This is a genomic window from Kosakonia sp. CCTCC M2018092, from assembly GCF_003864115.1.
Lineage (GTDB): Bacteria > Pseudomonadota > Gammaproteobacteria > Enterobacterales > Enterobacteriaceae > Kosakonia > Kosakonia cowanii.
On the sequence record NZ_CP034225.1, the window covers coordinates 173,015 to 230,685 of the forward strand.

Annotated in this window: 42 protein-coding genes, 1 tRNA gene and 1 pseudogene (1 of these 44 cut by a window edge); 33 read left to right on the plus strand and 11 right to left on the minus strand. The window is 58.1% G+C overall.

What is annotated here, in order from left to right; genetic code table 11:
• Positions 1–187, plus strand: partial view of a molybdopterin guanine dinucleotide-containing S/N-oxide reductase gene (locus EH164_RS00820; protein WP_241175058.1) — the end only. It extends 2,093 nt beyond the left edge of the window; 187 of the gene's 2,280 nt are visible here — the last part of the coding sequence; its start codon lies beyond the left edge, outside the window; its stop codon occupies positions 185–187.
• On the opposite strand, the gene EH164_RS00825 is transcribed toward EH164_RS00820, so the two are convergent.
• Together EH164_RS00825 and tag are read right to left on the minus strand one after the other, a co-directional pair.
• Positions 150–596 (minus strand): N-acetyltransferase, encoded by a 447-nt coding sequence (locus EH164_RS00825; protein ID WP_124967031.1) that lies wholly within the window; start codon positions 594–596, stop codon positions 150–152. The two genes, EH164_RS00820 and EH164_RS00825, sit on opposite strands and share 38 nt — an antisense overlap.
• Complete coding sequence (gene tag / locus EH164_RS00830; RefSeq protein WP_124971202.1) at positions 574–1,155, minus strand: DNA-3-methyladenine glycosylase I; 582 nt, start codon at positions 1,153–1,155, stop codon at positions 574–576. Before tag ends, EH164_RS00825 begins: the two co-directional genes overlap by 23 nt.
• Positions 1,156–1,302: 147 nt before the next feature.
• Between tag and EH164_RS00835 the strand changes: the two genes are divergently transcribed.
• From EH164_RS00835 to EH164_RS00925, 19 genes are all read left to right on the plus strand, one after another.
• A complete protein-coding gene (locus EH164_RS00835; protein WP_094418958.1) occupies positions 1,303–1,983 on the plus strand; it encodes an autotransporter domain-containing protein in 681 nt (226 codons plus the stop codon).
• A gap of 241 nt (positions 1,984–2,224) precedes the next feature.
• Positions 2,225–3,427: an MFS transporter gene (locus EH164_RS00840; RefSeq protein ID WP_076769346.1), complete on the plus strand. Its 1,203-nt coding sequence runs from the start codon at positions 2,225–2,227 to the stop codon at positions 3,425–3,427.
• A gap of 183 nt (positions 3,428–3,610) precedes the next feature.
• Positions 3,611–3,901, plus strand: coding sequence for a type II toxin-antitoxin system Phd/YefM family antitoxin (locus tag EH164_RS00845; RefSeq protein WP_241174994.1), 291 nt, complete (start codon positions 3,611–3,613; stop codon positions 3,899–3,901).
• Positions 3,898–4,158, plus strand: a complete 261-nt coding sequence (locus EH164_RS00850) for a Txe/YoeB family addiction module toxin (protein WP_054802690.1) — start codon at positions 3,898–3,900, stop codon at positions 4,156–4,158. The genes EH164_RS00845 and EH164_RS00850 overlap by 4 nt, the downstream gene beginning before the upstream one ends.
• Before the next feature lie 103 nt (positions 4,159–4,261).
• Positions 4,262–4,693 (plus strand): organic hydroperoxide resistance protein, encoded by a 432-nt coding sequence (locus EH164_RS00855; RefSeq protein WP_124967032.1) that lies wholly within the window; start codon positions 4,262–4,264, stop codon positions 4,691–4,693.
• 214 nt (positions 4,694–4,907) lie between these two features.
• The gene (gene eptB / locus EH164_RS00860) at positions 4,908–6,590 is read left to right on the plus strand and encodes a kdo(2)-lipid A phosphoethanolamine 7''-transferase (RefSeq protein ID WP_124967033.1); all 1,683 of its coding nucleotides are present in this window, start codon (positions 4,908–4,910) and stop codon (positions 6,588–6,590) included.
• Between the two features lie 91 nt (positions 6,591–6,681).
• Positions 6,682–6,758, plus strand: a tRNA-Pro gene (locus tag EH164_RS00865).
• A 787-nt stretch (positions 6,759–7,545) separates the two neighbouring features.
• A complete protein-coding gene (dppA, locus tag EH164_RS00870; protein WP_042713259.1) occupies positions 7,546–9,153 on the plus strand; it encodes a dipeptide ABC transporter periplasmic-binding protein DppA in 1,608 nt (535 codons plus the stop codon).
• A 141-nt stretch (positions 9,154–9,294) separates the two neighbouring features.
• Positions 9,295–10,314: a dipeptide ABC transporter permease DppB gene (dppB, locus tag EH164_RS00875; protein ID WP_042713258.1), complete on the plus strand. Its 1,020-nt coding sequence runs from the start codon at positions 9,295–9,297 to the stop codon at positions 10,312–10,314.
• A 9-nt stretch (positions 10,315–10,323) separates the two neighbouring features.
• Positions 10,324–11,226, plus strand: coding sequence for a dipeptide ABC transporter permease DppC (dppC, locus tag EH164_RS00880; RefSeq protein WP_054802687.1), 903 nt, complete (start codon positions 10,324–10,326; stop codon positions 11,224–11,226).
• Positions 11,227–11,236: 10 nt separating this feature from the next.
• The gene (gene dppD, locus EH164_RS00885) at positions 11,237–12,229 is read left to right on the plus strand and encodes a dipeptide ABC transporter ATP-binding protein (protein ID WP_042713256.1); all 993 of its coding nucleotides are present in this window, start codon (positions 11,237–11,239) and stop codon (positions 12,227–12,229) included.
• Positions 12,216–13,229 (plus strand): dipeptide ABC transporter ATP-binding subunit DppF, encoded by a 1,014-nt coding sequence (gene dppF, locus EH164_RS00890; RefSeq protein ID WP_042713255.1) that lies wholly within the window; start codon positions 12,216–12,218, stop codon positions 13,227–13,229. The genes dppD and dppF overlap by 14 nt, the downstream gene beginning before the upstream one ends.
• A gap of 1,061 nt (positions 13,230–14,290) precedes the next feature.
• Positions 14,291–14,710, plus strand: a complete 420-nt coding sequence (gene bcsO / locus EH164_RS00895) for a cellulose biosynthesis protein BcsO (RefSeq protein WP_124967034.1) — start codon at positions 14,291–14,293, stop codon at positions 14,708–14,710.
• Entirely contained in the window at positions 14,701–15,504 is an 804-nt protein-coding gene (bcsQ, locus tag EH164_RS00900; protein WP_124967035.1) for a cellulose biosynthesis protein BcsQ, read from the plus strand. Before bcsO ends, bcsQ (EH164_RS00900) begins: the two co-directional genes overlap by 10 nt.
• Positions 15,505–15,518: 14 nt before the next feature.
• Positions 15,519–17,624, plus strand: a complete 2,106-nt coding sequence (bcsA, locus tag EH164_RS00905) for a UDP-forming cellulose synthase catalytic subunit (RefSeq protein ID WP_124967036.1) — start codon at positions 15,519–15,521, stop codon at positions 17,622–17,624.
• Entirely contained in the window at positions 17,621–19,876 is a 2,256-nt protein-coding gene (bcsB, locus tag EH164_RS00910) for a cellulose biosynthesis cyclic di-GMP-binding regulatory protein BcsB (RefSeq protein ID WP_124967037.1), read from the plus strand. Before bcsA (EH164_RS00905) ends, bcsB (EH164_RS00910) begins: the two co-directional genes overlap by 4 nt.
• Positions 19,873–23,835: a cellulose biosynthesis protein BcsC gene (locus EH164_RS00915; protein WP_124967038.1), complete on the plus strand. Its 3,963-nt coding sequence runs from the start codon at positions 19,873–19,875 to the stop codon at positions 23,833–23,835. The genes bcsB (EH164_RS00910) and EH164_RS00915 overlap by 4 nt, the downstream gene beginning before the upstream one ends.
• Positions 23,832–24,308 carry a cellulose biosynthesis protein BcsD gene (bcsD, locus tag EH164_RS00920; RefSeq protein WP_241175059.1) on the plus strand — a complete coding sequence of 159 codons (477 nt, stop codon included), beginning with the start codon at positions 23,832–23,834 and terminating at the stop codon, positions 24,306–24,308. Before EH164_RS00915 ends, bcsD begins: the two co-directional genes overlap by 4 nt.
• Before the next feature lie 8 nt (positions 24,309–24,316).
• The gene (locus tag EH164_RS00925) at positions 24,317–25,312 is read left to right on the plus strand and encodes a glycosyl hydrolase family 8 (RefSeq protein ID WP_124967040.1); all 996 of its coding nucleotides are present in this window, start codon (positions 24,317–24,319) and stop codon (positions 25,310–25,312) included.
• 197 nt (positions 25,313–25,509) lie between these two features.
• Here the strand turns inward: EH164_RS00925 and bcsG are convergent, their stop codons facing one another.
• From bcsG to bcsE, 3 genes are read right to left on the minus strand one after another with little or no spacing between them, the layout of a single operon-like run.
• Positions 25,510–27,189 (minus strand): cellulose biosynthesis protein BcsG, encoded by a 1,680-nt coding sequence (gene bcsG, locus EH164_RS00930; RefSeq protein ID WP_124967041.1) that lies wholly within the window; start codon positions 27,187–27,189, stop codon positions 25,510–25,512.
• Entirely contained in the window at positions 27,179–27,379 is a 201-nt protein-coding gene (gene bcsF / locus EH164_RS00935; protein WP_023482035.1) for a cellulose biosynthesis protein BcsF, read from the minus strand. Before bcsF ends, bcsG begins: the two co-directional genes overlap by 11 nt.
• The gene (bcsE, locus tag EH164_RS00940; protein WP_023482036.1) at positions 27,376–28,935 is read right to left on the minus strand and encodes a cellulose biosynthesis c-di-GMP-binding protein BcsE; all 1,560 of its coding nucleotides are present in this window, start codon (positions 28,933–28,935) and stop codon (positions 27,376–27,378) included. The genes bcsF and bcsE overlap by 4 nt, the downstream gene beginning before the upstream one ends.
• Before the next feature lie 172 nt (positions 28,936–29,107).
• Here bcsE and bcsR point away from each other — a divergent pair, with 172 nt between their 5' ends.
• From bcsR to EH164_RS00985, 9 genes and pseudogenes are all read left to right on the plus strand, one after another.
• On the plus strand, positions 29,108–29,296 hold the full coding sequence (bcsR, locus tag EH164_RS00945) for a cellulose biosynthesis protein BcsR (protein WP_023482010.1): 189 nt from the start codon (positions 29,108–29,110) through the stop codon (positions 29,294–29,296).
• An 11-nt stretch (positions 29,297–29,307) separates the two neighbouring features.
• Positions 29,308–30,054 (plus strand): cellulose biosynthesis protein BcsQ, encoded by a 747-nt coding sequence (bcsQ, locus tag EH164_RS00950; protein WP_124967042.1) that lies wholly within the window; start codon positions 29,308–29,310, stop codon positions 30,052–30,054.
• Entirely contained in the window at positions 30,051–32,654 is a 2,604-nt protein-coding gene (gene bcsA / locus EH164_RS00955; RefSeq protein ID WP_023482046.1) for a UDP-forming cellulose synthase catalytic subunit, read from the plus strand. The genes bcsQ (EH164_RS00950) and bcsA (EH164_RS00955) overlap by 4 nt, the downstream gene beginning before the upstream one ends.
• A gap of 25 nt (positions 32,655–32,679) precedes the next feature.
• Positions 32,680–35,076 carry a cellulose biosynthesis cyclic di-GMP-binding regulatory protein BcsB gene (gene bcsB, locus EH164_RS00960; protein ID WP_124967043.1) on the plus strand — a complete coding sequence of 799 codons (2,397 nt, stop codon included), beginning with the start codon at positions 32,680–32,682 and terminating at the stop codon, positions 35,074–35,076.
• Positions 35,077–35,082: 6 nt separating this feature from the next.
• Positions 35,083–36,189: a cellulose synthase complex periplasmic endoglucanase BcsZ gene (bcsZ, locus tag EH164_RS00965; RefSeq protein ID WP_124967044.1), complete on the plus strand. Its 1,107-nt coding sequence runs from the start codon at positions 35,083–35,085 to the stop codon at positions 36,187–36,189.
• Positions 36,171–39,659, plus strand: a complete 3,489-nt coding sequence (gene bcsC / locus EH164_RS00970; protein WP_124967045.1) for a cellulose synthase complex outer membrane protein BcsC — start codon at positions 36,171–36,173, stop codon at positions 39,657–39,659. The genes bcsZ and bcsC overlap by 19 nt, the downstream gene beginning before the upstream one ends.
• A 219-nt stretch (positions 39,660–39,878) precedes the next feature.
• A pseudogene (locus tag EH164_RS00975) lies at positions 39,879–41,489 on the plus strand (EAL domain-containing protein); the annotation flags it as partial.
• 249 nt (positions 41,490–41,738) lie between these two features.
• The gene (locus EH164_RS00980; protein WP_124967047.1) at positions 41,739–43,025 is read left to right on the plus strand and encodes a dicarboxylate/amino acid:cation symporter; all 1,287 of its coding nucleotides are present in this window, start codon (positions 41,739–41,741) and stop codon (positions 43,023–43,025) included.
• Between the two features lie 216 nt (positions 43,026–43,241).
• Positions 43,242–44,732 (plus strand): pitrilysin family protein, encoded by a 1,491-nt coding sequence (locus tag EH164_RS00985; protein ID WP_124967048.1) that lies wholly within the window; start codon positions 43,242–43,244, stop codon positions 44,730–44,732.
• 41 nt (positions 44,733–44,773) lie between these two features.
• Here EH164_RS00985 and EH164_RS00990 read toward each other — a convergent pair whose 3' ends face one another.
• On the minus strand, positions 44,774–45,703 hold the full coding sequence (locus tag EH164_RS00990) for a sugar kinase (RefSeq protein ID WP_124967049.1): 930 nt from the start codon (positions 45,701–45,703) through the stop codon (positions 44,774–44,776).
• A 273-nt stretch (positions 45,704–45,976) separates the two neighbouring features.
• On the opposite strand from EH164_RS00990, the gene pdeH reads away from it, so the two are divergent.
• Both pdeH and EH164_RS01000 read left to right on the plus strand, forming a co-directional pair.
• Positions 45,977–46,705, plus strand: a complete 729-nt coding sequence (gene pdeH / locus EH164_RS00995; RefSeq protein ID WP_370277300.1) for a cyclic-guanylate-specific phosphodiesterase — start codon at positions 45,977–45,979, stop codon at positions 46,703–46,705.
• A gap of 67 nt (positions 46,706–46,772) precedes the next feature.
• On the plus strand, positions 46,773–48,821 hold the full coding sequence (locus tag EH164_RS01000) for an AsmA family protein (RefSeq protein ID WP_124967050.1): 2,049 nt from the start codon (positions 46,773–46,775) through the stop codon (positions 48,819–48,821).
• A gap of 37 nt (positions 48,822–48,858) precedes the next feature.
• Here EH164_RS01000 and EH164_RS01005 read toward each other — a convergent pair whose 3' ends face one another.
• From EH164_RS01005 to EH164_RS01015, 3 genes are all read right to left on the minus strand, one after another.
• The gene (locus EH164_RS01005; RefSeq protein ID WP_124967051.1) at positions 48,859–50,175 is read right to left on the minus strand and encodes an MFS transporter; all 1,317 of its coding nucleotides are present in this window, start codon (positions 50,173–50,175) and stop codon (positions 48,859–48,861) included.
• A gap of 270 nt (positions 50,176–50,445) precedes the next feature.
• Positions 50,446–51,489, minus strand: a complete 1,044-nt coding sequence (gene yhjD, locus EH164_RS01010) for an inner membrane protein YhjD (protein ID WP_124967052.1) — start codon at positions 51,487–51,489, stop codon at positions 50,446–50,448.
• 49 nt (positions 51,490–51,538) lie between these two features.
• Positions 51,539–52,441 carry a LysR family transcriptional regulator gene (locus EH164_RS01015; protein ID WP_124967053.1) on the minus strand — a complete coding sequence of 301 codons (903 nt, stop codon included), beginning with the start codon at positions 52,439–52,441 and terminating at the stop codon, positions 51,539–51,541.
• A 118-nt stretch (positions 52,442–52,559) separates the two neighbouring features.
• Between EH164_RS01015 and EH164_RS01020 the strand changes: the two genes are divergently transcribed.
• Positions 52,560–53,318, plus strand: coding sequence for an SDR family NAD(P)-dependent oxidoreductase (locus EH164_RS01020; protein ID WP_124967054.1), 759 nt, complete (start codon positions 52,560–52,562; stop codon positions 53,316–53,318).
• 42 nt (positions 53,319–53,360) lie between these two features.
• Here EH164_RS01020 and EH164_RS01025 read toward each other — a convergent pair whose 3' ends face one another.
• Entirely contained in the window at positions 53,361–53,759 is a 399-nt protein-coding gene (locus tag EH164_RS01025; RefSeq protein WP_124967055.1) for a YdeI family stress tolerance OB fold protein, read from the minus strand.
• 276 nt (positions 53,760–54,035) lie between these two features.
• Here EH164_RS01025 and EH164_RS01030 point away from each other — a divergent pair, with 276 nt between their 5' ends.
• Entirely contained in the window at positions 54,036–55,628 is a 1,593-nt protein-coding gene (locus EH164_RS01030) for an STY4199 family HEPN domain-containing protein (protein ID WP_124967056.1), read from the plus strand.
• A 189-nt stretch (positions 55,629–55,817) separates the two neighbouring features.
• Here EH164_RS01030 and EH164_RS01035 read toward each other — a convergent pair whose 3' ends face one another.
• The gene (locus EH164_RS01035; protein ID WP_023482028.1) at positions 55,818–57,497 is read right to left on the minus strand and encodes an alpha,alpha-trehalase; all 1,680 of its coding nucleotides are present in this window, start codon (positions 57,495–57,497) and stop codon (positions 55,818–55,820) included.
• Positions 57,498–57,671 lie beyond the last annotated feature (174 nt).

A 57,671-nucleotide genomic window follows, 5' to 3' on the forward strand; every position in this document is an offset into this window, starting at 1 on the left:
ATGGCCGGATCTTGAACCAACGGCGGACGGGCTGTGTAAAAACGGCGCGGTGAACGTGCTGACCAAAGATCTGCCCAGCTCGCGGCTGGGCAATGGCTGCGCGGGAAATACGGCGCTGGCGTGGGTTGAGAAGTATCGCGGCCCGGCGCTTACGCTGACGGCGTTTGATCCGCCTGCCAGCTCATGATCCACGTTGGATGACCGGTCTCCTCCTGCCATGCGCTTTCGGTAATGGTAAAGCCCTGCGCATGGTAGAAGTTCACCGCCCGCTCATTCTGCTGGTAAACCTCAAGGCTTAAGCGGGGAAAGTGCTGTTTAACATGGTTAATCAGCGCTTTCCCGAACCCCTTGCTAAACGCCTGCGGGCGCACAAACAGCGCGCCGATAAATTGCTCATCCATTACGCTGACAAAGCCCTGCAACTCCCCCTCCTGCTCAACCACCCAGGTTTTCGCCGACGGAAGATAGGCGTCGCGCACCAGCGCTTCGCTCTCCTGCCAGTAGCTGGCCTGAATAAAGGGGTGGGCGAGGGTGGTGCTCTCCAGCCACAGCGCCAGCAGCGGGGTTAAATCTTCACTGTTCCATGCGCGAATCATGCTTTTCTCCCGGGTAACAGATGCAGCCGACGACGTGGTCATTAACCAGACCGCAGGCCTGCATAAAGGCATAACAGATAGTTGAACCAACAAATTTGAAGCCGCGTTTTTTTAGCGCTTTTGATAAGGCGTCGGAAACGGGCGTTGAGGTGGGGATTTCGGCGAGCAGTGAAGCGTGCGCGATCTGTGGCTGGTTATCGACGAACCCCCAGATAAAATCTGAAAATGACTCGCCGTTTTCTTCCATCGCCAGGTAGGCGCGGGCATTGCCAATAATCGCTTCAATCTTGCCGCGATGGCGAATAATCCCGGCATTTTGCAGCAAGCTGTCGACATCTTGCCGCGTCATGGCAGCGACGCGCTGCGTGTCAAAGTTATGGAAGGCGTGACGGTAATTCTCCCGCTTTTTCAACACGGTAATCCACGACAGGCCCGCCTGCTGCCCTTCGAGGCAGATCATCTCGAACAGCTTTTTGCCCTCTCTTTGCGGCACGCCCCACTCATTATCGTGATAATCAAGATAGAGCGGGTCCTGCGTAACCCAACCACAACGCTGCATATCCATACTCCGTTTGTGAAGGAAAAATAAACGTCGGCCTGCCTTGACGTAAACTCCAGAAAGACAATATTTATTACAGGGCCTTTGCCCGTTCTAACAACGATAACAATTACGCCGAGTTCGGCTCTTCTCTGGAGTCGTAAAATAATGAAAACAACCCGCAGTGGCCTGATGATGTCGCTGCTGCCTGCCTGTCTGCTTTTTTCCCAGACGGCGGCGGCGTGGCAGCAAGAGTATGTCGGTGCTGATGACACCGATGGACGCTATCGCTGGGATAGCGAACGGCAACCCCGTTATAACGATATTCTTGAAGAGCGCATTCGTTCGACGCAAAACTCGCCGGGGCTGGCGATTAACCTCCCCGATACGTCGCCGCTCGATACGATTAGCACCATGAGCCTTGGCTGGAATATTCCGCTCTCAAGTAAAGTCACTACCGGCCCGGTGGCGGTGTGGCACTACGATGGCTCAACGACTTCAATGTATAACGAATTCGGCGACAGTGCGACCAACGTGCAGTACAGCGATCCGCTGTGGCACGCCAGCGTCAGTTCGCTGGGCTGGCGCGTTGATAGCCGCTTTGGCGATCTGCGTCCGTGGGCGCAAATCAGCGTTAACCAGCAGTTTGGCGAAAACGTCTGGAAGAGCCAGTCGGGTCTCTATCGCCTTACCGCCGCCAACCAGTATGGTAACTGGATGGATGTGACGCTGGGTGCCGATATGCTGCTCAACCCGCATCTCGCCGCCTACGCTTCAATGTCGCAATCGGAAAACGAGACCTGGGGGCAAAACTACCTCTACAGCATGGGGGTCAGCGCCCGTTTTTAGCTCGATTAAAACAATCTTTTTACACTCGTGAAACAATAGCGGCGCGATTTATATTGATAGTATGTACTAACTCACACTTAGTATTCGCCACAGTGATATTTCGCGCGGTCATTCATTCCCGCTCAGCGGCATTTCATTCCTCTCTCGCTGCATTTCATGCCTTTTTTACCCAAGCATGAAATGCGCTTCGTTATGGTTGTCGGCAGTGAATTCCTTTTTATTCTTCTGCGGGACAACTGCCATGAATAGTTCCTTTGCTCAACATACTCGCTGGCTGACGCTGGTCGGCACCATCATCACGCAGTTTGCGTTAGGGTCGGTTTATACCTGGAGTTTGTTCAATAGTTCGCTGGCGGAAAAACTGGGCGAGCCGGTAAGCCAGGTCGCTTTCTCTTTTGGCCTGCTGAGCCTTGGCCTCGCGCTCTCCTCCTCGGTAGCCGGTAAACTGCAGGAGCGTTTTGGCGTGAAGCGCGTCACCATCGCCTCCGGCCTGCTGCTCGGGCTCGGCTTCTTCCTTACCGCTCATGCGACTAATTTGATGATGCTGTGGCTCAGCGCGGGTGTGCTGGTTGGCCTGGCAGATGGCGCGGGCTACCTGTTAACCCTCTCTAACTGCGTGAAGTGGTTCCCGGAGCGCAAAGGGCTGATCTCCGCCTTCTCTATCGGTTCTTACGGCCTTGGCAGCCTCGGTTTTAAATTTATCGACAGCCATCTGCTGGCGACCGTCGGCCTGGAAAGCACATTTATGATCTGGGGCGCGATTACGCTGGTGATGATTGTCTTCGGTGCGATGCTGATGACCGATGCGCCGCTGCAGAAAGTCTCCACTGTTAACGGCGTAGTGGAAAATGACTTCACGCTGGCGCAGTCAATGCGTAAACCGCAGTACTGGATGCTGGCGGTAATGTTCCTGACCGCCTGCATGAGCGGCCTGTATGTGATTGGCGTGGCGAAAGATATTGCGCAGGGGATGGTGCATCTGGATATTGCCACTGCTGCTAATGCGGTAACGGTGATTGCGATTGCCAACCTCAGCGGCCGCCTGGTGCTGGGTATCCTCTCTGACAAGATTGCCCGCATCCGCGTGATTACCATTGGTCAGGTGATTTCATTAGTCGGCATGGCCGCACTGCTCTTCGCACCGCTGAACGCCGTGAGCTTCTTTGCCGCTATCGCCTGCGTTGCCTTCAACTTCGGCGGCACCATCACGGTCTTCCCGTCGCTGGTGAGTGAGTTCTTCGGCCTCAACAACCTGGCGAAAAACTATGGCGTGATTTACCTCGGTTTCGGTATCGGCAGCATCTGCGGCTCGATTATCGCCTCACTGTTCGGCGGCTTTTATGTCACCTTCTGTGTCATCTTCGCCCTGCTGATCCTCTCGCTGGCACTCTCCACAACCATCCGCCAGCCGCAGCGCGAGGTCTACCAGCAAGCGCACGCGTAATAATGAACTGGCTACACCTTTGCAGGCCGCGGCAATCGTCGCGGCCTTGTTGTTTTCTGAATTTCTCACGCCATCAACGATTATTGCGAGCGATCGCAATGCTCACTTTCACGGCCCGCTATGATTTCGCCCTGCCATCCGTTACGTAAAGGGGTGGGGTTATATATGTACAGGTACTTGTACGTGAGCTATAGTGTCTCGTGTAACAGCACCTGGGAGATGAATATGCAACATGTTAACTACACTGACGCCCGCCAGAACCTGGCTTCGCTGATGCAGCAGGCAAATGACGAGCTGGCACCGATCCTTGTCACCCGCAAAGGGGCTAAAAGCGTGGTGGTTATCGATGCCGAGGAGTTTGCCTCTATGCAAGAGACGCTTCATCTGTTCAGCAACCCGGTCAACGCTGCGCATATTGAGCGCAGCATCCAACAGGCGGAAAGCGGCGACCTACAGGAATATAAATTTGAATGACGCCCAGGATAACGCCGGAAGCACAAGCTGATATAGATTTCTGGAAGCAGAACGACCCTAAGGTAAAGCAGAAAATTGATACCCTCGTCAGGGATGCGCTTGAGCACCCTTTCCAGGGGCTCGGAAAGCCGGAGGCGCTCAAGCACCATAAGCCGCTCTGGTCGCGCCGCATCACCAAAGAGCATCGTCTCGTTTACTACATAAAAGATGACTCGCTGATTATCGTTTCTTGCCGCTACCACTACGTAAATCTTTAATGCCTGGCCTCGCTTTCGCGAGGCTTTTCTCCCTCTGCGCCGCACACTTTCCGCAAAGCGACTATCCTTATTAATCAGGTTCATCCAACAGAAGGAGTCACAAATGTCTTTAGAGAAAGTGGTTTACCGTGCTAAAGCGAAAGCAACCGGGGGACGCGATGGCCGTGCAACCTCCTCTGATGGGGTGCTGGATGTCAAACTGGGCGTGCCGAAAGAGATGGGCGGCCCTGGCGGTGAAGTGACCAACCCGGAACAGCTTTTCGCAGCGGGCTACTCGGCCTGTTTCCTTGGCGCGCTAAAACACGTTGCGGCGACCGAGAAGAAGAAAGTGCCGCAGGAGGCTTACATTGAAGGTCAGGTAGGTATTGGGCCGTTGCCGACCGGTTTTGGTATCGAAGCGCAGCTGGATATCCACCTGCCGGGCATGGATCACAAAGAAGCGGAGGAGCTGGTGCAAAAGGCGCATATTGTTTGCCCTTACTCCAATGCCACCCGCGGTAACATTGATGTAAAACTCAATGTAATTACCTCCTGATAACCTATCGCGGTTAACATTTTTTGTCATCGGCCATCTATTTTTTGTAAATATATGGCCGAATCTCATCTCTCATTGACACTTTTCTCTGCCGCTATGGTCTACTTAGCGCGCTTCAGAAGTTTCACGTATTAACTTCCTTCGCAATTGTTTAGCCTGACGCGTGAATGACTCTCGCTTTCAGGAGCTTTTTCCTCTTTTTTGAGCTGCTTGCATGAACTATATCAAAACGATAACCCAGCAGAAGTTGAGCTTCCTGCTTGCGTTGTATATCGGCCTGTTTATGAATAGCGCTGTGTTTTACCGTCGGTTCGATGGTTACGCGCACGCATTCACCCCGCTAAAAGGGCTCTCCGCTGCCGTTGAGCTGGTCGCGACCGTGCTGGTCACCTTCTTCTTGCTACGTGTCCTGTCGCTGTTTGGCCGACGCGTCTGGCGTATTCTGACTTCGCTGATTGTGGTCTTCTCGGCCGCCGCCAGCTACTACATGACTTTCCTTAACGTGGTGATTGGCTACGGCATTATCGCCTCGGTGATGACCACGGATATTGACCTCTCCAAAGAGGTGGTGGGCTGGCAGCTGTTCGTCTGGATCGTGGCGGTGAGCGCGCTCCCTCTGCTCTTTATCTGGCACAACCGCTGCCGCGATACCTTGCTGCGCCAGCTACGTCAGCCTGGCGCGCGCATCCGCAGCGCAGGGCTGGTGGTGTTAGCCGGGCTGCTGGTGTGGGGGCCGATTCGCCTGATGGATGTGCAGCAGAAGCAGACCGAGCGCGCTTCGGGCGTTGACCTGCCAAGCTACGGCGGCGTGGTTGCTAACTCCTATCTGCCCTCCAACTGGCTCTCTGCGCTGGGGCTTTATGCCTGGGCGCGCGTCGATGAGTCTTCAGACAACAGTTCATTGATGAACCCGGCGACGAAGTTTACCTACGTCGCGCCGAAGAATATTGATGATACCTGGGTGGTGTTTATCATCGGCGAGACCACGCGCTGGGACCATATGGGCATGCTCGGCTATGAACGCAACACGACGCCGAAGCTGGCGCAGGAGAAGAACCTCGTCGCCTTCCGCGGTTACTCGTGCGATACCGCGACGAAGCTTTCGCTGCGCTGTATGTTTGTGCGCGAAGGCGGCGCGGAGACCAACCCGCAGCGTACGCTGAAAGAGCAGAATATTTTCGCGGTGCTTAAGCAGCTTGGCTTCTCCAGCGATCTCTACGCTATGCAGAGCGAAATGTGGTTCTACAGCAACACCATGGCGGACAATATCGCCTACCGCGAGCAGATTGGTGCCGAGCCGCGCAACCGTGGCAAGCACGTTGATGACATGCTGCTGGTCGACGAGATGGACCGCTCGCTGGCGGATAACGCCAACGGTAAGCATATGATTATTCTCCACACCAAAGGGTCACACTTTAACTACACCCAGCGTTACCCGCGCAGCTTCGCGCAGTGGAAACCGGAGTGTATGGGCGTGGATCGCAAGTGCAGTAAAGAGGAGATGATTAACTCCTTTGATAACTCGGTGACCTATGTCGATCACTTTATTGATAGCGTGATCGATAAGATGCGCGACCGCAAAGCGATTGTCTTCTACGCAGCGGATCACGGCGAGTCGATCAACGAGCAGGAGCACCTGCACGGCACGCCGCGCCATATGGCACCGCCGGAGCAGTTCCGCGTGCCGATGATGGTGTGGATGTCTGATAAATACCTTGAAGACCCGCAGAAGGCGCAGATGCTGGCGCAGCTTAAGCAGCAGGCGGCCTATAAAACGCCGCGCCGCCACGTTGAGCTGTACGACACCATAATGGGTTGCCTCGGTTATACCTCACCAGACGGTGGCATTAACGAGAATAACAACTGGTGCCGTCTACCGGCGCAGGCCGCGAAGTAACGGCGCTGCTGGCTTTCTCGCCAGTCAGTTAGCTTTTTTCGATTAAAGGATTGACGGGGCATGTCGGCGGCAGTAAGATGCGCCCCGCATTCGGTGATTGGCGCAGCCTGGTAGCGCACTTCGTTCGGGACGAAGGGGTCGGAGGTTCGAATCCTCTATCACCGACCAAATTTAGAAAAACCCAACCGCAAGGTTGGGTTTTTTGCTTTCTGCGTCCGCAAGTTTTGGATCCGCACAATTGCCTGATGGCGGCTTCGCCTTATCAGGCCTACGCGATCCAGCAAATTTTCGGTCCCGGCTCCAGCGTGCCCGTAGGCCGGATAAGCGTTTACGCGCCATCCGGCAAACCATCGATTCCGCAGCCAATGCATCCGGCAAAAACCAAAACCCGCTGAAATTCCTCTTATCCCTGCTTCCCGCTGCCTGACGGCTATTTTTTGCGATATTCCATCGTATTTATTTATATATCTAACGATCTTTTTTCGCGTTGCTTATGGATAAAGTCAGCATTTTGCGCTGTGCGTTTTAACGTTCGCGGGATATACCGCTCAGATAATCATCATTGTGATAGAAATTTTTCATAATCTGCATGAATGTTAATCACTGGGTAATGGCACTTTATAAGGGGAATATTCTGCTTCCGCGCCACTAGCATAAATTTCCCTGCTGAATATGGCGGCTTGAACTTTTTTTTAACTTTGTTTGCCGATTCTCACCGTCGTTGTAAATCCCGGTTACCTGTATTGACGTTTTGACATTCTGTTGACAGATTGTAGGGCATGAGGGGCATTTCATGGAGAATCTGTACTGCAACTCAGTCAACCTTGTGAAAGGAATCCCCATCTCTCATAACGCCTGCGGGCACAACCGACCAGACCGGGTAAAAAACTAAAAAAGGCCTGTCGGACATACCCACTGCATGGGTAACAACACATATCACATTGGAGCAGAATCAATGAGTATTTCCTTGAAGAAGTCAGGGATGCTGAAGCTCGGTCTTAGCCTGGTGGCCATGACCGTCGCGGCAAGCGTGCAGGCTAAAACCCTGGTTTATTGTTCTGAAGGTTCGCCCGAAGGCTTTAACCCACAGCTTTTCACCTCTGGTACCACTTACGATGCCAGCTCTGTGCCAATTTATAACCGTCTGGTTGAGTTCAAAACCGGCACCACGGAAGTAATTCCGGGGCTGGCGGAGAAGTGGGACATCAGCGAAGACGGCAAAACCTACACTTTCCACCTGCGTAAAGGCGTGAAGTGGCAGGACAACAAAGAGTTCAAACCGACGCGTGAATTCAACGCCGATGACGTGGTGTTCTCTTTCGATCGCCAGAAAAACGCCCAGAACCCGTACCATAAAATCTCTGGCGGCAGCTACGAATACTTCGAAGGCATGGGTCTGCCGGATCTGATTAGCGAAGTGAAAAAAGTCGACGATCACACCGTGCAATTCGTGCTGACGCGCCCGGAATCGCCGTTCCTCGCTGACCTGGCAATGGACTTCGCCTCCATCCTCTCCAAAGAGTACGCGGACAACATGCTGAAAGCCGGTACGCCGGACAAAGTTGACCTCAACCCAATCGGTACCGGTCCGTTCCAGCTGCTGCAATACCAGAAAGACTCGCGCATTCTCTACAAAGCGTTTGAAGGCTTCTGGGGCACCAAGCCGAAGATCGATCGCCTGGTCTTCTCCATCACGCCGGATGCTTCCGTGCGTTACGCCAAGCTGCAGAAAAACGAATGTCAGGTGATGCCGTACCCGAACCCGGCTGACATCGCGCGCATGAAACAGGACAAAAACATTAACCTGATGGAGCAGGCTGGCCTGAACGTCGGTTACATGTCCTTCAACACCGAGAAAAAACCGTTTGATGATGTGAAAGTGCGCCAGGCGCTGACCTACGCGGTAAACAAAGAAGCGATCATCAAAGCGGTCTATCAGGGCGCGGGCGTTGCGGCGAAAAACCTGATTCCGCCGACCATGTGGGGCTATAACGACGACGTTAAAGACTACACCTACGATCCGGAGAAGGCGAAGCAACTGCTGAAAGAAGCCGGTCATGAGAAGGGCTTCACCGTTGAGCTGTGGGCTATGCCAGTACAGCGTCCGTACAACCCGAACGCGCGCCGTATGGCTGAGATGATTCAGTCTGACTGGGCGAAAGTGGGCGTACAGGCCAAAATCGTCACCTACGAGTGGGGCGAATACCTCAAGCGTGCGAAAGCGGGCGAGCACCAGGCCGTTATGATGGGCTGGACCGGCGACAACGGGGATCCGGATAACTTCTTCGCCACCCTGTTCAGCTGCGCAGCAGCGAAAGATGGCTCCAACTACTCTCGCTGGTGCTACAAGCCGTTTGAAGATCTGATTCAGCCGGCGCGCGCCACTGACGATCACAACAAGCGTATTGAGCTCTACAAACAAGCGCAGGTAGTGATGCATGACCAGGCTCCGGCGCTGATCGTCGCGCACTCCACCGTCTATGAGCCAGTGCGTAAAGAGGTGAAAGGCTATGTGGTTGATCCATTAGGCAAACACCACTTCGAAAACGTCTCTGTCGAATAATAAGTAAAATGCCTGATCTCCCCCTCTTCGCTGGGAGAGGGGGAGAGGTCTGTTCCCTCTTGTAATAAGAGTGGAAATACATTTGTGAGCAATACAGACGTGCCGTCGCCAGGCGTCGCGTCACTACTGAGAATCCGGGTTATGTTGCAGTTCATCCTCCGACGTCTGGGGTTAGTTATCCCGACGTTTATCGGTATCACCCTTCTCACCTTTGCCTTTGTTCATATGATCCCCGGCGATCCGGTGATGATCATGGCGGGTGAGCGTGGTATCTCCCCTGAGCGTCACGCTCAGTTGCTGGCCGAGCTCGGTCTCGACAAGCCGCTGTGGGAACAGTATGTCCACTACGTGTGGGGCGTATTGCACGGCGATTTAGGTCTCTCATTGAAGAGCCGTCTTCCGGTGTGGGACGAATTCGTGCCGCGCTTTAAAGCCACGCTGGAGCTGGGCGTCTGCGCGATGATCTTCGCCGTTGCCGTCGGCATTCCGGTGGGCGTACTCGCTGCGGTCAAACGCGGCTCCATCTTCGATCACACCGCCGTGAGCATTGCGCTGACCGGCTACTCCATGCCGATCTTCTGGTGGGGCATGATGCTGATTATGCTGGTCTCGGTGCAGCTAAACCTGACGCCGGTCTCCGGGCGCGTCAGCGATATGGTGTTCCTTGATGACACCAACCCGCTCACTGGCTTTATGCTGATCGACACCGCCATCTGGGGCGAAGAGGGCAACTTTATCGATGCCGTCGCGCACATGATCCTGCCGGCCGTGGTGCTCGGCACTATTCCGCTGGCGGTGATTGTGCGTATGACGCGCTCCTCGATGCTGGAAGTGCTGGGCGAAGACTATATCCGCACCGCGCGCGCCAAAGGGCTGACCCGTATGCGGGTGATTATCGTCCACGCGCTGCGCAACGCGATGCTGCCGGTGGTAACGGTCATCGGTCTGCAAGTCGGCACCATGCTGGCGGGCGCGATCCTGACCGAAACCATCTTCTCCTGGCCGGGCCTTGGCCGCTGGCTGATTGATGCACTGCAACGCCGCGACTATCCGGTGGTGCAGGGCGGGGTGCTGCTGGTCGCGACGATGATTATCCTCGTCAACCTGCTGGTCGACCTGCTGTACGGCGTGGTGAACCCGCGTATTCGGCATAAGAAGTAAGGGGCCATCATGTCACAAGTTACTGAAAATAAAGTTGTCTCTGCACCGGTGCCGATGACGCCGCTGCAGGAGTTCTGGCACTACTTCAAACGCAACAAAGGCGCGGTTGTCGGCCTGGCCTACGTCGTGGTGATGTTGATTATCGCCATCTTCGCCAACTTCATCGCGCCGCATAACCCGGCGGATCAGTTCCGCGATGCGCTGCTGGCACCGCCGGTCTGGCAGGATGGCGGCACCTGGACGCATATCCTCGGCACCGACGATGTGGGCCGCGACACGCTGTCGCGTCTGATGTTCGGCGCGCGCCTCTCGCTGCTGGTTGGCTGCCTGGTGGTGGCGCTGTCGCTGGTTGCCGGGATTATCCTCGGCCTGGTGGCGGGCTACTTTGGCGGGCTTATCGACAACATCATCATGCGCGTCGTCGATATCATGCTGGCACTGCCGAGCCTGCTGCTGGCGCTGGTGCTGGTGGCGATCTTCGGCCCGTCGATCGTTAACGCCTCGCTGGCATTAACCTTTGTCGCCCTGCCGCACTATGTGCGCCTGACGCGCGCCGCCGTGCTGGTGGAAGTGAACCGCGACTATGTGACCGCTTCCCGCGTGGCGGGAGCAGGCGCGATGCGTCAAATGTTCGTCAATATCTTCCCGAACTGCCTTGCGCCGCTGATCGTTCAGGCATCGCTCGGCTTCTCTAACGCCATTCTCGATATGGCCGCCCTTGGCTTCCTCGGCATGGGTGCGCAGCCGCCAACACCGGAGTGGGGCACCATGCTCTCCGACGTGTTGCAGTTCGCACAGAGTGCCTGGTGGGTCGTGACCTTCCCGGGTCTGGCGATCCTGCTGACGGTGCTGGCATTTAACCTGATGGGTGACGGACTGCGTGATGCGCTCGACCCCAAACTGAAGCAGTAAGAGGTTCGAGATGGCGTTATTAAATGTAGATAAATTATCGGTGCACTTCGGCGACGTTGGTGCCGAGTTCCGCGCCGTAGACCGCATTAGCTACAGCGTAAACCAGGGCGAAGTGATCGGCATCGTTGGCGAATCCGGCTCCGGTAAATCGGTCAGCTCGCTGGCGATCATGGGGCTGATTGATTTCCCCGGCCGCGTAATGGCAGAGAAGCTGGAGTTTAACGGTCAGGATTTAAAACGGATTTCCGAGAAAGAGCGCCGCAGCCTGGTCGGCTCGGAAGTGGCGATGATTTTCCAGGATCCGATGACCAGCCTTAACCCCTGCTACACCGTCGGTTTCCAGATTATGGAAGCGATCAAAGTGCATCAGGGCGGCAATAAGAAAACCCGCCGCCAGCGGGCGATCGACCTGCTCAACCAGGTCGGCATTCCCGACCCGGCTTCGCGGCTGGATGTTTACCCGCACCAGCTTTCGGGCGGTATGAGCCAGCGCGTGATGATCGCGATGGCGATTGCCTGCCAGCCGAAGCTGCTGATTGCTGATGAACCGACCACTGCGCTCGACGTTACCATTCAGGCGCAGATCATCGAACTGCTGCTGGAGTTGCAGCAGCAAAAGAACATGGCGCTGATCCTGATTACGCACGATCTGGCGCTGGTGGCGGAAGCGGCGCACAAAATCATCGTGATGTATGCAGGCCAGGTGGTGGAAGCGGGCGAATCGCGGGATATCTTCCGCGCGCCGCGTCACCCTTACACCCAGGCGCTGCTGCGCGCGCTGCCGGAGTTTGCCCAGGACAAAGCGCGTCTGGCGTCGCTGCCGGGCGTAGTACCGGGGAAATATGACCGCCCGAGCGGCTGTCTGCTCAACCCGCGCTGCCCCTATGCAACGGACAAATGCCGCGTCGATGAGCCGGATCTGAACACCGTCGACGGCGGCCGCCAGTCCAAATGTCACTACCCACTCGATGATGCCGGGAGGCCGAATTATGAGTACGCATGAGGCCACTTCGCAGCAGCCGCTGTTGCAGGCGATCGACCTGAAAAAACACTACCCGGTGAAGAAGGGCTTTTTTGCCCCGGAGCGCCTGGTTAAAGCGCTGGACGGCGTCTCGTTTTCGCTGGAGCGCGGCAAAACCCTGGCGGTGGTCGGCGAGTCCGGCTGCGGCAAATCAACGCTTGGCCGCCTGCTGACGATGATTGAAACGCCGACCGGCGGCGAGCTCTACTACCAGGGTCAGGATCTGCTTAAGCACGATCCGCAGGCGCAGAAGCTGCGTCGGCAGAAAATCCAGATCGTCTTTCAGAACCCCTATGGCTCGCTGAACCCGCGTAAAAAAGTGGGGCAGATCCTCGAAGAGCCGCTGTTGATTAACAGCTCGCTCAGCAGAGAGGCGCGCCGCGAGAAAGCGCTGGCGATGATGGCGAAAGTGGGGCTGAAAACCGAGCACTACGACCGCTACCCGCATATGTTCTCCGGCGGTCAGCGTCAGCGTATTGCTATTGCCCGTGGCCTGATGCTCGACCCGGACGTGGTAATCGCCGATGAACCGGTTTCGGCGCTCGACGTCTCCGTGCGTGCGCAGGTGCTGAACCTGATGATGGATCTGCAGCAGGATTTGGGGCTCTCCTACGTCTTTATCTCGCACGATCTGTCGGTGGTGGAGCACATTGCTGATGAGGTGATGGTGATGTATCTCGGCCGCTGCGTGGAGAAGGGCAGCAAAGAGCAGATCTTTGCCAACCCGCGCCATCCTTACACTCAGGCGCTGCTCTCCGCGACCCCGCGGCTTAATCCGGACGATCGCCGCGAGCGCATCAAGCTCACCGGCGAGCTGCCAAGCCCGCTCAACCCGCCGCCGGGCTGTGCCTTTAATGCCCGTTGTAGCCGTCGCTTCGGCCCCTGCACGCAGTTGCAGCCGCAGTTGAAGGATTACAACGGTCAGCTGGTGGCCTGTTTTGCGGTGGATAAGGATGAGAATCGCGAGATCCCGCAGGTGTAGGTTGCTCCGTAGGCCGGATAAGGCGAAGCCGCCATCCGGCAATAGGCCTGGTATGTGGCATTGGTGGAAGGGTTCCGTTCACCATGGGGACGGGATCCTCATAAATCATCTGTGCGGTGAACGGGACAAGGGAAGCGGCCGCGCTCCCCTTGTCAATCCCCGCGGCCCCGCAAGGAAATCGGTGCTGCGCACTGCGCTCACCTCCCGCGCGCCTGACTGCGGCCGGCTCGACTCGACCTGCTCGCCCGTTCCGGGACTCGCTCCCTGTCTCGGTTCGCCTCTGTCCGCCATCCATGGCGTCCAGACCTTGTCATTCCCGCTTCGGTTCGCCGATTTCAGCGGGGACACAACCCCTCGCTGTAAGACCGAGATTAAATCAAATGAATGTGTCGCTTTAGGCTCGTTTTTGTAGGCCGGATAAGGCGCAGCCGCCATCCGGCAATCGATGTCGCTGAAACATTGCCGGATGGCGCGTACCGCTTATCCGGCCTACGCCGTTTCAGCGACTTCTTCTATGTAGGCCGGATAAGGCGCAGCCGCCATCCGGCAATCAATGCCGGGGGATGTGATACGGGTTGTCGCGGTTTTGTAGGCCGGATAAGGCGTAGCCGCCATCCGGCAATCGGTGCCGCGGAGAAAATGCCTGATGGCGCTTCGCTTATCAGGCCTACGCGGTTTCAGAGGCTCTTCGTGCTGCATTATTCTGTTTATGCTCTTTTCTCGCCAATAAGCGCTGTTTAAATAATCTGATTTACCTTTGGTATTGGTATAAATATCGCTCGTCTATTTATTGTCAGCGATTAACGCTGTCGTCCCTCTTCGTGCCTAAAAAAAAAGATGCAAACAGCAGCATTGTTTATATATTTAGTGCCAGTTAAAGCGCGAATTAGCATCACTAAAATTACTAGCGCAACCGCAGGCCGCAGGTCATCGCCGTTTCATTCACCTGTACCCTCATAAAAAGCACCGCCAATAAAAACATTCATCACCCTACGCGTGGCAGAAGAGCCTCTCCTGGTGGTGGGGAGTACTCGTTTATTGCGTAAATCACGGATTCAACCATGAAGCATTATGATGATTTGCAGAGATTCAGGGAGAAGAGCGGCAAACAGCATCACGCCTTCAAAGACCTCTCTACCCAGTCCCTTGCCGCTGACCAGGGCAACTGGGCAATCCTCAACCAGCTGGCACCCGCCGATGATAATGCCGGGCTGGCGCTGGGCGGGCATGTCGCCTCTTCTGTTCCACAACCTGTTGATAGCGAGCGCTTCGTCTCTGAGGCGCAAATAAGCGCCCCGCCAGTCCCGAATGCCAGCCAACCCGAGCGCTCTCCCGCGCAGCGTTCAGCCGCACCGCCACCGCGTGACGCCAGCATTCAATACGACCAACTGTTTGCCGCGAAACCCTCGCAGACCAAACCGCGCAGCCAGAAAAACCAGCCTCTACAACCGTTGCTAGAAAGGATTGCCGCATGCCGCTGATTTGTGTCTGCTCGCCGAAAGGCGGGACAGGGAAAACGACCCTCGCGGCGAACCTCGCCTATGCGCTGGCCCGCAACGGTAGCAAAGTGCTGGCGCTCGATTTCGACGTGCAAAACAGCCTGCGCCTGCACTTCGGCGTGCCGCTCTCTGACACGCGCGGCTACGTCGCCCGCGCTGCGGATGCCTCCGACTGGAGCCAGTTTGTCCTCACCGCTGGCGGCAATATTTTTGTCCTGCCCTATGGCGACGCCACCGACGCGCAGCGCCGCGACTTTGAAGAGCGCCTCACCCATGACGAACACTTCCTCACCCGCGGGCTGAACACGCTGCTTAACTATCCGGGGCTGATTATTGTCGCCGACTTCCCGACAGGCCCTTCGGCGGCGTTAACCGCCCTGTCGCGCCATGCCGATCTGCACCTGATTCCACTGCTGGCGGACAGCGCCTCGCTCTCACTGCTGCCGCAGATTGAAAACCACCGCCTCACCGGAGAAGCGCTGAATCATAAAGCGGGCCACTTTGTGGTGCTCAACCAGAGCGATAACCGCCGCCAAATCAGCCGCGATGTCACCGCGTTTATGGAGCAGCGCCTCGGCAACCAGTTACTCGGCGTGTTGCACCGCGACGAAAGCGTGGTGGAAGCCAACGCTTCACAGCAGTCGGTGTTCGACTTCAGCCCGGCCTCCGCTGCGGCATTTGATATTGAGCTTATCGCCAAACGCGCCGCTGGCATGCTGGGCATCAACATCGGCGACGGCACGCTGCACAGCTCGCCGCGCATGTCGGGGCTTTAAGCGTCAGGACAACTATGAAAAAAATCCTCTCTCTCCTGCTGGCGCTGGTTATGCTGCCTCTCGCCCTGCTGGTGATCATCACGCCGATGGATAGCCAGAAGCAGTACATTTTCGGCCTTATCAGCATCGGCGCGCTGTTTATCGCCGGTACGATCAGTAAAAAGCGCAGCGTCTCGCTGGTGATGGTGGCGATGTCGGTGCTGCTCTCCACTCGCTACATGTACTTTCGTCTGACCCAGACGCTGCACTTCAACTCAGAAATTGAAACGCTGCTCGGTATGGGGCTGTTCCTGGCTGAAGTCTATGTCTGGGTGATGCTGCTGCTCAGCTACCTGCAAACCGCCTGGCCGCTGAAGCGCGACATTGTGCCGCTGCCGGATGACACCAGCCTGTGGCCGACGGTCGATGTCTATATCCCCTCCTACAACGAGCCGCTGGAGGTGGTGCGCGACACGGTGCTGGCGGCGCAGTGCCTCGACTACCCGCGCGATAAACTTAAGATCTACCTGCTCGACGATGGTAAACGCAGCGAGTTCGCGGTATTTGCCGCCGATGTCGGCGTCGGCTACATCACGCGTAATGACAATGCCCATGCGAAAGCGGGCAACCTCAACCATGCGATGAAGCTGACCCACGGCGAGTTAATTTGTGTTTTTGACTGCGACCACGTGGCGACGCGCATCTTTTTACAGGCCACCGTCGGTGGTTTTCTGCAAGACCCTAAGCTGGCGCTGGTGCAGACGCCGCACTACTTCTACTCGCCGGATCCGTTCGAGCGCAATCTTTCCGTCGGGCGCAATATTCCCAACGAAGGGGCGCTCTTCTACGGCCCGATCCAGCAGGGGAATGACAACTGGAACGCCACCTTCTTCTGCGGCTCCTGCGCCGTGATTCGCCGCAGCGCGCTCGATCAGATTGGCGGCTTTGCGGTCGAAACCGTGACCGAAGATGCCCACACCGCGCTCAAGTTGCAGCGTCTTGGCTGGGGCTCGGCGTTTATTGATATCCCGCTGGCGGCGGGTCTGGCGACGGAGCGGCTGGTGCTGCATGTTATTCAGCGTACCCGCTGGGCGCGCGGCATGACGCAGATCTTCCGTCTCGACAACCCATTGCTCGGGCGCGGGCTGACCCTGCAACAGCGGCTCTGCTACCTGAGCGCGATGCTCTATTACCAGTTTGCCCTGCCGCGCATCGCCTTCTTAACCGCGCCGCTCGCCTACTTACTCTTTAACCTCAACATCATTCACTCCTCGGCGAGCCTGATTTTCGCCTATGCGCTGCCGCACCTCTTTCTCGCGGTGTATGTTAACTCGCGGCTGAATGGGCGCTTTCGCTACAGCTTCTGGGGCGAGATTTACGACCTGGTGCTCGCCTTCCACATTGTGCTGCCGACGGCGGTCACCATGCTGTTTCCGAAACGCGGCAAATTCAACGTTACCGACAAAGGCGGGCTGCTCAACGTCGGCTATTTCGACTTCAGCGTTGTGCGTCCGCACCTGATTATCGCCCTGCTGCTTGGCGCAGGGGTGATTGCCGGGATTGTCCGCGCCTGCGCCCACGACTACTTCGGCGTCGATCCGCGCGTCATTGCCCTCAACGTCGGCTGGGGGTTATACAGCCTTATCTTCCTGCTGGCGGCGATTGCGGTAGCACGCGAAACGCGGCAAACCCGTAAAACCATCCGCATCGAGGTCGAAATCCCGGTGCTGATCCACTACGCCAGCGGCATTGTCTCCCGCAGCCAGACGGCGGATCTGTCGATGGGCGGCTGCCGCATCGTCGCCCCGGACGATCGACACTTAAAGGATGAGATCGAGGAGATCGAACTGCTACTTCACTCCGGGGCGATTGCCCTGCCGGTACAGACCGTCGCCAGCGATGAGAACGCCATCCGCTTGATGTTCAATGATATTCCGCTGGCGCGCCGCCGCGAGCTGGTGCGCGTGGTGCTGGCGCGTGCCGATGCGTGGATCCACCCGCCGAAGCCGCAGGACAACCCGTTCCGCTCGATGTTGACCATTGTGCGCTGCGTCTTTGACCTCTTCTGGCTCACCTGGCGTTCGCGGCGTGAAAACCGCCGTCTGCGCGCCGAAAAAGTGCAGGAGGAGAGCCGGGTATGAAACGTCTCACCTTACTTACCCTGCTGGCGAGCGCGCTGGCTGTCGCGCCGCTGCACAGCGAGCCGACGGCCGTTGACGCGCTGCTGCCTGCGGTTTCCGCCTTTGCCCCCTCGCGCGTCGAGAGCGTGTCGTTAGCGCAGATGGGCCAACCGCAGGGCCTGACGCTCAGCGGCGGCCAGTTCCAGGGCGGCGTCGATTTCACGCTGCCGATCGATCAGGTAGTCACTAACGCACGGCTGGCGCTGAACCTGAAAATCTCCCCGGCGCTGGCGGCGGCGAACGCCACGCTGCAACTGATGTTGAACGGGCAACCGCTCGGCACCGTGCCGCTGAGCGCTGTCGAAGGCGATACTGCCCGCTACCAGCTTGATGTCCCGGCGGCGCTGATGGTCTCCAGCAATAACCTCAGCTTCAAAATCAACGGCGGTGATGCCGCGCAGTGCCAGCGCGATGCCGACACCAAAAGGTATGTGACCATTCTGCCGGACTCGCGCTTTGAGCTGGAGGGACAGCAGCTCGATATTGGGGCCGATCTCAGCCACTTCCCGCGCCCCTTTTTCGACAGCATGCAGATGACACCTGCCGCCATCGCCATCGCTTTTTCCGCAAAACTCAGCCCTGACGCGCTTAGCGCCGGGGCACTGATCGCCTCATGGTTAGGCATTCAGGCCGATTATCGCGGCGTCGCCTTTGCCGCGTACCACGACCGGCTGCCAGAGAAGAACGGCATTCTGATTGGTCACCCGGGCGAGCAGATCGGCGGCCTGACGCTGCCGCAGAGCCAGAAGCCGCTGCTGAAGATCATCGATAACCCGGCTAACCCGGTCTATAAGCTGCTGCTGGTGGTGGGCAAAGATGATGAAGCGCTACGGGCGGCGGCCTGGCGGCTGACACGCGGCGAGTTCAATGCGCAAACGGCTGCCACAGAAGTCGCGGCGCAGACGCTGCCGCTGAGCCAGCCCTATGATGCGCCGCGCTGGATCGCCACCGATCGTCCGGTGATGCTCTCCGAGCTGATCCGCAAGGATCAAAGCCTGACCGCTACCGGCATCTGGCACCCGTCGTTACAGGTTGCGTTTCGCGCCGCGCCGGATCTCTTTTTGTGGGACGGCGAGACCATTCCGCTGCATATCGGTTACCGCTTCCCGACCGAAAGCTGGATCGATGAAGAGCGCTCGTGGCTGAGCATGACGCTTAACAACACCTTCCTGCACAACCTGCCGGTAAACAAGCAGGGCGCGCTGGAGAAGCTGTGGCACAAGCTCGGTGGCGATGCCCGCCAGGAGCAGTTTGATATGCCGCTTGAGCCCTACATGATTTATGGCGATAACCAGCTCTCCCTCTACTTCAATATCGTGCCGAAGGCGGATGCGCCGTGCAGCACCTTGCTGAATAACAACATCAAGAGCCGCATCGACGAGCATTCGTGGATCGATCTCAGCCATACGCGCCACTTCGCGCTGCTGCCCAATCTCTCCTACTTTGTCGGCGCGTCATTCCCCTTTACCCGGCTGGCGGACTACGCCGAAACGGTGCTGATGCTGCCGCCCGCGCCGAGCGAAACGCAACTGGCGACACTGCTGGATATGGCGGCGCGCGCCGGTAACGCCACCGGCACGGCACTAACCCACAACCGCGTGCTGCTCGGCATGCCCTCCGGCGACAAGGCGCGTGAAGTGCTGGAAAACCGCGATGTACTGGCGATAAGCGGCATGGATCAGCATGCATTTAACCGCGCGCTGCTCGTTGACTCGCCCTTTACCGCCCATGACAGCACGCTCGGCGTGCGTAAACCCAGCGCGTGGCAGAAGGCGCAGCGCTGGATGATGGGCGACTGGGCCGCCGACGGGCTGGAGGCGGATCGCTACTTCTCCTCCAACGAAGCGTGGCGCGGTTTTGTCAGCTTCCGTTCGCCGTGGAGCAGCAAACGGCTGGTGGTGCTGGCGCTCGGCAGCAGTGACGCCCAGCTGGCGCAGCTGCATGACGATCTCTCCTCGGCGACCATCAACGCCGGGATTCGCGGCGATGCGGCAATCATCACCGATGAGAACGGCGTGCGCAGTTTCCGCGTCGGCGAGCAGTTCCCGAGCGGCGAGATGCCGCCGCAGATGATGATTATCTGGTACGCCAACCAGCACTCGGCGCTGCTGGCGCTGCTCGGCCTGCTGTTGGGCGCGCTGGTGGGCGGGCTGCTCTACCGCACCCTGAAACAGCGCGAGCGTAAACGACTCAACCCGGAGAAGCAGAAATGAAAAAGGTCACCGCGTTATTTTGCCTCTCCGGCGCGCTCAGCTTCGCGGCGCTCGGCCAGGCGCAGGCTGCGTCTAACCCGGCGGCATTAAAGGCGCTGTTCGATCAGGCCCACTACTGGCATGAAAAATCCCACGACGATCTGGCAACGGCGTCGCTGCAAAAGGTGTTGATGGTCGACGCTAACAACACGCAGGCGCTCTACTTACTGGCGCTGTGGGCGCAGCAAAATGGCGATCTGAAAAGCGCTGCACAGTGGCGCGCGCGGCTGGTGCAAACCGCGCCGGCCGATGGCAGCCTGCAGGCACTCGATAACGCCAACGCGCTGGCGCAGGTGCCGCAGGGGCAGCTAACCCTCGCGCGGCAGCAGGCGCGCAGCGGCAATATTCCGGCGGCGCTGGAGACCTGGCACGGCCTGTTTAACGGCGATACGCCGCCGCAGAGCCTGGCGCCAGAGTATTACCTCACCATGGCGAGCGACAAAAGCCTCTACCCACAGGCGCTGGCGCAGCTGCGCGCGCTGGTTGAGCAACATCCGCAAGATAACGCCGCGCGTATCGCGCTCGGCAAACTGCTCACCTGGCAGGAGGCGACGCGCCGTGAGGGGATGCTGGCGCTGGAGCCAATGGCGAGCGGCAGCAAAGAGGCCGACGAAGGGCTGCGCCAGGCGCTGTTGTGGCTTGCGCCGCAGGCAGGCGATGAGCGTTTCTACGACACCTGGTTGCAGCGTCATCCGGACGACAGCGAAATGCAGGCGTGGTATCGCAAAAGCATCGGCGGGCGGGCGAAGGGCGCAGGCTTTGAGGCGCTGAACAGCGGCGACAGCAGCGCGGCGAAGCGCCAGTTTGCCCAGGTGCTGCAAACCAACCCGCAGGATGCCGACGCGCTGGCGGGCATGGGTTATATCGCCCAGCGCAACGGTGATTACCAGGCGGCGGCGCAGTATCTGAGCCGGGCGGCAAGCCAGGGCGGCGACGCGTCTGACGAGCGGCGCGCGCAGGCGGAAGATGCCGCCTTTTATGGTCAGCTGGCTCAGGCGCAGCAGGCGCTGAAAGAGGGGAATCTCAGCCAGGCGCTGGCGATCTCCGCGCCGCTGGCAGAGCAAAACGGCGATCGCGGCACGGCGGCGAAGCTGTTCCGCGCTGATGTCCTGCGCCAGAACAAAGATTACCCGCAGGCGGAGCAGGCGCTGCGCGGCGTGCTGAATAGCGAGCCGCAAAACGCCCCGGCGCGGGAGAACCTCTACTACGTGTTGCGTGAACAGAACAAAACCGCCGAGGCGCAAACTATTCTGCGCACCTTGCCCGCCGCGCTACAGGCGAAGCTGCAACCGCGCACGGTAAGCGGCACGCCTGGCGATCCGCTGCGCCGCGAAGCGCAACAGCTGGCGGCAAGCGGCAACCGTGAGCAGGCGATTGCCGTGCTGCGCCAGGGCGTGGCGCGTTTACCGGATGATGGCTGGCTGCGTCTCGATCTGGCGCGTCTGCTGGTGCAGGCCGGGCAGGAAAATGAGGCGGCGAATGTGATGCTGCCCGCGCAGCGTCAGGGGGCAGGGGCCAGCGCGCTCTATGCCGCCGCGCTGTTTGCCAGTGAGCAGGGCGGCTGGCAGCAGGCCAGCGCCTTGCTGGGGCGTATTTCGCCTGCCAGCCAGACGGCGCAGATGCGCGATCTGGCGCAGCGGGCCAACTACAACTTACAGATGGTCACCGCCGAGCGTTACCTGGCGCAGGGCAATATGACCGCTGCCGCCAACACCCTGAAAGCGCTGGCGCAAACGTCGCCCGCCAGCCCCGTCGATGCCGGAAAACTGGCGCGTATGCTGGCGCGCAGCGGCGATCTCACCTCGGCGGTCGCCCTGGTGCGCAGCAATATGCGCCAGGGCGTGCAGGGCAACGCCGGGGATTATGCCGATCAGATTGCCGTGCTCAACCAGGCGGGACTCAACGCCGAAGCGCAGACATTTGTTGAAAGCCCCGAGATGCAGGCGCGCAGCACGCCAGCGCAGCTTGCCGGGGTACGCAACGGCTATGTCATCAACGAGGCCGACAGGCTGCGCGAGCAGGGGAACTACGCTGCGGCGTACGACACGCTGATCCGCGCATTGCAAAACGACCCGCAGAACACCGATTTGATGTTCGCCATGGGGCGCCTGTATCAGTCCGGCAAGATGAACAAAGAGGCGGGCGTGCTCTATGACTACCTGATGACCCGCGACAGCGACGATCAGGCGGCGCGCGTCGGCGCGATTGATGTCGCGCTGGCAGAGAACAACGTCGGGAAAGCGCAAACCCTCGCCAGCGGCCTGCGCAGCGACAATTCGCCGGATCGCCTGCTATTGCTGGCGCGGCTGGAGGAGGCGAAGGGCAACCACCAGCAGGCGATGACCTATTTACGCAGCGCGCGCGGCAAGCTGGTCGGGCTGGAGGAGAGCAACGGCACCGGCACGCCAACCCTCGGCGGCGTGCTGCTGGCGGATAACCCCTTCACCACCACCAGTAAAACGCCGTCGCCTTACGGGCAAGCGATGCCGTGGCAGGTGGCGCAGACGGCGCGCGAGCCGGGCAGCCAACTGCCGGGTACCGCACGAACCGATCTGCCGATCGAGACGACGCAAAGCCGCACCCTGCGCCAGGTGGACGAGATGATGCAGCAGATGAACGAGAAAACCGGCATGTGGTTGCAAGGCGGGGTGGCGATCCGCGGGCGCGATGGCGAGACGGGCACCAGCAAGCTGACGGAGGCAAAAGCGCCGCTTACCTGGTCCAGCTCGCCGTTTGGCGAGTCGCGCTTTGAGTTGACCGCCACGCCGGTTTCCCTCAGTTCCGGCAGCGCATCGGGCGATGCCTGGCGGCGCTACGGCAGTAACCCACTGGCGGATGCGGCGACCAATCTGGCGACTTCCATTAAAACGGCGAACAGTTCAACCGCTACCGACGGCAGCGATAAGTTCACCGATCTGGCCCGCTACGCCGACGCCGGGAAACTATCGCCCTTTACCGCAGAGGGCTTCGACAACCTCAACTCGCTGCTCGGTTCGAGCCGTTTACAGAGCCTGAGCGAGTCGACCTACAAGAAAAATTATAACGATCCGATCCGCGCCTCGACCGATGCGCAGAACGGCAACGGTGTTGAGCTGAACATGGCGCTGAGCGGCGAGGGCTACAAGCTCGATATCGGCACCACGCCGCTGGGGGAAGATCTCAGCACGCTGGTGGGCGGCGTGAAGTGGTCGCCGAAGCTGACCAACTACCTGACGCTGATCCTCACCGGCGAGCGCCGCGCGGTGACCGACAGCCTGCTCTCCTACGTCGGCTTGCAGGATAAGTTCTCCGGCGAACGCTGGGGTCGGGTGACCAAAAACGGCGGCAGCGCGCAGCTGAGCTACGATGATGGCGATGCCGGGTTCTATGTTGGCGGCGGTGGCTACAGCTATCTCGGCGAAAACGTCGCCAGCAACAGCAGCCTTAACGCTAACGCCGGGGTCTATCTACGCCCGTGGCATGATGATTTCCGCCAGCTACAAACCGGGCTGAGCATTAGCTGGATGGATTACGCGAAAAACCTCAGCTACTTCACCTTCGGCCAGGGGGGTTACTTCAGCCCGCAGAACTACGTCAGCGTCTCGCTGCCGGTCGACTTCACGCAGAAGATCGATAACTGGAGAGTGCGCCTTGGCGGGGCGGTGGGGTATCAATCCTACACCCAGGATAAGAGCGACTACTTCCCGACCTCTCCGCAGGCGCAGGGGATGCTGGAGCAGCTGGCGGCGCTCGGCTTTATCAAAGAGGCGCAGTATCGTGGCTCGTCGCAAAACGGCATCGGCTACAACTTCCGCGCCGGGCTGGATTACAACGTGAACAAAAATATGTCGGTGGGCGGCAACGTCGGGTACGACACCTTCGGCAGTTATAACGAAAGCACCGCAGGCCTCTGGCTGCGGTATATGTTGGGAGATAAATAATGACCACCAACTTGACCCCTGAACTGGCTTGGCATCAGCAACAGCAGACGCCGCCGGGCTGGTTTGATCTGCTTAGCGTGATGGTCGATGGCATGGTGAGAAACGTCGGCGAAGCGCAGAGCCTGCCGTTTTTGCGCCAGATGGGCGAGACGCTGGCCGTGCAGATGCCGCTTATGGCATCAACTACCGTTGGTGAGCTGGAAGCGGCGATCAACGCGAGGCTTGCCGCCTTCAACTGGGGCGTAATTGATATTGAGGCCAGCGACAGCGGCATGACTTTTCGCCACCGCGCGCTGCCCGTCGCCCGCGATGAGGCGCAGCAGACGCGCTGGTGTCACGCCTTTTGCGCCGTGCTTGAAGGGCTTTATGGCCGCTGGATGCAGGATCAGGGCGGCGATGCGCGCCTCGTGTTTAGCCGGGAAGCGCTCTATTCTGTCTCGGATGTTCTCTTTCGCTACGCCAACCCAGAGTGAGACTCGCTATGTTTAAACCCCTGTTTGCCGCGATGGTGATGTTAACCAGCCTGCTCTTTTCCACCGTGTCGCAGGCCGCGACCGCCTGGGAGAGCTATAAAGCGCGCTTTTTAATGCCCGACGGGCGGATTGTCGATACCGGCAATAACAACGTCTCCCACACCGAAGGGCAGGGTTTCGCCATGCTGATGGCGGTCGGCAATAACGATAAAGCGGCGTTCGACAGCATGTGGCGCTGGACGCACACCACGCTGCAAAACAAGCAAAACGGCCTCTTTTACTGGCGCTATAACCCGGTGGAGGCCGATCCGATTGCCGATAAAAACGATGCCACCGACGGCGATATCCTTATCGCCTGGGCGCTGCTGAAGGCGGGCGAGCGCTGGAATCTGCCCGCCTATACCGCTGCCTCGGACGCCATTACCCAGGCGGTGTTGAAACATACTGTGATTAATTTTGCTGGCTATCATGTGATGCTGCCGGGGGCGAAAGGCTTTAATCTCAATAGCCGCGTGACGCTGAACCCCTCCTACTTTATCTTCCCGGCGTGGCAGGATTTCGCCAACCGCAGCCACCGGGTTATCTGGCAGCAGCTGATTGATGACGGGCAAAAAATGGTGGGTAAGATGGCCTTCGGCAAACCGCGCCTGCCGACCGACTGGGTATCGCTCTCGGCGGACGGTACTTTTAGCCCGGCAACGGAGTGGCCGCCGCGCATGAGTTACGACGCCATTCGCGTACCGCTCTACATCGCCTGGCACAATCCGCAGAGCGCGTTGTTGACGCCGTGGCGCAGCTGGTGGCAGGGGTTTGAGCGCAGCAAAACACCGGCGTGGGTCAATGTGACCAACAACGAGAATGCGCCTTACAACATGAACGAGGGGTTGCTGGCGGTGCGGGATTTAACTCTTGGCGAACCGACGGGGGAGCCGCAGATCACCGCCCAGGATGATTATTATTCCGCCAGCCTGAAGATGCTGGTCTGGCTGGCGCAGCAGCGTTAACAAGTGCGGTCTGATGCCGGGTGGCGGCTATGCCTTACCCGGCCTACGGAGTGTGCGGTCTGGGTGCCGGGTGGCGGCTTTGCCTTACCCGGCCTACGGGGTGTGCGGTATGGATGGGCGGTGCCTTACCGGGCCTGCGAATACCACCGGAGCGGTTTTCGTAGGCCTGATAAGCGCAGCGCCATCAGGCAAGAGCGTTACTGCGGATAGGGCACCCAGTCGCCGCCATTAAGCCGCACGTACGGCTTGTTCTGGTACTGGATCACCACCGCATTGGCGTTCTCCGATACCGGCGCGGTTTGCGGCAGGTTGCCAATCAACTTATCCCAGTCGACGCTATCCTGGGTGAAGATTTTGCCATCCAGCACGCGGGTAACAATCTCCGACACTGCCAGGAAGCTGCTCGGCTGGTTAATCACCAGCGGCGCGCCCTGATGCGGCGCTTTCATGCCGAAGAACTTAATCGCCGTCGGCACGTTGGTAATCGACGGGCTTGGAATATCGCGCAGGCCGGAAACCTGCATCTTATCCCCCTGCAACGCTGCGCCGTGCTCCGGCACCAGCACTACCATCACTTTGCGCCCGGACTTATCCAGCTGCGTGAAGAAGGCATCCAGCTCATCAAACAGCTTCTGCGCGCGCAGTTTGTAATCCGCCGTTTTGCGATCGCCCGGATAGTGGTTGCCATCGTGCAGCGGCAGCAGGTTATAGAAGGTGGCGGTCGGTTTGCCCTGCTTGAAGCTGTCTGACTCCATCCAGCGGTTAAGCACCGCGGTATCGTCAAAAATCGGCGAGCCGTCAAAGGAGAGCAGCGTCGGCGGCAGCCCCGCCTGGTTCATCAGCGGTGCCTGCATACCGCCATTGTCACGCACCTCTTTCAGGAAGCCGCCAAACTCGCCGTTATGATCCATCATCAGCTGTTGGGTAAAGCCGAGTTTCGACAAATTATCAAAGAGATAACACTGGTTATTCGCCTGCTGATAGAGATTCTTGTGCGACGGCTGACCGCAGCTGGCGCGCAGCAGGCGAATCGCTGCCGGGCCGCTGTAGGCCGTGGCTGAGTTAAAGTTTTTAAACTCAATATCGAAGTGTGACCAGAGCGGGTGCGACGCCAGACCGGCGGCTTCAATATCGGCCCACGACAGGGAGCAGATATTAATAAACAGCAGATCGAACGGCTGCGCATCGGCAGGAAGCTGCGTCGGGAAAGGGGTTTGACGCTTCTCTTCCGCCGCATAGAAGCTGGCGAGCCATGCGTTGAGGTTTTCCGAGGTTGGCGGTGCCGTTTGCGCCGGAATATCGCCGACTACCGGCGTATTGCCCGCAGCCGCAACCGTTGCTGCCTGCGAACCGCCGGTGGTGGTAACCGTGGTAGTCGGCTGGCCGCCGGGCCACAGATTAAAGGCCGGGCCGGTTAAGGTCAGCACGTTCAGCCAGATCATGATCGCCACCACAAACACCGTGACGCGTATCCACTGCGACAAAAAGAGCCACGCCACCAGCAGCACAAACACTGCGCCAATCATCTGCCAGTTGATAAAGCGCGTCACCAGGTCGAGCAGATAATCGGCGCTAAAGCCCGCCACCTGCGTGCCCTGGCTCATCATGCTTTCAAGCCCCGGCAGCCAGGTGTCGTGCCAGAAGAGCGCAAAACCAAGCGGGATCGCCACCCAGTGGCGCAGGCGATGCAGGCTCAGGCGCGGCAGCGGCACCAGCAGAAACGCCATAAATACCAGGTTCAGCATCGGGTGGAAGTTAAGATAGCCTGCCCACAGCAGGCCAAACTTCACCAGGAAGTAGAAGTTCCAGCCGGAAAGGCCGCGCCAGTATTGCCACAGCGGCGACGGAGCAGAAGAGGGGATCGTATTATTTGTCATGTTTACGGTCTGCCTTGGCGTGCGGATCCCTGCGTAAAACGCCAATCGGTTTTACATAGCGGGGTTTAGTAAAAGTTAAACGGAGCGCGGTACGCAACGGGCGCTGCCAGTGGCGCGCAAGGTAGCCCAGCGGAAAGAAGATCAGCGCGCAAAGCACGATAAGCTGAATAATATCGCTGATTGACATCATGAGGAGGGCTCCGTCACATCGCTTAATAACCGGTGCGGTTGGGGAATACGACGCCAGCTGGTGCCATCGTGTTCGGCATTAATCAACTTCTTCTCCTGACGGGTAGCGGGCAGCGGCTTCGAGGCGCGCTCCGGCGGCAGGGCGCGCATCTGCACCACTTCAGCGGCAATCTGGTTATCTTCGAACCACACCATGCGGTTTGAGAAGATATCGCCCGTCGGCAGCGGGAAGATATGGTTCAGCGCGGTATCGAGATCGTTAACCCGGCAGAAGGATAAGAAGAGCACCAGCCGGTTATCGCTCATGCTGACGATATCGCCGACGCGGTTTGGCCGACAGAGCGTTAGCGCCTGCTCAACGCGAATGCCCGGCACCGGGCGCAGCGCCACCAGCACCCCTTTGCCATCCGGCGGTAGCAGCGTGTTGTTGACCATATTGCTCACCGCATCGCAAAACACCTCCCACGGCTGGAAGCCGCGCAGCTTCAGCGGCTGCGTCATCGACAGCAGAGTAGAGATATCTTCCGGCACCAGCCGCGTAAACTGCTGACCCTGCACGCTCTCAATCAGCGTTAAGCAGCGCGACAGCGGGGCGTTCCACGGGATCACCATATTCGCGCCGCAGCCGAGCAGCAGGCGCTCATCGGTGGCACGCAGGCTGGCGATGGTTTCACGTACGATAATTTTGAGGTTGTTACCGCGCTGGCGGCGCAGGGTGTGGATCTGGCGCGCAAGGCCGTCGATTTGGCTATTCTGCGCGAGAACAAAAATCAGCGTCGCTGCCTGGCTGGCGCGCGCCTCTTCAAATAGTGCCTCGTTGGTGGCGAACAGGTTCCAGTGTTCAGAGAGCGGCGGCGCGCCCTCCAGCACGGCGACATTACTTAAAACCCGTTTTTCATCGCTGCGCGGCTGAACCGAAGCCTCTTCCTGTTTGGCTAACTGCCACTGGCCTTCAACTTCGGTGAGCAGTAATTGCTGACGGGCGCTGATCCCTTTTTCATTACACCACCACGCTACATCATATAGCGGGATACCATTCTGATAGCGCAGGCTCGCCAGACCAAAAAGCGAGCGATATTCACTCATCAGAATCGAGGATTGCTTGTCATTGTTGCTGCCGGGGTTAATTACTACCAGGGTGCAATTATTATATTTCGCCCAGGCTTGAGTTTTTTCTAACCATTTGCGTAATTTAGGAGCAGGAATATTCTGCCAGGCATTATTCGCACAGAGCAGGAACACTAAATATTTGTCCGGGTCAATAGAGCTGAGTAAATCGCGGGTGAAAAAGTATAAACTATTTTCCTCTTTTGGCATGGAAAAGAGCTCGACTTTTTCAGGACCGTGATTTTTATCTAATTTAATGACATTTCGCAGGTCGTGACCCATGCCCGCTACCGCGACTTTCGCCGCTTTATCCTGCGCAGCAAGGGTTTGGTTGAGCAGGCTCAGGGCGTCCTGCTCACGGTCGGTATTTAACCACCAGACCCCGCCCACAGGCATGTGACGCAATTCGTCCCATAATGATTGGATGCCGATAGAAAATATGGGGTTCACGGTGTCCCTCTTGCAGCGAATTTATCTGTAACTCAGTTTACTAGCGAAAGCCGAGAAATAAACCTAACATTGAAATTAAAGAACATCAGATTTAGCATGTAAACGCACTTTCTTGGGCACGATGCCTTGTGTCTTCTTACATCATTTTATATGCAACTGGGATCGGGCCAACATGAAAAAAAATGAACCCGTTACGCAATCTGACCCGACTCTGGGTTACACATTCCAGAACGATTTTTTGGTGCTTAGCCGGGTATTTTCCCTGCCTGAAATCGACTATGCCGATATTTCCCAGCGCGAACAACTGGCCGCCGCGATTAAACGCTGGCCGCTGCTGGCTGAATTAGCCCGTCAACAATAAAGGACCCGTGGATGACCATCTTGGGACTACAGGGGATCCGTGGTGGCGTGGGGACGACCTCGATCACCGCGGCTCTGGCCTGGTCACTGCAACTCTTAGGTGAGTCGGTGCTGGTAATTGATGCCTGCCCGGATAACCTTCTGCGCCTCTCATTTAATGTCGAGTATGAGGATCCAACCGGCTGGGCGCGGTCGCTGCTTGACGGCAACGAGTGGCGCGATGCTGGCATGCGCTACACCACGCAGCTCGATCTGCTGCCGTTTGGCCGCCTGGCAGCCAACGAGTGGGAGAATGCCGCGCAGCTTGACGCCGTGGCCGCCCAGTTGACCTCCGCCCTGAAAGAATTAAAAACGCAGCAGCACTATCAATGGGTGCTGATTGACCTGCCGCACGGCGTATCCCCGCTGGCGCGGCACTTTATCGATCTCTGCGACAATCTCTTCACCATTATCAAACCCGATACCAATTGCCACGTGCGCCTGCACCAGCAGCCGCTGCCCACCGGCGCGCATCTGTTAATTAACGATCTGCGCATTGGCAGCCAGTTGCAGGACGATCTCTGGCAGGTGTGGCTGCAAAGCCAGCCGCGCATGATGCCGATGGTGATCCACCGCGATGAGGCGATGGCAGAGTGCCTGGCTTCGAAGCAGCCGCTCGGCGAGTACCGCAGCGATGCGCTGGCGGCCGAGGAGATCCTGACGCTTGCCAACTGGTGTCTGCTCCATTTCGCGCCTGCTGCACAGGGGAGTGAGGCATGATTCGCCTTGCCACCTGGCTGCTTATTCCGCCAGTGGGCGCGCGGTTGAACGCGCGCTATCAGCATTATCGCGACCACGGCGCACCGCGCTTTAGCGCCGCGTTGGGCTGTTTCTGGGCGATCCTCGCCTGGATGTTTATCCCGCTGGAGCACCCGCGCTGGCAGCAGCTGCGCGCGCAGCAGAACCACTGGTTTCCGCATATCGATCCCGACCGTCCGCGCCCGCTCGACCCGGCACGCTACCTGATTCAGACCCTGTGGTTGATGGTGACGCTGCCGCTGGGGGCGCCAAGATCGCCGCGTCGCCAGCACTTTGCCCGTCTTCGCGTGCTGCGCGGGCGCTGGCACCATTTCCTTGAAACGCTGCCGGAGCGCATGACGCAGCGCACGGGGCATCTCGACAATAAAAAAGAGCTGGGGCACATCAACCCGAAAGTGCGGCGCATTATTCTTGGCACCGTGGTGGTCTTCTCGTTCCTGCTCGCCATTGTTTGTATTACCCAGCCCTTTAACCCGCTGTCGCAATTCGTCTTTTTGATTCTGCTGTGGGGCGTGGCGCTGCTGGTGCGACGCATTCCGGGGCGCTTCTCGGTGCTGATGCTGGTGGTGCTCTCCCTGACGGTCTCCTGCCGCTATATCTGGTGGCGCTACACCTCGACCCTCAACTGGGATGATCCGGTCAGCCTGGTGTGCGGCCTGGTGCTGCTGTTTGCTGAAACCTATGCGTGGATTGTGCTGGTGCTCGGCTACTTCCAGGTGATCTGGCCCCTTAACCGCCAGCCGGTACCGCTGCCGAAAGATATGTCGCTCTGGCCGTCGGTCGATATTTTTGTCCCGACCTACAACGAAGATCTTAACGTGGTGAAAAACACCATTTACGCCTCGCTGGGTATCGACTGGCCAAAAGATAAGCTTAAGGTCTGGATTCTGGATGATGGTGGGCGCGAAGAGTTTCGCCAGTTCGCCAAACAGGTCGGCGTCGAGTACATCGCCCGCACCAGCCATGAGCACGCGAAAGCGGGCAACATCAACAACGCCCTGAAGTATGCGAAAGGGGAGTTTGTGTCGATTTTCGACTGCGACCACGTGCCGACGCGCTCCTTCCTGCAGATGACGATGGGCTGGTTCCTGAAAGAGAAGAAGCTGGCGATGATGCAGACACCGCACCACTTCTTCTCGCCGGATCCGTTTGAACGTAACCTCGGGCGTTTTCGTAAAACGCCAAACGAAGGCACGCTCTTTTACGGCCTGGTGCAGGATGGCAACGATATGTGGGATGCCACCTTCTTCTGCGGCTCCTGTGCGGTGATCCGCCGCGGGCCGCTGGACCAGATTGGCGGCATTGCGGTTGAGACGGTAACGGAAGATGCGCACACCTCGCTGCGCCTGCACCGCCTCGGCAATACCTCTGCTTATATGCGTATTCCGCAAGCGGCGGGGCTGGCGACCGAGAGCCTCTCGGCGCATATCGGCCAGCGTATCCGCTGGGCGCGCGGCATGGTGCAGATTTTCCGACTCGATAATCCATTGATGGGCAAAGGGCTGAAGTTTGCCCAGCGGCTCTGCTACGTCAACGCCATGTTCCACTTCCTGTCGGGCATTCCGCGGCTTATCTTCCTGACCGCGCCGTTAGCGTTCCTGCTGCTGCATGCCTACATCATCTATGCTCCGGCGATCATGATCGCGCTCTTCGTAATGCCGCATATGGTGCACGCCAGCCTGACCAACTCGAAAATCCAGGGCAAGTTCCGCCACTCCTTCTGGAGTGAGATCTACGAAACGGTGCTGGCGTGGTATATCGCACCGCCAACGCTGGTGGCGCTGATTAACCCGCACAAAGGGAAGTTCAACGTTACCGCCAAAGGCGGGCTGGTCGAAGAGGAGTATGTCGACTGGGTGATCTCGCGCCCCTATATCTTCCTCGTGCTGCTCAACCTGCTCGGCGTGGCGGTCGGCATCTGGCGTTACTTCTACGGCCCGGAAAACGAGATACTGACCGTTTTCGTCAGTATCGCGTGGGTGTTCTATAACATGGTGATCCTCGGCGGCGCGGTGGCGGTGTCGGTGGAGAGCAAACAGGTACGCCGCGCACACCGCGTGGAGATGACCATGCCCGCGGCGATTGCCCGTGAAGATGGGCACCTCTTCTCCTGTACCGTGCAGGACTTCTCTGACGGTGGGCTGGGCATCAAGATCAACGGCCAGGCGCAGGTGCTGGAAGGGCAGAAGGTGAGTCTGCTGCTTAAACGCGGCCAGCAGGAGTACGCCTTCCCCGCGACCGTAGCGCGCGTCAACGGCAATGAAGTGGGTCTGCAACTGCTGCCGCTGACCACCAAACAGCATATCGATTTTGTGCAGTGTACCTTCGCCCGCGCCGATACCTGGGCGCTGTGGCAGGACAGCTTCCCGGAGGATAAACCTCTGGAGAGCCTGCTGGATATTTTAAAACTGGGTTTCCGCGGCTACCGCCATCTCGCGGAATTTGCTCCATCGTCCGTCAAAGTGATTTTCCGCTCGCTCACCGCGCTGGTGTCCTGGGTGGTGTCATTTATTCCGCGCCGCCCGGAACGGAATGTGGCCGTGCAGCAACCGATGACGTGATTGGCTTAACAATGATGAATACGCGATGAAAAGAAAATTATCCTGGATGTGTGCAGTGGCAGTGGGGATGAGCACGCTGGCCCCGATGATGACCCACGCAGCGCCTGCGCAACCCGCGCCGAGCGTGCCCGCCGTCGCGCCAGCGACTCAACCGGTGGTCACGCCTGCGCCGGGAGAGACCGAGAGCGTTACGCCAACCATGCCGACCGAAGGCCAGACCGTTATTGGCCAGGTGATGCCGGGCGTGCAGGGGGCGAATGCGCCCGTGGTGGCCGCCAATGCGCCGTCGCGCGATGTGAAACTCACCTTCGCCGAGATCGCGCCGCCGCCGGGCAGCATGGTGCTGCGCGGTATCAACCCGAATGGCGGGATTGAGTTCGGCACGCGCAGCGATGAAGTGGTCTCGAATGCGGTGCTCAACCTTGAGTACACGCCGTCGCCGTCACTGTTACCGGTGCAGTCGCAGCTGAAGGTCTACCTGAATGATGAACTGATGGGCGTGCTGCCGGTGACCAAAGAGCAACTGGGTAAGAAAACCCAGGCGCAGATGCCGATCAACCCGCTGTTTATCACCGACTTTAACCGCGTGCGGCTGGAGTTTGTCGGCCACTATCGCGACGTGTGTGAAAACCCGGCCAGCTCAACCCTGTGGCTCGATATCGGGCGCAGCAGTTCGCTGGATCTCACCTACCAGAAGCTGTCGGTGAAAAACGATCTCTCCCACTTCCCGATCCCGTTCTACGACCCGCGCGATAACCGCCCGCTGACGCTGCCGGTGGTTTTCGCCAGCGCGCCGGATATCGCGCAGCAGCAGGCGGCGGCGATTGTCGCTTCGTGGTTCGGTTCACGCACCGGCTGGCGCGGGCAGACCTTCCCGGTCTCCTATAACGCGCTGCCGGAGAGCAACGCCATTATCTTTGCCACCAACGATAAGCGTCCTGATTTCCTTAAAGATTTGCCGCCAGCGAAGGGGCCGACCATCTCAATGGTTAACCACCCGAACAACCCTTACCTGAAGCTGCTGGTGATCAGCGGGCGTGACGATAAGGATCTGCTGCAGGCGGCGAAAGGCATTGCCCAGGGCAATGTGCTGTTCCGCGGCGAGAGCGTGACGGTGGATGAGGTGAAACCGCTGCTGGCGCGCCAGCCTTACGATGCGCCAAACTGGGTGCGCACCGACCGCGCGGTGACCTTTGGCGAGCTGAAAGGCTATGAAGAGCAGTTGCAGGCGACCGGCCTTCAGCCGTCGTCCATCAACCTGTCGCTGAACCTGCCGCCGGATCTCTATCTGCTGCGCAGCACCGGCATCGACATGAACCTCAACTATCGCTATACCGCCCCGCCGACCAAAGATGGCTCGCGGATGGATATCAGCCTGAATAACCAGTTCCTGCAATACTTCAACCTGACCGGCACCCAGGAGAGCAACAACCTGCTGCTGCGTCTGCCGGTGCTGCAAGGGCTGCTCGACAGCAAAACGGATGTCTCCATTCCGGCGCTGAAACTCGGCGCGGTGAACCAGCTGCGCTTCGATTTCCAGTATATGAACCCGATGCCGGGCGGCACGATTGATAACTGCGTCACTTTCCAGCAGGTGCCGAACCGCGTGGTGATTGGCGATGACTCCACCATCGACTTCTCGAAGTATTACCACTTCCTCGCGATGCCGGATCTGCGTGCCTTTGCCAATGCGGGCTTCCCGTTCAGCCGCATGGCGGATCTGTCGCAAACCATCGTTGTGACGCCGCCGCAGCCGACGCCGGCACAGGTCTCCACGCTGCTTGACTCGTTGGGCACGGTAGGCGCGCAGACCGGTTTCCCGGCAATTAACGTGCAGTTAACCAGCGATGGCAACCAGATCAAGGATAAAGACGCCGATATCATGATTATCGGTGCCATTCCGCCTGAGCTGAAAGATGATAAGCATATCGATCTGCTGGTGAATGCCGCGCAGAGCTGGGTAAAAACCCCGCTGCGCCAGACGGCGTTCCCGTCGATTGTGCCGGATGCCGCTGACCGCCAGGCCGATGCGCAAACCGGTGTGACCTCTGATGGGCCGATGGCGGCGATTATCGGCTTCCAGTCGCCCTATCACGAACAGCGCAGCGTGGTAGCGCTGCTCGCCGATAGCCCGCGCGGTTATGAGTTGCTGAATGGTGCGATTAATGACAGCGGCAAGCGCGCGGCAATCTACGGCTCGGTGACGGTGATCCGTGAATCGGGGGTAAATGGCCTGCGCGTTGGCGATATCTACTATGTCGGTCATCTGCCGTGGTTTGAGCGCATCTGGTACGCGCTGGCGAACCATCCGGTGCTGCTGGCGGTGCTGGCTGCGGTTTGCGTGGTGTTGATGGCGTGGGTGCTGTGGCGTCTGCTGCGTATCATCAGCCGCCGCCGTCTTGACCCTTCCGATCATGAGTAAACAGTAATGAAAAGCGTACGCTGGGTGGTGATGGCGATGCTGGTAATGGCGGCGGTGAATGTTCGCGCCGCCTGTAGCTGGCCGGCCTGGGACCACTTTAAACAGGCCTATATCAGCGACGGCGGGCGAGTTATCGACCCGAGCGATTCGCGCAAAATCACCACCTCGGAAGGGCAGAGTTATGCGCTCTTCTTCGCGCTGGCGGCGAACGATCGCGCCATGTTCGATAAAGTTTTGCGCTGGACCGAAGATAACCTTGCTGAAGGCTCGCTTGATAAGCAGCTTCCCGCCTGGCTGTGGGGCAAGAAGGCTGATAACGGCTGGGAAGTGCTCGACACCAATTCTGCGTCTGATGCCGATATCTGGATCGCCTGGTCGCTGCTGGAGGCGGGCAGGCTGTGGAAAGAGGATCGCTACAGCCAGTTGGGCAAATCCCTGCTGACGCGGATTGCGAAAGAGGAAGTGGTGACGGTGCCGGGGCTGGGTTCCATGCTGCTGCCGGGCAAGGTCAGCTTTGCTGAACCGACAACGTGGCGCTTTAATCCGAGCTATCTCCCGCCGCAGCTGGCGAGCTACTTCACCCGCTTTGGCGCGCCGTGGTCGACGCTGCGTGAAACCAACCTGCGCCTGCTGCTGGAGACCGCGCCGAAAGGCTTCTCGCCGGACTGGGTGCGCTATGAGAAGGGTAAAGGGTGGCAGTTGCAGCCGGGTAAAACGCTGGTCAGCAGCTACGATGCTATTCGCGTTTATCTCTGGGTCGGGATGATGAATGATGCCGATCCGCAGAAAGCGCGCCTGCTCAACAAACTGAAGCCGATGGCGACCGCGACGATAAAAAATGGCGTGGTGCCGGAGAAGGTGGATGTTGCCAGCGGGCAGATCCGCGGCGATGGCCCGGTCGGTTTTTCCGCCTCGATGCTCCCTTTCTTGCAGGATCGTGACGCGCAGGCCATGCAGCGCCAGCGCGTTGCTGACCACTATCCCGGCGACGATGCCTACTTCAGCGCGGTACTGACGCTGTTCGGCCAGGGCTGGGATCAACACCGTTTTCGCTTCACCCCTCGCGGTGAGTTACAACCTGACTGGGGCCCGGAATGCACAAGTTCGCCGTAACTTTTCTTTGTGTTTCAATCGGCCTCTCGCTGGCACCTGCCGCCGGGGCGGCCGAGCCAACCAGCGCGCAGCAGCAGTTGCTGTCGCAGGTGCGTCTGGGTGAAAGCGCCCGCCGCGAGGATCTGGTGCGCCAGTCGCTCTACCGCCTTGAACTGATCGACCCCGATAACCCTGAGGTGGTGGCGGCGCGCATGCGCTATCTGCTGCGTCAGGGCGACAGTGCCGGTGCGCAAAAGCAGCTCGACCGTTTAAAGCAGCTGGCACCGGACTCCAGCGCCTATAAAGCGTCGGTGACGACGATGGCGCTCTCCTCGGCTGAAGGCCGCCAGGCGCTGCAACAGGCGCGTTTACAGGCCACCACCGGCCACACGCAAGAGGCGATTGCCGCCTATGACGCGCTGTTTAAAGGCAACCCGCCGGAGGGCGATATTGCCGCTGAGTACTGGCTGCTGGTGGCAAAAGTGCCTGCGCGCCACAACGAGGCGGTAAGCCGGTTGCAGGCGCTGAACAGCCGTAACCCCGGCAATGCGCAGTTGCAGGGCGGTCTGGCGCAGATGCTGTTTGCCGACGGGCGCGATGCCGAGGGCTACGCGCTGCTGGAGGAGATGGCGAAATCGAACGCCGGGCGCGACACCGCAGCCGGGCTCTGGTATCAGCAGATCCAGCGTATGCCGGTCAGCGATGCCAGCGTGAAAGCGCTACAACATTTTCTGACTCTCTTCTCCGCTGGCGACACGGTTGATAACGCCCGTTCCCTGCTGGCGGCGCAGCAAAAACAGCTGGCTGACCCGGCGTTTCGTGCCCGTGCCACCGGCCTTGCGGCAGTGGATGCCGGGCAGGGGGCGAAAGCGATTGGTGAGCTGCAACAGGCGGTTAATGCTAACAGTGCCGACAGCGAAGCCGTTGGCGCGCTGGGCCAGGCTTATTCACAAAGCGGCGATCGCGCCCGCGCGGTGGCGCAGTTTGAAAAAGCGATCGCTATGGACCCGAACAGTGGGAGCCGCAGCAAGTGGGAGAGTCTGCTGCAAACTAACCGCTACTGGCTGCTGATCCAGCAGGGCGATGCGGCGTTAAAAGCCAATAATCCGGCGCAGGCCGAGCGTTACTACCAGCAGGCAAGGGCGACGGATAACAGCGACAGCTATGCGGTGCTCGGCCTCGGTGACGCGGCGGCGGCGCGCAAAGATAGCGCGGCGGCAGAGAGCTTCTACCGCCAGGCGCTGCGCATGGACAGCGAAAACACCAATGCCGTGCGCGGGCTGGCCAATATTTACCGCGCCGAGTCGGCGGAAAAAGCCGAAAGCTTTATCCGCTCCCTTAACGCCAGCCAGCGGCGCAGCATCGACGATATTGAACGCGGCCTGAATAATGACCGCTTAGCACAGCAGGCCGAAGCGCTGGAGAGCAAAGGCGAGTGGGCGCAGGCCGCCGCGCTGCAACGCCAGCGGCTGGCGCTCGATCCGGGCAGCGTCTGGATCACCTACCGGCTGGCGAGCGATCTGCGCCAGGCCGGGCAGGCGAGCGAAGCGGACAACCTGATGCGGCAACTGGCGACGCAGAAAGCGGGCGATGCGGAGCAGGTTTACGCCTACGGGCTCTATCTCTCCGGCACCGAGCGTTCGCAGGCGGCGCTGGATCATCTCAACACGCTGCCGAAGGCGCAGTGGAACAGCAATATTCAGGAGCTGGCCGACCGGCTGCAAAGCAACCAACTGCTGGATCGGGCGAACCGTCTGCGCGACAGTGGCCACGAAGATGAGGCTATCGCTCTATTAACCCAGCAACCGGCGAGCACGCGGCTCGATTTAACCCTTGCCGACTGGGCGCAGCAGCGCGGCGATGCCAGCGAGGCGCAGGATTACTATCAGCGCGTGCTCAAGCGCGAACCGGCTAATGAAGAGGCGCTGCTTGGGCTGGCTGAACTCTATGCCTATAGCGGCAATCCGCTGGCGGCGCGAGCGCAGCTGGCAAAACTGCCTGCCGCCTCAGCGAGCGGCGAGCCGCCCTCGATCAACACCCAGCGTCGGCTGGCGCTGGTAGAGAACCAGCTTGGTGACAGCGCCAGCGCAAAACGCATTTTCAGCGCCATTGTGCCGCAGGCCAAAGCACAGCCGCCGTCGATGGAGAGCGCGCTGGTGCTGCGCGATGCCGCACGGTTTGAGGCGCAGAACGACGCGCCACAGCAGGCGCTGGAGCACTATAAAGAGGCGATGGTCGCCGCAGGCATCACGCCGCAGCGCCCTGCCGATAACGACGCCTTTACGCGCCTGACGCGCAACGATGAGCGCGATGACTGGCTGAAGCGCGGCGTGCGCAGCGATGCGGCGGATCTCTATCGCCAGCAGGATCTCAACGTCACGCTGCAACATGAGTACTCCGGCTCCAGCGGCACCGGCGGTTATTCCGATTTGAAAGGCCACACCACCATGTTGCAGGCGGATATGCCGCTGGCGGACGGGCGGCTGTTGCTGCGCGCCGACATGGTGAATATGGATGTTGGCACCTTCAGTCAGAACGCCGATGGCTCCTATGATCCGAACTTTGGTACCTGTGGAGATATTGATTGCGTAAGCGGTAACCGCCATCAATCCGATCGCGGCGTCAGTATTGGCGCAGGCTGGCGTAACGAACGCTGGGGGATGGATATCGGCACCACGCCGATGGGCTTTAACGTTGTTGATGTGGTCGGCGGCGTGAGTTACAGCGGGGATGCCGGGCCGCTCGGTTACACCGTTGATCTGCACCGTCGTGCTATCTCCAGTTCGCTGCTGGCCTTTGGCGGGCAGAAAGATCCCAACACCGGGAAAACCTGGGGCGGCGTGCGTGCCAACGGCGCGACGCTGAGCCTCAGTTACGATAAGGGTGAAGCCAACGGCGTCTGGGCAAGCCTCGGCGCGGATACGTTGCAGGGGAAAAACGTCGACGATAACTGGCGCGTGCGCTGGATGACCGGCTACTACTACAAGCTGATTAACGAAAACAATCGGCGCGTTACCGTCGGCCTGAACAACATGATCTGGCACTACGACAAAGACCTGAGCAACTACACGCTGGGCCAGGGCGGTTACTACAGCCCGCAGGAGTACCTCTCCTTTGCGGTGCCGGTGTTGTGGCGTCAACGCACGGAGAACTGGTCGTGGGAGCTGGGCGGTTCCGCGTCGTGGTCCCATTCGCGTAACAAAACCATGCCGCGCTATCCGCGGGCTGGCCTGCTTCCGGCTGATTTCCGCGACCAGTTGCGCGGTGTGCAGGAGACGGGAAGTCACAGTAACGGCTTTGGTTATACGGCGCGCGCGCTGGTCGAACGGCGGGTGACCAACAACTGGTTTGTCGGCGCGGGCATTGATATTCAGCAGGCGAAAGATTACACCCCGAGCCACGGGATGATTTATGTGCGCTACTCCGGCGCGGGCTGGCAGGGCGACATGGATATGCCGCTACAACCGCTGGTACCGCAGGCCGACTGGTAAAAATAGACTATTCCTGGCGGGAGATTGCCGCGCATTGGCTGCATTGCGCGGCGATTAACCTCCTAAGATTCAACGTGTTATTACCTCTTTTTGCGCCACTCGCGGGCCAATGAGAATCTGTGTAGCCCCTTATCTTAATCGCCCTGCGATAGAGTATACTCTGGCGGCAGAGTCATCCTGACCCATCCTCTGCGCCGATTGTTTCTCTGGAGAGTGATTTTGCGTGTTAGCCGTTCTTTAACCATCAAACAAATGGCCATGGTTGCTGTTGTCTCCATGTTCTTTGTGCTTATTTTTTGCGTTATTTTGCTGTTCCATTTTCTGCAGCAGAATCGCTATAACACGGCTACGCAATTGGAAAGCATCGCCCGCTCGGTGCGCGAACCCCTCTCGGCGGCAATTTTAAAGGCGGATATTCCTGAAGCCGAAGCGATCATCAAACAGATTAAACCCGCCGGGGTGGTAAGCCGCGCCGACGTGATGCTGCCCAACCAGTTCCAGGCGCTGCGCATGCGCTTTATTCCCGAGCGCCCGGTGCCGGTGACCATTACCCGCATGTTTGAGCTGCCGATCCAGATTTCACTGCCCATCTACTCGCTGGAGCGCCCGGTCAATCCGCAGCCGCTGGCCTACCTTGTGCTACAGGCAGACTCTTACCGCGTCTATAAGTTTGTGATCAGTACCCTGTCGACGTTAGTAACGGCTTACTTACTGCTGACGTTAATGCTGACGGTGGCGCTCACCTGGTGCATCAACCGGCTGGTGATGCACCCGCTGCGTAAAATCGCCCGCGAGCTGGATGAGATCCCGCCGCAGGCGCTCCCCGGCCACCAGCTGCCGCTGCCGCGCCATCATAAGGATGATGAAATCGGCCGCATTGTGCGCAGCTATAACCGCAACCAGCAGCAGCTACAGCATCAGCAGGAGGAGAGCCATGCGCAAACGGTGCGCTTCCCGGTCTCCGATCTGCCGAATAAAGCTGTCCTGCTGGCGCTGCTTGAGCAGGCCGTGACCGCTGATGCGCACGCGGCGCTACTGGTTATCTCCAGCGACACCCTGCGCGACACCGCCGGGGTGCTGCATGAAGAGCAGCGTGAAGTGCTGCTGCTGACGCTGGTGGAGAAGCTTAAATCAGTGCTGTCGCCGGGAATGATGCTGGCGCAGCTTAATATCAGTGATTTCGCCCTCTTCGCGCCCGCTGTTCAGCAGCCCTGGCAGGCGATGAAATTAAGTAAGCAAGTGCTCACTGTTATTAACGAGCGGGTACCGCTGAAGGGGATTCAGCTGCGCCCGCACGCCAATCTTGGGGTGGCGATGACGGGCAGAACGCACTCGGCGCAGGTGCTTATGCAGCAGGCCACTTCCGCGCTTGCCGCCGCCCAGCGAAATGGCAAAAACCAGATCCACTTCTTCGACGCGCAGCAGCGTGAAGCGGCTCATAACTGGCTGTCGCAGGAAGCTGACATTCTCTCTGCTCTTGAGCAGCAGCGTTTTGCGCTCTGGCTGCAACCGCTGCGCGCGCAGCCGGATAGCGAAGTGGTCAGCGCCCGTGCGCTGCTGCGTTTACGTAAGTCTGATGATAACGAAATCGCAGACGCAGAACTGTTCGCGCAGATCGAGGCCTGCGGGCTGACGGGAAAAGTATGTGACTGGATGCTGGAAGAGGCGTGTCACCTGCTGGCCGACTGGCAGTCGCGAGGCATTACGCTGCCGCTGGCGGTTGCGCTTCCTGCTGAGGCACTGTTGCAGCAGGCGAATGTTGCCGGTGTTGCTGAGCGGCTGCGCCACTACGATCTTCCACCTCAGAGTTTGCGTCTCGATATCTGCGAACGTCAGCTCTTTTCCGCTAAGGATGAGGTGGTATCGCCAGATGCCTTTGAGAAGCGCTATCTGGCCGCTGCGGGCGTTGATTAAAATAGTTACTTTGTTACGAGATTGTGCGAGTCAGCTCAAAGTTTTTAACATTCTTGTTTCAGAAACGCCGTAAGCACATTTCTGTCATTCAGGACGGGTGTTATTTTTAATCCGCAGGCTAACCGAAAACCCTATAAAGCCTGAGGTTAATCTCAAGGACACCTTATGAAAACCTCCCTGTTTAAAAGTCTCTACTTTCAGGTCCTGACAGCGATCGCTATCGGTATTTTGCTTGGCCATTACTACCCTGAACTCGGCGCACAGATGAAACCCCTTGGTGATGGCTTCGTGAAGCTCATCAAGATGATCATCGCGCCGGTTATCTTCTGTACCGTTGTTACCGGTATTGCCGGTATGGAGAGCATGAAAGCGGTCGGGCGTACCGGCGCGGTGGCACTGCTCTACTTTGAAATTGTCAGTACGCTGGCGCTGATCATCGGCCTGATTATCGTCAACGTTGTGCAACCCGGTGCGGGAATGAACGTCGATCCCTCCACCCTCGATGCGAAGGCGGTGGCGGTCTACGCCGAACAGGCGCAGTCGCAGGGGATTGTGGCGTTTATTATGGATGTCATCCCGGCGAGCGTGATTGGCGCTTTCGCCAGCGGTAACATTCTGCAAGTGCTGCTCTTCGCCGTGCTGTTTGGTTTTGCTCTGCATCGCCTGGGCCACAAAGGCCAGCTGATTTTTAACGTCATCGAAAGCTTCTCGCAGGTGATTTTCGGCATCATCAACATGATCATGCGCCTGGCGCCCATCGGTGCGTTCGGGGCGATGGCCTTTACCATCGGCAAATATGGCGTCGGGTCACTGGTGCAACTGGGCCAGCTGATCATCTGCTTCTACGCCACCTGTATTCTGTTTGTGGTGATTGTGCTTGGCTCCATCGCCCGCGTCACCGGCTTCAACATCTTCAAATTCATCCGCTATATCCGTGAAGAACTGCTGATTGTGCTGGGGACCTCCTCCTCGGAATCGGCGCTGCCGCGCATGCTGGAGAAGATGGAGCGCCTGGGCTGCCGCAAATCGGTGGTGGGTCTGGTGATCCCGACCGGCTACTCCTTTAACCTGGATGGCACCTCTATCTACCTGACGATGGCGGCGGTGTTTATCGCCCAGGCGACCAACAGCCATATGGATATTTTCCATCAGATCACTCTGCTGGTGGTGCTGCTGCTCTCCTCCAAAGGGGCGGCCGGGGTTACAGGTAGCGGCTTTATCGTGCTGGCGGCGACGCTCTCTGCGGTTGGCCACCTGCCGGTTGCGGGCCTGGCGCTGATTCTTGGCATTGACCGCTTTATGTCCGAAGCGCGTGCGCTGACCAACCTGGTCGGTAACGGCGTGGCGACCATTGTGGTGGCGAAATGGGTTAAAGAGCTGGATGAAAAACAGCTTAACGATACGCTTAATAATCGAACCAGCGCCGCAAAAACGTCAGAAATCTCTTCATAATTTCAAGACTTACGCCCGTAGTCCTTGTCTGACTACGGGCAGCTAAGCATAATTACCCTCTTGCTTCCGTCACAATTCACGCTGAATTTTCGGGATTCTTCACTTCGCGCTGTGACGTTTTGCGTTTCCTGCGGTCTAAAAGCGGAGTGTTTTATGTCTGTCCATTGACCTATGGGCGGCATACTTTTTAACCAGGAATGTTGATTAGGGGTTCTCATGCAGGGCACAAAAATTCGATTGTTAACAGGCGGGTTGCTGATGTTGGCAGCGGCCGGTTATGTGCAGGCAGAGGCGCTCCAGCCCGATCCGGCATGGCAACAAGGCAAGCTGGCGAATGGTTTCCAGTGGCAGGTTCTCTCCACTCCGCAGCGCCCCAGCGATCGTATTGAAATCCGACTCTCGATTGATACCGGCTCGCTCACCGAAAATGCGCAGCAGAGCGGTTTCAGTCACGTTATTCCCCGCGTTGCCTTAACCCATAGCGGCCGCCTCGAACCGGCGCAGGTGCGATCTCTCTGGCAACAGGGTATTGACCCGAAACGCCCGCTGCCGCCGGCGCTGGTCTCCTACGAATACACGCTCTATAACCTCAGCCTGCCGAATAACCGCAGCGATCTGCTGAAAGAGGCGATGGTCTACCTGGCCGATGCCGCCGGGAAACTCACCGTTACCCCAGAGACGGTAAACTACGCGCTGAGCAGCAATGATATGGTCGCGACCTGGCCTGCCGACACCAAAGAGAGCTGGTGGCGCTACCGCCTGAAAGGGTCGCCGCTATTGAGCCACGATCCGGCGGCCGAAGTGAAAGCGCCGGTTGATGCCGCGCAGCTAAAAGATTTCTACGAAAAATGGTACACGCCGGATGCGATGACGCTGATTGTGGTCGGCAACGTCGACAGCCGCGCAGTCGCCGAGCAGATCACCAAAACCTTTGGCGAGCTGAAAGGCAAACGCCAGACGCCGACCCCGGTCGCGACGCTTTCGCCACTGCCGCATCAGCCGGTGAGCCTGGTGAGCGAGGCGGTGACCCAGGATCGCCTGTCGATCATGTGGGAGTCGGCCTGGCAGCCGATCCGCGAATCGGCGGAGCTGGAGCGCTATTGGCGCGCAGATTTAGCCCGTGAAGCGCTCTTCTGGCACGTTCAGCAGAGCCTCAACAAGAACAATGCCAAAGATCTGAGCCTCGGCTTCGACTGCCGCGTGCTGTTCCAGCGTGCGCAGTGCGCTATTAACGTCGATTCGCCAAACGACAAGCTGAACGCCAATACCGGCGTGATTGCGCGTGAACTGGCGAAAGTGCGGGAAAAAGGGTTGCCGGAAGAGGAGCTGAAGGCGCTGATTGCGCAGAAGTCCCTCGAACTGCAAAAGCTGTTTGCCACTTATGCGCGCGCCGATACCGATATTCTTATCAGCCAGCGGATGCGCTCCCTGCAAAACCAGGTGGTGGATATCGCGCCGGAGCAGTACCAGAAACTGCGCCAGCGTTTTCTCGACAACCTGACGCCGCAGATGCTGAACCAGGATCTGCATCAGCAGCTGTCGCAGGAGATGACGCTGGTATTGATGCAGCCGAAAGGCGAGCCGGAGCATAACATGCAGGATCTGCAGGCAACGTGGGACGAGGTGATGAAACCGCAGACCACCACACCTGCCGCCGCCAGCGAGGATGTGCGCCCGGATGTGTCGGATATCCCGCCGCAGCAGTAAGTAAAAAAAAGCCCTCGTTGTTTAGCGAGGGCTTTTTACTATTACTCCGGCATTGCCTCGCGCGGGATAATCGCGCCGCGATACTGGATAACGGTGCTGGCGGTAAGATGTCCGCGTTTCGCCGCTTCAGAAGCGTCGCCGCCGGTCAGGCGCACGGCAAGGTAACCGGCGCTGAAAGAGTCGCCCGCTGCCGTGGTATCGATCACTTTCTCTTTCGGCAGCTTCACCGCCGGGATCTCAATCACCGCTTCGTCGGCAATTGCTACCAGGCAGGAGTCCGCGCCGCGCTTGATTACCACTTCGCTGACGCCCGCTTGCTGGGTGCGCTCAATTACCGTTTCCACCGGCTGCTCGCCCCAGAGCAGATCTTCATCATCCAGCGTCAGGAAGGCGATATCGGTGCAGGCGAGCATCTGCTGATAGACCTCGCGGGTCTCCTCTTTGCTCGCCCACAGGCGCGGGCGGTAGTTGTTATCGAAAATCACTTTGCCGCCGTTGGCGCGGCACTCTTTCAGCAGTGACAGGAGCTTCGCCCGGCTGCCGGGGCTTAAAATCGCCAGGCTAATGCCGCTCAGGTAGAGGTAGTCGAAGGTCGCCAGTTTTTCGCAAATTTCCGCCGACTGCTCGCTCTCCAGCCAGAATTTCGCCGCCGCTTCGTTACGCCAGTAGTAGAAGGTGCGCTCGCCGCTGCTGTCGGTTTCGATGTAGTAGAGACCCGGCAGACGGTTCTCCATACGCTGCGTCAGGCTGGTATCAACCGCTTCCTGCTGCCAGGCGTCGAGCATCTGCTGGCTGAAGTTGTCGGTACCGAGCGCGGTAACGTAGTGCACCGCCAGCGCCGACGGATTGACCTGACGGGCGATATAAACAGAGGTGTTCAGCGTGTCGCCACCAAAGCCACGGTTAACTTCTGCGCCTTTTTGTGACAGCTCAATCATGCATTCGCCGATGACGGCAATTTTCCTGGACATAGTCGTAACCTGAATCAGATAAATTATCGCTAGTGTGCGATGGGGCTGTTTTGTGGTCAACTATATTAAAACAACGTTCCACTATTTTTTTGAGCTAAGACGTATTACCTGCAATTAGCACGCTACGCTTTTTCCCTTTTGCCGGGCAACCCGAGGTAAAGTTCTCAGCGCACCCGCCGATAACCTTTTGACGAGTTCTTCCAGGTCATCCCCATCGACAGGACAGCAGAAATGACGTTACAGCAGGTCAACACGCCGCCAGACATTCCCCACATGAATGTCGAAAGCTTGCACGAGCACCGCTACTGGCTGCAGTGCGAGCGCGCGTATACTTACCAGCCCATCTATAAAACCGATGGTCGTCTGATGGCGATTGAAGTACTGACCGTTGTAACCCACCCCTCGCAGCCGGAAAAACGTATCGCGCCCGATCGCTACTTCTCAGAAGTGCCGGTGCGCCAGCGTATTGATGTAGTGCATGAACAGCTTGCGCTACTGGCGAAACAGCGAGATTTCTTTGCGCAGCACGGCGTGCTGGCGTCGGTAAATGTCGATGGCCCAACGCTGCTGGCGATGCGGCAGTATGGTGACATCATGGCGCTGGTCGATTCGCTGCCGTGGATCCGCTTCGAACTGGTGGAGCATATCCGCTTACCGCAGGACTCGTCGTTTGCTTCCATCTGTGAAATTGGCCCGCTGTGGCTGGATGATTTTGGTACCGGCATGGCCAACTTCTCCGCGCTGAGCGAAGTGCGTTATGACTACATCAAAGTCGCGCGCGAGCTCTTTATGATGCTGCGCAAAACGCCGGAAGGGCAGAATCTTTTCACCCTGCTGCTGCAACTGATGAACCACTACTGCCAGGGCGTGATTGTCGAAGGCGTCGAAACGCTGGAGGAGTGGCGCGATGTGCAAAACTCACCCGCCTTTGCCGCGCAGGGCTATTTCCTCTCGCGTCCGGTTCCGCTGGCCAATCTTGAGAACGTAATACTCGATCTTTAACCGCTGCCCTTTCCGCCAGGTCTACTATCTTTATGAGAGGTAAGGCTTTAAAGGAAAAGGCATAACAATGACAAGAACGAGCAAAATACTGACTGCGGTGGTGTCGACGCTGCTGTTGGTGATTGTGGTGGCCATCGTCATCATTGCGACATTTGACTGGAACCGGCTTAAACCCACCATCAATGAAAAAGTCTCCACTGAGCTGAATCGCCCCTTTGCGATCCGCGGGGATCTCGGCGTTAACTGGGCGCGGCAAAAAGAGGAAGCGGGCTGGCGCAGTTGGATCCCGTGGCCGCATATTCACGCCGAAGATATTATTCTCGGCAACCCGCCGGGGATCGATGAGATCACCATGGTGCATCTGCCACGCGTAGACGCGACAATTTCGCCGTTAGCGCTGTTTACCAAAACCGTTTACCTGCCGTGGATCAAGCTGCAACAGCCCGATGCGCGGCTGATTCGCCGCTCGGAAAAGCTCAACAACTGGACCTTTACTCTCGCGGCGGATGAGAACGCCAACGCCAAACCCTCCTCCTGGTCATTCCGTCTCGATAACATCCTGTTTGATAAAGGGCGAATCGTCATTGATGACGCAGTGAGCCGCGCCGATATGACCATTCAGGTCGATCCGCTGGGCAAACCGCTGCCGTTCAGCGAAGTGACCGGTAAAAAGGATGACAATAACAAAGCGGGCGATTATGTCTTTGGCCTGAAGGCGAAAGGGCGCTACAACGACCAGCCGCTGAGCGGCGAGGGTAAAATTGGCGGCATGCTGTCGCTGCGCAGCGAAACGACGCCGTTCCCGGTGCAGGCGGATTTCCGCTCCGGTAACACCCGCGTGGCGTTTGTCGGCACGGTGAAAGATCCGATGAATATGGGCGGCGTCGATCTGAAGCTGAAGTTTGGCGGTGATTCGCTGGGCGATCTCTATGAACTGACCGGCGTGCTGCTGCCCGATACGCCGCCGTTTGAGACGGATGGTCGTCTGGTGGCGAAACTCAACGATAAGAAGGGCGCGGTCTACGACTATCGCAACTTCAACGGCCATATCGGCGAGAGTGATATTCACGGCACGCTGACCTATACCAATGGCAAACCGCGTCCGAAACTGGAGGGCGATGTCGAGTCGCGCCAGTTGCGTCTGGCGGATCTCGGGCCGCTGATTGGCGTCGATTCTGGTAAAGGGGCCGAGCAGTCGAAAAAATCGGAGCAGAAAAAGGGCGAGAAACCGGTGCAACCTGCCGACAAAGTGCTGCCTTACGACCGTTTTGAAACGGATAAGTGGAACGTGATGGATGCCGACGTGCGCTTTAAAGGCCGCCGCATTGAGCACGGCTCCTCGCTGCCGATTAGCGATCTTACTACCCATATCCTGCTGAAAAACGCCGACCTGCGCCTGCAACCGCTGAAGTTTGGCCTCGCGGGCGGCATTATCTCCTCGAACATTCATCTCGAAGGAGATAAAAAACCGATGCACGGCAGCGCTACCATTCAGGCGCGTAAACTGAAGCTAAAACAGCTGATGCCCGATGTTGAACTGATGCAGAAAACCCTCGGTGAGATGAATGGCGATGCGGAATTCCGCGGCGTCGGCAACTCGGTAGCGGCCCTGCTCGGCACCAGCAACGGTAACCTGAAACTGCTGATGAACGACGGGCTGATAAGCCGCAACCTGATGGAGATTGTCGGCCTCAACGTCGGCAACTATGTGGTCGGCCAGCTGTTTGGCGATGATGAAGTGCGCGTCAACTGCGCGGCGGCTAACCTCGATCTGGTTAACGGCGTTGCCCGACCGCAGATCTTCGCCTTCGATACGGAAAACGCGCTGATTAACATTACCGGCACCGCCAGCATGGCTTCGGAACAGCTCGACCTGACCATCAACCCGGAGAGCAAAGGGGTGCGCATCGTGACGCTGCGTTCACCGCTCTATGTGCGCGGCAGCTTTAAAAACCCGCAGGCCGGTGTGAAACCGGGCCCGCTGATTGCCCGTGGCGCAGTAGCGGCGGCGCTGGCAACGCTGGTGACGCCAGCCGCCGCGCTGCTGGCGCTTATCTCCCCGTCGGAAGGCGAAGAGAACCAGTGCCAGGCGATTTTGTCACAGATGAAACGCTAAAGGGAAAACCCCTCTCTGGCGACAGAGAGGGGAATCATCAGAGGGATTGATGCCTGGTTTCGTGGGTCAGCAGCAGGGCGATAAGGGTTAACCCTGCCATTGCCGCCAGGTAGAAGCCGACATACATCAGGCCGTAGTTCGCCTGCAACCAGGTGGCGATATAAGGCGCTACCGAAGCACCCAGAATCGACGAGACGTTATAGGAGAACGAGGCACCGGTATAGCGCACTTCCGTCGGGAACAGCTCCGGCAGTAGCGCGCCCATCGGACCAAAGGTCAAACCCATCAGGCTCAGGCCAATCAGCAGATAAGTCATCACCAGCGCCGGGCTACCGGAACCCAGCAGCGGCGGGAAGACGAACAGCGCGAAGAGAATGATAAGCGTAGTGATGACAATCATGCTCTTACGACGCCCATACGCATCCGCCAGCAGACCGGCAATCGGCACCATCACGCCAAAACCAATTACCGCCATCATCAGCATCCACAACACTTCATTGCGCGGCATGCCTAAGCCCTGCGGCGAGGTGCTGAAGGTCATCGAATAAACGGTCATGATATAGAACAGCGTATAGGTCGCCAGCATGATAAAGGTGCCCAGCACCGTCACGCGCACATGTTTTGTCAGCAGCGTGCCAAGCGGGATCTTCACCTGCTTCTTGGCGGCGGCCACTTTGGCGAAGACCGGGGTTTCATGCAGCGAGACGCGAACATAGAGACCAATCAGCACCAGCACGGCGGAGAAGATAAACGGCACGCGCCAGCCCCACTGCATAAACTGCTCATCGGTCAGCAGCCACGAGAGCAGCAGGAAAGTGCCGTTGGCAAAGAAGAAGCCGATAGGCGCGCCCAGCTGTGGGAAGGAGCCATACAGCGCGCGTTTACGCGGCGGCGCGTTCTCGGTCGCCAGCAGCGCTGCGCCGCCCCACTCGCCGCCCAGACCTAAGCCCTGACCAAAACGGGCCAGCGCCAGCAGCAGCGGTGCCAGCACGCCAATGGTTTCATAACCCGGCAGCAGGCCGATGGCGACAGTAGAAATACCCATGGTCAGCAGCGAAGCGACGAGGGTGACTTTGCGCCCGACGCGATCGCCGAAGTGGCCGAAAACGGCGGAGCCGATAGGACGGGCGATAAAGGCGATGGCGAAAGTTGCCAGTGATTGCAGCGTGGCTGCGGTGGTGTCGCCCTGGGGAAAGAAGATATGCGGGAAAACGATAACCGCGGCGGTGGCGTAAATATAGAAATCGAAGAACTCAATGGCGGTGCCAATCAGCGAGGCGACGACGACTTTTTTGCGCGAGTTTACCGGGGGATTTTCCTGCTCGTTGTCAAAGGTTGTAGCTGTAGCTTGCATAATGTTTTCTTATTTTTAGGCGAACGAACGAGCATATTAGCCACAGCAAAAGCGTTATTTCAATCTGTAACAAATCCGGCGGGCGGGCAAAAAAGCGGCAAAAAGCGAATAATTTTCAGACCTGTGATTTCACATCTATGAAATGCTTCACACATTTTAGAAGTTAGTGGATAAAACTGGTTTTCGGTTAAATAAAAGTTACGGACTGGATTTTCATGCTGGAATTATGGATCGGGCTGATATTTTCATTCTATCTATCAGCCCGATAGCTTATTTAGCGGTGCGACGACGGCGACCTTCCGGCATTAATGGGTCATCTTTATACTGCGCGGTGGCAATCCACGCCGCGCAGAAAAGCGTCAGGCGGGCGAAGAAGTAGAAGAAGGCCATCAGACCCAGCACTGAGCCAAATGCCGCGCCGGAGGGGGATTTCACCAGCGACGGCAGGGTCCAGGTCATAACGATCTTGATTACTTCAAAGCCAATGGCGGCGATAAACGTACCGCGGATCAGCGCGCGCTTACGCGGACGATGGCGCGGCAGTCGCCAGAAGATCCAGAAGAAGAGCAGGTAGTTGGCGAGCACCGAAATCATCAGGCCAATCAGCCCCCACGCCGGCTTCAGCCAGTCGATGTAATCAAGGTGCAGCGTAGTGATGATCAGCTCCTGCGCTGCCCCGGCCACCGAGGTGATGGAGAGGGTGATGACCAGCGCCACCAGCAGGCCAATCAGCGAGATAAAGTCGCGGAAGTACTTTACCCAAATCTTCTCTTCATCCTGCGCGTTACGCTCCCAGACATCGCGCGACTGGGCGCGAATCGCTTCCCGCAGGTTGCCCATCCAGTTCACGCCGGAGTAGAGCGCGATAGCAAAGCCGACAATCCCGACGGTCGTGCGCTGCTCCACGGCGATATTGAGCGTATTTTTCAGCGTCGAGGCCATGGTCGGGTCGCTGACGCTTTGCAGGATCTTATTAAAGATGTCCTGCAACAGCGTCGGATGCGAGGCGAGGATAAACCCGGCGGTAGCAAACGAGACCATCATGATGGGGATCATCGACAGAAAGGAGAAGTAGGTGATCGCTGCACCAAACTGGTTGCCCATCCGGTCGTTAAAGCGCTCTGCGGCGCGAATAAGGTGCGCCACCAACGGTTTACGCTGGATCTTCTTTGCCGTATCGGTCACGGCGGCAATCGCACCGCCATCTTTATCAGAGGTCTCTTTTTCCGGCTTTTCCGGGGTTTCTGCCATCTTCCTGACAGGCTCATACTCAAGGTCTTGCGTGGGACGTTTTTCGACATCTTCCGTTTTCATCAGGTTTTATTTCCTTCTCCTGAATGTGTGGTATGCAGAATTATAGTCGCTACTGGTCGACATAATCCTTCAGCACGGTTGAGAGCCACTCCATAAACAGATGTACGCGTCGCGAAAGGTTGCGCCGGTGCGGGTAGATCAGCGAAACCGGCATCGGTTCGGCGCGATATTGCGGCAAGATCTCCACCAGCTTTCCGTTACGTAACGCCTCGCGCACGCCGACGCGCGGCACCTGAATAATGCCCAGCCCCGCCACGCAGGCGGCGTGATAGGTTTCGGTGCTGTTAACGGTGAGAATACCGCCGGTTTTCACCCAGCGCGTCTGCTTATCCAGCCACACTTCAAAGCCCTGCGGGCGCGCACCGAGGTTGACGGCGTAATGCACCAGCGCGTGGGAGGCGAGATCCTCCAGCGACTCCGGGTAGCCAAAACGCGCCAGGTAATCGGGGCTGGCGCAGTTGATCATCGATAGCCTGCCAAGCTGGCGGGCTATCAGGCCGGAATCCTTCAGCGTGCCGACGCGCACCACGCAATCAAATCCTTCGCGGATCACATCCACCAGCCGATCGCTGCTGCTTAGCTCCAGCTCAATGCCGGGATAGTGCTGCAAAAAATCGGGCAGCCGCGGAATCACTAAATTTTTCGCCACCGCGACCGGCATATCCACCCGCAAACGCCCGCTGATACTTGAGGGATCGTGCAGGAACATCCCGTCCAGCTCCTCAATATTCGCCAACAGATCTTTCGCCCGCTCGTAATAGACCATGCCATCCTGCGTCAGCTGCACGCGGCGCGTGGTGCGGTGCAACAACTGCGTGCCAAGCTCCGTTTCCAGCGCCTGAATCTGGCGCGACACGCTTCCTTTCGGTAACCCCATCGACTCCGCCGCGTTAGAGAAGCTTGAAAGCTCCGCGACGCGGACAAAAAGCTGCATTGCGTAAATTTTATCCATCACTGTGCACTATTGTTGTTATTTATGAAACAGTAAAGCGTAATTTAGCACCTTTATTGTTTTCCGTGCAGCCAATAAGCTTTTTGTTGTGCAGGTTATCAACAAAGAGGAGCTATATATGACACAACCTATCGCAATCGTAACGGGTGGCAGCCGCGGGCTGGGTAAAAACGCGGTATTGAAGCTGGCGGCAAACGGAATTGGCATCATCCTGACTTACAACACCAACCAGGCTGAAGCGCAAAAAGTTGTGGAAGAGATTGAGCTAAAAGGCGGTAAGGCGACAGCATTAGCGTTGAATGTCGGCGATATCAGCCAATTTGATGATTTTGTCTCTCAGGTGCAGGAGCGGCTGCAAACTGTATGGCAGCGCGATAACATTGACTATTTAGTGAACAATGCCGGAACCGGCATTCAGGCCGCTTTTGCCGAGACGCGTGAAGCGCAGTTTGACGAGATGGTCAACATCCACTTTAAAGGCCCCTTTTTCCTGACGCAGAAACTGCTACCGCTGATCAAAAACGGCGGGCGCATTCTGAATGTCTCTACCGGGCTAACGCGCTTTTGCCAGCCGGGACGCGCCAGCTATGCGGCGGTGAAAGGGGCAATGGAGGTGCTGACCCGCTACCAGGCAAAAGAGCTGGGCGAGCGCGGTATTGCGGTAAATATCATCGCGCCGGGGGCGATTGCGACCGATTTTAGCGGCGGCGTGGTGCGGGACAACGAGCAGGTTCATCACTATATTGCCTCGCAGACGGCGCTCGGGCGGGTGGGGCAGCCGGATGACATTGGCGATGCGATTGCTGCCCTGCTCAGCGATAAGCTGGCGTGGATGACGGCGCAGCGGGTGGAAGTTTCAGGCGGGATGTTCCTGTAATGCGCATAACGCCCGGCAGCGTAAAGGCTACCGGGCGGCCACTTACTCCACCTGGAAGTGCGTGACTTTAACGCGCGCGGGCTTCTGTTTTTTATCCAGCGAGCCGCTGATCCCTACTAAATCATCCGGAGAGAAGGATTTACCTTCAAACACCGCCATCGGGATTTGCACCTGGATATGGTCCGTTTTATCGCGGAACTGATAGAGATCGTTCCCCTCTTTCTTCAACAGATTGCCGCGCATCGAAACTGAAGCACCGTCATGCAGGCTCTTCGCCTGTTTAACGGTCATGCTGCGCGCATCTTCAATGCCCCGGTAACCGTCATCCATTTTATGTGGCGGCGGCGGGGCTTTATCCGCTTTCAGGCCGGGTGCCTCATCTGCAAATGCTGACATCGAAAAGAGAGCTGCTAAGCAGGCGGAAAGCACGATTTTTTTCATAACTTCTCCTGATTGTTACCAGTACACGACTTTAAGCCTGGCAGAGAGCGGGCAACTGTACAGGCGATTTATCTGTTTTCCTGGTCTTATAAAAAAAGCGGCCGCGGGTAAAAAATAAATATCGTGAATATTTGGGGCTGTTTTTATTATTCTGAAACAGGTATCACTGATAATCAGCCGCCGCTGAGCTATCTTTTAGCGACTAATAATTAAAGAAAAAATTACCCGCTGACCGGTTCAGCGCAATATGTCTTAAGTTGTACTTAAGGGAAAATAATGACAACTCCTGCCCCTGTTAATACAGGTGAACAGTTTGAAAAATGCATCGCTATTATTCGCCAGGCTTCTGTCGAAATTTTGCTGCTGCTCAATGTGCATTTTGATGAAGGAAAAGATCCGCGCTGGTTTCTGGAACAGCTTGATGTTGCGCGCCTCAGTTTGGGTGGCTGGGGGGCGGTGGCGAAAAGACTCAAACTTAACGATGCGGAGTTAACGCAATTCACGTTGCAGCTTCGTCACCTGCAACAACTGGTGCCGCGCTATGAAAACGGCCAGAGCGTCACGGAAAACCAGCTTATTGCCGCGCTGCGCTTTATCGCCGCGCTGGAGAACCTGCGTAAAAAACAGAAGCTGCTGACCTACAGCACCGCGCTCGGCCCGAACGATCCGCTTTCGCAACAGAGCGGGCTGCAACACCTGCGCGCGATGGAGATGATGATGAAAGGGCTGGTGATGCAGGCGTGGCCCGATGCGGAGCGTCTGCGCAATCACCTGAAAACCCAGTTTGGTGCCGATCGCGTGCGCCGCTGGCTGCGCCTCGGCGACCGCAATGATGTGTTAAGCGGCATGCTTTTTAGCGAGCTGGCGCTGCTGCTAGTGGATAAAAAAGAGTACGGTCAGCGCTACGCCAGCCTGTTTAACGATGCGTCCGGTCTGAGCCTGTTTGTCGAACCGCGTAAAACCCTGCAAACCCTGTTAGATGATGTGCGCGAAATCCGCGCCAGCGTCATCGCCGGCAATGCGCTGAGTTCTAACCAGTTAGCGATGCTCGAGGGCTACTATCCGCAGATCGCCGGGCCAGTACAGCGTGCCTTTGATGAGGGACGCGGCAAAATTAACCCCGCGGCGTTACTGAAAGAGGCGGCAGGTGAGCTGGATGCCTACTGGGAGCAGGCGCGCAAAAAGGATCGCGCTGCGGGCGGCGATACACAGCCGATTCGCGACAGTATTGATAAACCGGCGACCCGCCAGGTGCGCAGCCGCGAAGAGCGCGAACAGATGGTTTCTGGCGTGCTGTGGGGCGCAGTGGGCGTCGTGGCTTTGGTGATTGCGATTGGCGCTTTCTGGCTCTTTATGGGCGGCGTCTCCGCGCCGGTGGCGCGTCAGACTAATATTACGGTGCCCATTGCTGAGGAGCGTCAGAAACCGTCGGCGAAAGAGGAGCTCAGCTCAATGGGGCTACCGCGGGATGAGAACAACTTCCGCTCGGCTATCGACCGCAACGATACCCGCGTGGTGTCGCTCTTCCTGCGTACCGGCATGAACTGGAAACTCTCCTGGACCGAACATGCGGTGATTTCGGACTATAACGATGTCCTCGATCTGCTGCTGCGCTACCGCTTGCAGATGGATGAGAAGCGCCCGTGCCGACGTTTTATTACCACCCTGACTCATGAGATGGTGGCGAATAATAAGCCGCTCACCTCCATCACCAAAAATTACCTGCAGGCGTTTTGCACCACCAAACCGGTGGTCGATCGCCAGCGTTATGAGATGGAGCAGGCGCAGTTGCGTTATGACGCCAGTCCGAGCGATGAGAACCGTAAATGGGCAGAGACACACACCGCCATTTATAACGCCATTGATTGAGTAAAGGCTGGAAGGTTTGTGTAACCCCGTAGGCCGCCATCAGGCAGGGTTTGCCGATGGCGCTGGCGCTTATCCGGCCTACAGGTTAGCAGAGAGCGGTTTTGTAGGCCTGATAAGGCGTGAGCCGCCATCAGGCATGGTTTGCCGGATGGCGCTGGCGCTTATCCGGCCTACGGAGTGTGCAGCGTATCACTCTTGCGGTTTTTCTTCCGGCTCGTCCACTTTTGGCTCGCCGTAAAGACCAATCAACCGGCGTACTACGCCGTTGGTCCAGCCGAAACCATCCTGCAACGGATACTCACCGCCGCCACCTTCGCGCGGCGTGCTGCTGGCGATGTGGTACTTCTCAATCAGCTTATGGTGCTGCTGATAGAAAACATTTACCGTCTTCAGCCAGCTGCGGGCAATCTGGTCGCCCAGCTCATCGTTGCCGTAGAGCTTAAAGCCCTGAATCGCCATCCACTGCAACGGTGCCCAGCCGTTGGGTTTATCCCACTGCTCGGCGGTTTCATACTCCGTTGTCAGAATGCCGCCCGGCGTCAACAGACGGTTGGTAACCGCCTCCGCCAGCCGTTCAGCCTGCTCGTGCGTTGCCATGCCGACATAGAGCGGCACAATGCTCGCAGCCGAGAAGAGCGCCATCTCTTCACGACGCCAGTCGTAGTCGCGGAAGCAGCCGCTTTCGTCATCCCACAGATAGCGGTTGATGGCCGCACGGCGGTCGCTCGCTTTCTGGCGGAACAGCGCTTCACGCTCGCGGTCGCCTTTCAGCCCGGAGATGTTGGCAATGGCGCTCTCGAGCTTGAACATAAAGGCGTTCAGATCGATCGGGATGAACTGCGTGGTGCGGATGCTCGCCAGGCGGTGCGCATCGCGCAGCCAGCGGGAGGAGTAGTCCCAGCCGGAGGCCGCGCCAGCGCGCAGATCGCGATACACCTCGTTCGGCGGACGGCCGGAGTGACGCGCAGTTTCGACGTCTTCAATCCACGATTCATCACGCGGCGTATCGCGGTCATCCCAGTAACGGTTAAGCAGCGAGCCGTCCGGCATACGCACCACGTGGCGGTAAGCCTGGTTCAGCACCAGCGACTCCGCGCCATCCATCCAGAAGTCATACTCCATCAGCAGATGGTCAAGGTAGCGCCGCGCGCCGCGCACACCATCCTCCTCAAACAGTTCGACCATCAGCGCAAACACCGGCGGCTGGGAACGGCTTAAGTAGTAGGTGCGGTTGCCGTTAGGGATATGTCCGTAACGCTCAATCATCCACGCGAAGTTATCGGCCATACAGCGCAGCAGGTCGTCGCGCCCGCTCTCTGCCAGCCCCAGCATGGTGAAGTAGGAGTCCCAGTAGTAGGTCTCACGGAAACGCCCGCCTGGCACAATGTAGGATTGCGGCAGCGCCAGCAGTGAAGACCACGGAATATGGTCTCGCGGCTCACGGGTGAGGATCGGCCACAGCTGGTCGATATGCTCTTTCAGCGAGTTCTCCGGGTTGGAGACATACTCTTTGGCGTAGTTTTCCGGCATCCAGAAGTGCGCCTTCACGAACTGGCGTAAGTTGAATTCCGGTTTACGTTTAATTTTGCGATAGCGAATCAGGATATCGAGCGGATCCATCTTCGGCGCACAGTCAGGGAAAGTCTTGCTGTCGGCGAAGATGCGGGAGGACTGCACGTGCTCAAACAGTTCCAGATAACGATCGGCAGGCGTGAGCGCATCAGATGCGGGCATCCCCTCAATCATCTCCGGTTCCGGTTCCGCCTCGATCATTTCATCCAGTTTTAACTCGCACGGATCGGTGTCGTAGGTTTCGTCTTCGAATACCCATTCCATTAATTCTGCGCTTTGTAGTTTCTGGTTGAACATAGTGACGTTGGCCTCCGGATGTCGTCGTAAAAAACTACGGGTGTTGCCCGGCTATCTATAAAGCTTAGACATTCGCTTCGATCTCTGGTGATCAAAGTGTGCGGATGATCACGTTTTAAAATCGGCCTTACAGCAGCTAAAAATCCACAACTGGCTGATAAAGCACGAATAAGT

Coding starts and splice junctions, on each gene's coding strand:
- bcsR (WP_023482010.1), top strand. CDS start 29,108: ATGAAAAAAAATGAACCCGTTACGCAATCTGACCCGACTCTGGGTTAC.
- bcsG (WP_124967041.1), bottom strand. CDS start 27,189: ATGACAAATAATACGATCCCCTCTTCTGCTCCGTCGCCGCTGTGGCAA.
- bcsB (WP_124967037.1), top strand. CDS start 17,621: ATGAAACGTCTCACCTTACTTACCCTGCTGGCGAGCGCGCTGGCTGTC.
- bcsB (WP_124967043.1), top strand. CDS start 32,680: ATGAAAAGAAAATTATCCTGGATGTGTGCAGTGGCAGTGGGGATGAGC.
- EH164_RS01035 (WP_023482028.1), bottom strand. CDS start 57,497: ATGTTCAACCAGAAACTACAAAGCGCAGAATTAATGGAATGGGTATTC.
- bcsQ (WP_124967042.1), top strand. CDS start 29,308: ATGACCATCTTGGGACTACAGGGGATCCGTGGTGGCGTGGGGACGACC.
- eptB (WP_124967033.1), top strand. CDS start 4,908: ATGAACTATATCAAAACGATAACCCAGCAGAAGTTGAGCTTCCTGCTT.
- bcsQ (WP_124967035.1), top strand. CDS start 14,701: ATGCCGCTGATTTGTGTCTGCTCGCCGAAAGGCGGGACAGGGAAAACG.
- EH164_RS01025 (WP_124967055.1), bottom strand. CDS start 53,759: ATGAAAAAAATCGTGCTTTCCGCCTGCTTAGCAGCTCTCTTTTCGATG.
- EH164_RS00850 (WP_054802690.1), top strand. CDS start 3,898: ATGACGCCCAGGATAACGCCGGAAGCACAAGCTGATATAGATTTCTGG.
- tag (WP_124971202.1), bottom strand. CDS start 1,155: ATGCAGCGTTGTGGTTGGGTTACGCAGGACCCGCTCTATCTTGATTAT.
- dppA (WP_042713259.1), top strand. CDS start 7,546: ATGAGTATTTCCTTGAAGAAGTCAGGGATGCTGAAGCTCGGTCTTAGC.
- bcsA (WP_023482046.1), top strand. CDS start 30,051: ATGATTCGCCTTGCCACCTGGCTGCTTATTCCGCCAGTGGGCGCGCGG.
- EH164_RS00855 (WP_124967032.1), top strand. CDS start 4,262: ATGTCTTTAGAGAAAGTGGTTTACCGTGCTAAAGCGAAAGCAACCGGG.
- bcsZ (WP_124967044.1), top strand. CDS start 35,083: ATGAAAAGCGTACGCTGGGTGGTGATGGCGATGCTGGTAATGGCGGCG.
- EH164_RS01015 (WP_124967053.1), bottom strand. CDS start 52,441: ATGGATAAAATTTACGCAATGCAGCTTTTTGTCCGCGTCGCGGAGCTT.
- EH164_RS01030 (WP_124967056.1), top strand. CDS start 54,036: ATGACAACTCCTGCCCCTGTTAATACAGGTGAACAGTTTGAAAAATGC.
- EH164_RS01020 (WP_124967054.1), top strand. CDS start 52,560: ATGACACAACCTATCGCAATCGTAACGGGTGGCAGCCGCGGGCTGGGT.
- bcsF (WP_023482035.1), bottom strand. CDS start 27,379: ATGATGTCAATCAGCGATATTATTCAGCTTATCGTGCTTTGCGCGCTG.
- EH164_RS00990 (WP_124967049.1), bottom strand. CDS start 45,703: ATGTCCAGGAAAATTGCCGTCATCGGCGAATGCATGATTGAGCTGTCA.
- EH164_RS00825 (WP_124967031.1), bottom strand. CDS start 596: ATGATTCGCGCATGGAACAGTGAAGATTTAACCCCGCTGCTGGCGCTG.
- yhjD (WP_124967052.1), bottom strand. CDS start 51,489: ATGAAAACGGAAGATGTCGAAAAACGTCCCACGCAAGACCTTGAGTAT.
- EH164_RS00980 (WP_124967047.1), top strand. CDS start 41,739: ATGAAAACCTCCCTGTTTAAAAGTCTCTACTTTCAGGTCCTGACAGCG.
- EH164_RS00925 (WP_124967040.1), top strand. CDS start 24,317: ATGTTTAAACCCCTGTTTGCCGCGATGGTGATGTTAACCAGCCTGCTC.
- EH164_RS01000 (WP_124967050.1), top strand. CDS start 46,773: ATGACAAGAACGAGCAAAATACTGACTGCGGTGGTGTCGACGCTGCTG.
- bcsC (WP_124967045.1), top strand. CDS start 36,171: ATGCACAAGTTCGCCGTAACTTTTCTTTGTGTTTCAATCGGCCTCTCG.
- EH164_RS00840 (WP_076769346.1), top strand. CDS start 2,225: ATGAATAGTTCCTTTGCTCAACATACTCGCTGGCTGACGCTGGTCGGC.
- EH164_RS00985 (WP_124967048.1), top strand. CDS start 43,242: ATGCAGGGCACAAAAATTCGATTGTTAACAGGCGGGTTGCTGATGTTG.
- EH164_RS01005 (WP_124967051.1), bottom strand. CDS start 50,175: ATGCAAGCTACAGCTACAACCTTTGACAACGAGCAGGAAAATCCCCCG.
- dppF (WP_042713255.1), top strand. CDS start 12,216: ATGAGTACGCATGAGGCCACTTCGCAGCAGCCGCTGTTGCAGGCGATC.
- dppD (WP_042713256.1), top strand. CDS start 11,237: ATGGCGTTATTAAATGTAGATAAATTATCGGTGCACTTCGGCGACGTT.
- bcsA (WP_124967036.1), top strand. CDS start 15,519: ATGAAAAAAATCCTCTCTCTCCTGCTGGCGCTGGTTATGCTGCCTCTC.
- EH164_RS00915 (WP_124967038.1), top strand. CDS start 19,873: ATGAAAAAGGTCACCGCGTTATTTTGCCTCTCCGGCGCGCTCAGCTTC.
- dppB (WP_042713258.1), top strand. CDS start 9,295: ATGTTGCAGTTCATCCTCCGACGTCTGGGGTTAGTTATCCCGACGTTT.
- bcsO (WP_124967034.1), top strand. CDS start 14,291: ATGAAGCATTATGATGATTTGCAGAGATTCAGGGAGAAGAGCGGCAAA.
- dppC (WP_054802687.1), top strand. CDS start 10,324: ATGTCACAAGTTACTGAAAATAAAGTTGTCTCTGCACCGGTGCCGATG.
- EH164_RS00835 (WP_094418958.1), top strand. CDS start 1,303: ATGAAAACAACCCGCAGTGGCCTGATGATGTCGCTGCTGCCTGCCTGT.
- pdeH (WP_370277300.1), top strand. CDS start 45,977: ATGAATGTCGAAAGCTTGCACGAGCACCGCTACTGGCTGCAGTGCGAG.